71 protein-coding genes and 1 tRNA gene (1 of these 72 cut by a window edge) are annotated in these 53,188 nt (G+C 56.2%); 17 read left to right on the top strand and 55 right to left on the bottom strand.

What is annotated here, in order from left to right:
* The 4 genes from GG681_RS12695 to yihA form a co-directional block, all read left to right on the top strand.
* On the top strand, window positions 1-9 hold the final stretch of the coding sequence (locus tag GG681_RS12695) for a putative bifunctional diguanylate cyclase/phosphodiesterase (RefSeq protein ID WP_153548403.1). Its footprint begins 1,527 nt before the window's first position; only the last 9 of its 1,536 coding nucleotides appear in the window; the start codon falls outside the window, past its left edge; it ends in the stop codon at window positions 7-9.
* Window positions 10-187: 178 nt separating this feature from the next.
* Complete coding sequence (yidC, locus tag GG681_RS12690; protein WP_153548402.1) at window positions 188-2,005, top strand: membrane protein insertase YidC; 1,818 nt, start codon at window positions 188-190, stop codon at window positions 2,003-2,005.
* On the top strand, window positions 2,002-2,748 hold the full coding sequence (locus tag GG681_RS12685; RefSeq protein ID WP_153548401.1) for an MOSC domain-containing protein: 747 nt from the start codon (window positions 2,002-2,004) through the stop codon (window positions 2,746-2,748). The genes yidC and GG681_RS12685 overlap by 4 nt, the downstream gene beginning before the upstream one ends.
* Window positions 2,748-3,398 carry a ribosome biogenesis GTP-binding protein YihA/YsxC gene (yihA, locus tag GG681_RS12680; protein ID WP_153548400.1) on the top strand — a complete coding sequence of 217 codons (651 nt, stop codon included), beginning with the start codon at window positions 2,748-2,750 and terminating at the stop codon, window positions 3,396-3,398. The genes GG681_RS12685 and yihA overlap by 1 nt, the downstream gene beginning before the upstream one ends.
* Window positions 3,399-3,511: 113 nt before the next feature.
* Here the strand turns inward: yihA and GG681_RS12675 are convergent, their stop codons facing one another.
* Window positions 3,512-4,240, bottom strand: a complete 729-nt coding sequence (locus GG681_RS12675) for an SDR family NAD(P)-dependent oxidoreductase (RefSeq protein WP_153548399.1) — start codon at window positions 4,238-4,240, stop codon at window positions 3,512-3,514.
* A 131-nt stretch (window positions 4,241-4,371) separates the two neighbouring features.
* On the opposite strand from GG681_RS12675, the gene argB reads away from it, so the two are divergent.
* The 3 genes from argB to GG681_RS12660 all read left to right on the top strand — a co-directional run bounded on the left by argB (window position 4,372) and on the right by GG681_RS12660 (window position 6,481).
* Window positions 4,372-5,232: an acetylglutamate kinase gene (gene argB / locus GG681_RS12670; protein ID WP_153548398.1), complete on the top strand. Its 861-nt coding sequence runs from the start codon at window positions 4,372-4,374 to the stop codon at window positions 5,230-5,232.
* A gap of 83 nt (window positions 5,233-5,315) precedes the next feature.
* Window positions 5,316-5,987, top strand: coding sequence for a ferredoxin (locus GG681_RS12665; protein WP_153548397.1), 672 nt, complete (start codon window positions 5,316-5,318; stop codon window positions 5,985-5,987).
* Window positions 5,984-6,481 carry a SixA phosphatase family protein gene (locus GG681_RS12660; protein ID WP_153548396.1) on the top strand — a complete coding sequence of 166 codons (498 nt, stop codon included), beginning with the start codon at window positions 5,984-5,986 and terminating at the stop codon, window positions 6,479-6,481. The genes GG681_RS12665 and GG681_RS12660 overlap by 4 nt, the downstream gene beginning before the upstream one ends.
* A gap of 322 nt (window positions 6,482-6,803) precedes the next feature.
* Here GG681_RS12660 and GG681_RS12655 read toward each other — a convergent pair whose 3' ends face one another.
* From GG681_RS12655 to GG681_RS12595, 13 genes are all read right to left on the bottom strand, one after another.
* A complete protein-coding gene (locus GG681_RS12655; protein WP_153548395.1) occupies window positions 6,804-7,595 on the bottom strand; it encodes an amino acid ABC transporter ATP-binding protein in 792 nt (263 codons plus the stop codon).
* Window positions 7,596-7,608: 13 nt separating this feature from the next.
* Window positions 7,609-8,937 (bottom strand): amino acid ABC transporter permease, encoded by a 1,329-nt coding sequence (locus GG681_RS12650; protein ID WP_153548394.1) that lies wholly within the window; start codon window positions 8,935-8,937, stop codon window positions 7,609-7,611.
* Window position 8,938: 1 nt separating this feature from the next.
* Window positions 8,939-10,207 (bottom strand): amino acid ABC transporter permease, encoded by a 1,269-nt coding sequence (locus tag GG681_RS12645; protein WP_153548393.1) that lies wholly within the window; start codon window positions 10,205-10,207, stop codon window positions 8,939-8,941.
* Between the two features lie 119 nt (window positions 10,208-10,326).
* A complete protein-coding gene (locus tag GG681_RS12640) occupies window positions 10,327-11,343 on the bottom strand; it encodes an amino acid ABC transporter substrate-binding protein (protein ID WP_153548392.1) in 1,017 nt (338 codons plus the stop codon).
* Between the two features lie 210 nt (window positions 11,344-11,553).
* Window positions 11,554-12,279: an ATP12 family chaperone protein gene (locus GG681_RS12635; protein WP_153548391.1), complete on the bottom strand. Its 726-nt coding sequence runs from the start codon at window positions 12,277-12,279 to the stop codon at window positions 11,554-11,556.
* A gap of 4 nt (window positions 12,280-12,283) precedes the next feature.
* Window positions 12,284-12,952, bottom strand: a complete 669-nt coding sequence (locus tag GG681_RS12630; protein ID WP_153548390.1) for an HAD-IA family hydrolase — start codon at window positions 12,950-12,952, stop codon at window positions 12,284-12,286.
* Entirely contained in the window at window positions 12,949-13,995 is a 1,047-nt protein-coding gene (locus GG681_RS12625) for an RluA family pseudouridine synthase (RefSeq protein WP_153548389.1), read from the bottom strand. The genes GG681_RS12630 and GG681_RS12625 overlap by 4 nt, the downstream gene beginning before the upstream one ends.
* Window position 13,996: 1 nt before the next feature.
* Window positions 13,997-14,374: a fluoride efflux transporter CrcB gene (gene crcB, locus GG681_RS12620; protein ID WP_153548388.1), complete on the bottom strand. Its 378-nt coding sequence runs from the start codon at window positions 14,372-14,374 to the stop codon at window positions 13,997-13,999.
* Window positions 14,375-14,505: 131 nt separating this feature from the next.
* A complete protein-coding gene (locus GG681_RS12615; protein WP_153548387.1) occupies window positions 14,506-15,834 on the bottom strand; it encodes a replication-associated recombination protein A in 1,329 nt (442 codons plus the stop codon).
* Between the two features lie 16 nt (window positions 15,835-15,850).
* Entirely contained in the window at window positions 15,851-17,245 is a 1,395-nt protein-coding gene (locus GG681_RS12610; protein ID WP_153548386.1) for a trypsin-like peptidase domain-containing protein, read from the bottom strand.
* Between the two features lie 107 nt (window positions 17,246-17,352).
* Window positions 17,353-17,901: a hypothetical protein gene (locus GG681_RS12605; protein WP_153548385.1), complete on the bottom strand. Its 549-nt coding sequence runs from the start codon at window positions 17,899-17,901 to the stop codon at window positions 17,353-17,355.
* A 143-nt stretch (window positions 17,902-18,044) separates the two neighbouring features.
* Window positions 18,045-19,127, bottom strand: coding sequence for a 3-deoxy-7-phosphoheptulonate synthase (locus GG681_RS12600; protein ID WP_153548384.1), 1,083 nt, complete (start codon window positions 19,125-19,127; stop codon window positions 18,045-18,047).
* 267 nt (window positions 19,128-19,394) lie between these two features.
* Window positions 19,395-19,997 (bottom strand): YitT family protein, encoded by a 603-nt coding sequence (locus tag GG681_RS12595; RefSeq protein WP_153548383.1) that lies wholly within the window; start codon window positions 19,995-19,997, stop codon window positions 19,395-19,397.
* Window positions 19,998-20,230: 233 nt separating this feature from the next.
* Here GG681_RS12595 and GG681_RS12590 point away from each other — a divergent pair, with 233 nt between their 5' ends.
* Window positions 20,231-21,313 carry an Acg family FMN-binding oxidoreductase gene (locus tag GG681_RS12590; protein WP_153548382.1) on the top strand — a complete coding sequence of 361 codons (1,083 nt, stop codon included), beginning with the start codon at window positions 20,231-20,233 and terminating at the stop codon, window positions 21,311-21,313.
* A 98-nt stretch (window positions 21,314-21,411) separates the two neighbouring features.
* On the opposite strand, the gene rplQ is transcribed toward GG681_RS12590, so the two are convergent.
* The 4 genes from rplQ to rpsM form a co-directional block, all read right to left on the bottom strand.
* Window positions 21,412-21,834, bottom strand: a complete 423-nt coding sequence (rplQ, locus tag GG681_RS12585) for a 50S ribosomal protein L17 (RefSeq protein WP_153548381.1) — start codon at window positions 21,832-21,834, stop codon at window positions 21,412-21,414.
* Window positions 21,835-22,023: 189 nt separating this feature from the next.
* A complete protein-coding gene (locus GG681_RS12580) occupies window positions 22,024-23,040 on the bottom strand; it encodes a DNA-directed RNA polymerase subunit alpha (RefSeq protein WP_153548380.1) in 1,017 nt (338 codons plus the stop codon).
* Window positions 23,041-23,151: 111 nt separating this feature from the next.
* Window positions 23,152-23,541 (bottom strand): 30S ribosomal protein S11, encoded by a 390-nt coding sequence (gene rpsK, locus GG681_RS12575; RefSeq protein WP_153548379.1) that lies wholly within the window; start codon window positions 23,539-23,541, stop codon window positions 23,152-23,154.
* Between the two features lie 15 nt (window positions 23,542-23,556).
* A complete protein-coding gene (gene rpsM, locus GG681_RS12570) occupies window positions 23,557-23,925 on the bottom strand; it encodes a 30S ribosomal protein S13 (protein ID WP_328593378.1) in 369 nt (122 codons plus the stop codon).
* A gap of 422 nt (window positions 23,926-24,347) precedes the next feature.
* On the opposite strand from rpsM, the gene GG681_RS12565 reads away from it, so the two are divergent.
* Window positions 24,348-24,824, top strand: a complete 477-nt coding sequence (locus GG681_RS12565; protein ID WP_153548378.1) for a BLUF domain-containing protein — start codon at window positions 24,348-24,350, stop codon at window positions 24,822-24,824.
* 33 nt (window positions 24,825-24,857) lie between these two features.
* The gene (locus tag GG681_RS12560; protein ID WP_153548377.1) at window positions 24,858-25,343 is read left to right on the top strand and encodes a BLUF domain-containing protein; all 486 of its coding nucleotides are present in this window, start codon (window positions 24,858-24,860) and stop codon (window positions 25,341-25,343) included.
* Between the two features lie 73 nt (window positions 25,344-25,416).
* Here GG681_RS12560 and GG681_RS12555 read toward each other — a convergent pair whose 3' ends face one another.
* From GG681_RS12555 to rplO, 3 genes are all read right to left on the bottom strand, one after another.
* Window positions 25,417-25,998 carry an adenylate kinase gene (locus GG681_RS12555; RefSeq protein ID WP_153548376.1) on the bottom strand — a complete coding sequence of 194 codons (582 nt, stop codon included), beginning with the start codon at window positions 25,996-25,998 and terminating at the stop codon, window positions 25,417-25,419.
* Window positions 25,995-27,359 (bottom strand): preprotein translocase subunit SecY, encoded by a 1,365-nt coding sequence (gene secY, locus GG681_RS12550; RefSeq protein ID WP_153548375.1) that lies wholly within the window; start codon window positions 27,357-27,359, stop codon window positions 25,995-25,997. Before secY ends, GG681_RS12555 begins: the two co-directional genes overlap by 4 nt.
* Before the next feature lie 121 nt (window positions 27,360-27,480).
* Window positions 27,481-27,948 carry a 50S ribosomal protein L15 gene (rplO, locus tag GG681_RS12545; protein WP_153548374.1) on the bottom strand — a complete coding sequence of 156 codons (468 nt, stop codon included), beginning with the start codon at window positions 27,946-27,948 and terminating at the stop codon, window positions 27,481-27,483.
* A 206-nt stretch (window positions 27,949-28,154) separates the two neighbouring features.
* On the opposite strand from rplO, the gene GG681_RS12540 reads away from it, so the two are divergent.
* Entirely contained in the window at window positions 28,155-28,745 is a 591-nt protein-coding gene (locus GG681_RS12540; RefSeq protein ID WP_235899932.1) for a potassium channel family protein, read from the top strand.
* A 587-nt stretch (window positions 28,746-29,332) separates the two neighbouring features.
* Here GG681_RS12540 and GG681_RS12535 read toward each other — a convergent pair.
* The 17 genes from GG681_RS12535 to GG681_RS12455 form a co-directional block, all read right to left on the bottom strand.
* Window positions 29,333-29,542, bottom strand: coding sequence for a DUF1127 domain-containing protein (locus tag GG681_RS12535; RefSeq protein ID WP_153548373.1), 210 nt, complete (start codon window positions 29,540-29,542; stop codon window positions 29,333-29,335).
* Window positions 29,543-29,703: 161 nt separating this feature from the next.
* Window positions 29,704-30,459 (bottom strand): anti-sigma factor family protein, encoded by a 756-nt coding sequence (locus GG681_RS12530; protein ID WP_153548372.1) that lies wholly within the window; start codon window positions 30,457-30,459, stop codon window positions 29,704-29,706.
* A complete protein-coding gene (locus GG681_RS12525) occupies window positions 30,456-30,959 on the bottom strand; it encodes an RNA polymerase sigma factor (RefSeq protein ID WP_153548371.1) in 504 nt (167 codons plus the stop codon). Before GG681_RS12525 ends, GG681_RS12530 begins: the two co-directional genes overlap by 4 nt.
* Window positions 30,960-31,021: 62 nt before the next feature.
* Entirely contained in the window at window positions 31,022-31,399 is a 378-nt protein-coding gene (locus GG681_RS12520; RefSeq protein ID WP_153548370.1) for a COG4315 family predicted lipoprotein, read from the bottom strand.
* 129 nt (window positions 31,400-31,528) lie between these two features.
* The gene (locus GG681_RS12515; protein WP_153548369.1) at window positions 31,529-32,035 is read right to left on the bottom strand and encodes an Lcl domain-containing protein; all 507 of its coding nucleotides are present in this window, start codon (window positions 32,033-32,035) and stop codon (window positions 31,529-31,531) included.
* A gap of 220 nt (window positions 32,036-32,255) precedes the next feature.
* Window positions 32,256-32,444 (bottom strand): 50S ribosomal protein L30, encoded by a 189-nt coding sequence (gene rpmD, locus GG681_RS12510; RefSeq protein ID WP_008559881.1) that lies wholly within the window; start codon window positions 32,442-32,444, stop codon window positions 32,256-32,258.
* 12 nt (window positions 32,445-32,456) lie between these two features.
* Window positions 32,457-33,038, bottom strand: a complete 582-nt coding sequence (gene rpsE / locus GG681_RS12505) for a 30S ribosomal protein S5 (RefSeq protein ID WP_153548368.1) — start codon at window positions 33,036-33,038, stop codon at window positions 32,457-32,459.
* Window positions 33,039-33,185: 147 nt separating this feature from the next.
* Entirely contained in the window at window positions 33,186-33,545 is a 360-nt protein-coding gene (gene rplR / locus GG681_RS12500) for a 50S ribosomal protein L18 (RefSeq protein ID WP_153548367.1), read from the bottom strand.
* Window positions 33,546-33,556: 11 nt separating this feature from the next.
* The gene (rplF, locus tag GG681_RS12495) at window positions 33,557-34,090 is read right to left on the bottom strand and encodes a 50S ribosomal protein L6 (RefSeq protein ID WP_153548366.1); all 534 of its coding nucleotides are present in this window, start codon (window positions 34,088-34,090) and stop codon (window positions 33,557-33,559) included.
* Window positions 34,091-34,101: 11 nt separating this feature from the next.
* Window positions 34,102-34,494 (bottom strand): 30S ribosomal protein S8, encoded by a 393-nt coding sequence (gene rpsH, locus GG681_RS12490; RefSeq protein WP_153548365.1) that lies wholly within the window; start codon window positions 34,492-34,494, stop codon window positions 34,102-34,104.
* A 12-nt stretch (window positions 34,495-34,506) separates the two neighbouring features.
* Window positions 34,507-34,812, bottom strand: coding sequence for a 30S ribosomal protein S14 (gene rpsN, locus GG681_RS12485; RefSeq protein WP_153548364.1), 306 nt, complete (start codon window positions 34,810-34,812; stop codon window positions 34,507-34,509).
* Window positions 34,813-34,832: 20 nt separating this feature from the next.
* A complete protein-coding gene (rplE, locus tag GG681_RS12480; RefSeq protein ID WP_153548363.1) occupies window positions 34,833-35,396 on the bottom strand; it encodes a 50S ribosomal protein L5 in 564 nt (187 codons plus the stop codon).
* On the bottom strand, window positions 35,396-35,701 hold the full coding sequence (gene rplX / locus GG681_RS12475; RefSeq protein ID WP_153548362.1) for a 50S ribosomal protein L24: 306 nt from the start codon (window positions 35,699-35,701) through the stop codon (window positions 35,396-35,398). Before rplX ends, rplE begins: the two co-directional genes overlap by 1 nt.
* 2 nt (window positions 35,702-35,703) lie before the next feature.
* Entirely contained in the window at window positions 35,704-36,072 is a 369-nt protein-coding gene (rplN, locus tag GG681_RS12470; protein ID WP_005621870.1) for a 50S ribosomal protein L14, read from the bottom strand.
* A gap of 99 nt (window positions 36,073-36,171) precedes the next feature.
* A complete protein-coding gene (gene rpsQ, locus GG681_RS12465; protein WP_153215343.1) occupies window positions 36,172-36,402 on the bottom strand; it encodes a 30S ribosomal protein S17 in 231 nt (76 codons plus the stop codon).
* Between the two features lie 12 nt (window positions 36,403-36,414).
* On the bottom strand, window positions 36,415-36,615 hold the full coding sequence (gene rpmC / locus GG681_RS12460; RefSeq protein ID WP_153548361.1) for a 50S ribosomal protein L29: 201 nt from the start codon (window positions 36,613-36,615) through the stop codon (window positions 36,415-36,417).
* Between the two features lie 209 nt (window positions 36,616-36,824).
* Window positions 36,825-37,229 carry a hypothetical protein gene (locus GG681_RS12455; protein ID WP_153548360.1) on the bottom strand — a complete coding sequence of 135 codons (405 nt, stop codon included), beginning with the start codon at window positions 37,227-37,229 and terminating at the stop codon, window positions 36,825-36,827.
* A 326-nt stretch (window positions 37,230-37,555) separates the two neighbouring features.
* On the opposite strand from GG681_RS12455, the gene GG681_RS12450 reads away from it, so the two are divergent.
* Window positions 37,556-37,885, top strand: a complete 330-nt coding sequence (locus GG681_RS12450) for a DUF2322 family protein (protein ID WP_153548359.1) — start codon at window positions 37,556-37,558, stop codon at window positions 37,883-37,885.
* Between the two features lie 468 nt (window positions 37,886-38,353).
* On the top strand, window positions 38,354-38,836 hold the full coding sequence (locus GG681_RS12445) for a pseudoazurin (protein ID WP_153548358.1): 483 nt from the start codon (window positions 38,354-38,356) through the stop codon (window positions 38,834-38,836).
* Window positions 38,837-38,910: 74 nt separating this feature from the next.
* Here GG681_RS12445 and GG681_RS12440 read toward each other — a convergent pair whose 3' ends face one another.
* Together GG681_RS12440 and GG681_RS12435 are read right to left on the bottom strand one after the other, a co-directional pair.
* Entirely contained in the window at window positions 38,911-39,135 is a 225-nt protein-coding gene (locus GG681_RS12440) for a DUF6552 family protein (protein ID WP_235899930.1), read from the bottom strand.
* 15 nt (window positions 39,136-39,150) lie between these two features.
* Window positions 39,151-39,771, bottom strand: coding sequence for a 2OG-Fe(II) oxygenase family protein (locus tag GG681_RS12435; RefSeq protein ID WP_153548357.1), 621 nt, complete (start codon window positions 39,769-39,771; stop codon window positions 39,151-39,153).
* A gap of 253 nt (window positions 39,772-40,024) precedes the next feature.
* Between GG681_RS12435 and GG681_RS12430 the strand changes: the two genes are divergently transcribed.
* From GG681_RS12430 to GG681_RS12420, 3 genes are all read left to right on the top strand, one after another.
* Window positions 40,025-40,777 (top strand): DUF2189 domain-containing protein, encoded by a 753-nt coding sequence (locus tag GG681_RS12430; RefSeq protein WP_235899946.1) that lies wholly within the window; start codon window positions 40,025-40,027, stop codon window positions 40,775-40,777.
* 60 nt (window positions 40,778-40,837) lie between these two features.
* Window positions 40,838-41,398: a P-loop NTPase family protein gene (locus GG681_RS12425; RefSeq protein ID WP_153548355.1), complete on the top strand. Its 561-nt coding sequence runs from the start codon at window positions 40,838-40,840 to the stop codon at window positions 41,396-41,398.
* Between the two features lie 160 nt (window positions 41,399-41,558).
* The gene (locus GG681_RS12420) at window positions 41,559-42,800 is read left to right on the top strand and encodes a M10 family metallopeptidase C-terminal domain-containing protein (RefSeq protein ID WP_153548354.1); all 1,242 of its coding nucleotides are present in this window, start codon (window positions 41,559-41,561) and stop codon (window positions 42,798-42,800) included.
* 149 nt (window positions 42,801-42,949) lie between these two features.
* Here the strand turns inward: GG681_RS12420 and rplP are convergent, their stop codons facing one another.
* The 13 genes from rplP to GG681_RS12355 all read right to left on the bottom strand — a co-directional run bounded on the left by rplP (window position 42,950) and on the right by GG681_RS12355 (window position 51,113).
* The gene (rplP, locus tag GG681_RS12415) at window positions 42,950-43,363 is read right to left on the bottom strand and encodes a 50S ribosomal protein L16 (protein ID WP_153548353.1); all 414 of its coding nucleotides are present in this window, start codon (window positions 43,361-43,363) and stop codon (window positions 42,950-42,952) included.
* Between the two features lie 11 nt (window positions 43,364-43,374).
* Window positions 43,375-44,094 carry a 30S ribosomal protein S3 gene (gene rpsC, locus GG681_RS12410; protein ID WP_153548352.1) on the bottom strand — a complete coding sequence of 240 codons (720 nt, stop codon included), beginning with the start codon at window positions 44,092-44,094 and terminating at the stop codon, window positions 43,375-43,377.
* A complete protein-coding gene (rplV, locus tag GG681_RS12405; RefSeq protein WP_153548351.1) occupies window positions 44,094-44,474 on the bottom strand; it encodes a 50S ribosomal protein L22 in 381 nt (126 codons plus the stop codon). Before rplV ends, rpsC begins: the two co-directional genes overlap by 1 nt.
* Before the next feature lie 3 nt (window positions 44,475-44,477).
* Complete coding sequence (gene rpsS / locus GG681_RS12400) at window positions 44,478-44,756, bottom strand: 30S ribosomal protein S19 (protein ID WP_106609258.1); 279 nt, start codon at window positions 44,754-44,756, stop codon at window positions 44,478-44,480.
* A gap of 3 nt (window positions 44,757-44,759) precedes the next feature.
* On the bottom strand, window positions 44,760-45,602 hold the full coding sequence (rplB, locus tag GG681_RS12395; RefSeq protein WP_153548350.1) for a 50S ribosomal protein L2: 843 nt from the start codon (window positions 45,600-45,602) through the stop codon (window positions 44,760-44,762).
* Between the two features lie 230 nt (window positions 45,603-45,832).
* A complete protein-coding gene (locus GG681_RS12390; protein ID WP_153548349.1) occupies window positions 45,833-46,774 on the bottom strand; it encodes a hypothetical protein in 942 nt (313 codons plus the stop codon).
* Window positions 46,775-47,171: 397 nt separating this feature from the next.
* Entirely contained in the window at window positions 47,172-47,978 is an 807-nt protein-coding gene (locus GG681_RS12385; protein WP_153548348.1) for an alpha/beta hydrolase, read from the bottom strand.
* A 123-nt stretch (window positions 47,979-48,101) separates the two neighbouring features.
* Complete coding sequence (locus GG681_RS12380) at window positions 48,102-48,308, bottom strand: cold-shock protein (RefSeq protein ID WP_153548347.1); 207 nt, start codon at window positions 48,306-48,308, stop codon at window positions 48,102-48,104.
* A gap of 256 nt (window positions 48,309-48,564) precedes the next feature.
* Window positions 48,565-48,861 carry a 50S ribosomal protein L23 gene (locus GG681_RS12375; RefSeq protein WP_153548346.1) on the bottom strand — a complete coding sequence of 99 codons (297 nt, stop codon included), beginning with the start codon at window positions 48,859-48,861 and terminating at the stop codon, window positions 48,565-48,567.
* Entirely contained in the window at window positions 48,858-49,475 is a 618-nt protein-coding gene (rplD, locus tag GG681_RS12370) for a 50S ribosomal protein L4 (RefSeq protein ID WP_153548345.1), read from the bottom strand. The genes GG681_RS12375 and rplD overlap by 4 nt, the downstream gene beginning before the upstream one ends.
* Window positions 49,472-50,176, bottom strand: coding sequence for a 50S ribosomal protein L3 (gene rplC / locus GG681_RS12365; RefSeq protein WP_153548344.1), 705 nt, complete (start codon window positions 50,174-50,176; stop codon window positions 49,472-49,474). Before rplC ends, rplD begins: the two co-directional genes overlap by 4 nt.
* Window positions 50,177-50,194: 18 nt before the next feature.
* On the bottom strand, window positions 50,195-50,509 hold the full coding sequence (rpsJ, locus tag GG681_RS12360) for a 30S ribosomal protein S10 (RefSeq protein WP_008207555.1): 315 nt from the start codon (window positions 50,507-50,509) through the stop codon (window positions 50,195-50,197).
* A gap of 528 nt (window positions 50,510-51,037) precedes the next feature.
* A tRNA-Trp gene (locus GG681_RS12355) sits at window positions 51,038-51,113 on the bottom strand.
* Between the two features lie 133 nt (window positions 51,114-51,246).
* On the opposite strand from GG681_RS12355, the gene GG681_RS12350 reads away from it, so the two are divergent.
* Window positions 51,247-51,933 (top strand): lysophospholipid acyltransferase family protein, encoded by a 687-nt coding sequence (locus GG681_RS12350; protein ID WP_328593377.1) that lies wholly within the window; start codon window positions 51,247-51,249, stop codon window positions 51,931-51,933.
* Between the two features lie 118 nt (window positions 51,934-52,051).
* On the opposite strand, the gene GG681_RS12345 is transcribed toward GG681_RS12350, so the two are convergent.
* Both GG681_RS12345 and GG681_RS12340 read right to left on the bottom strand, forming a co-directional pair.
* Window positions 52,052-52,423, bottom strand: coding sequence for a hypothetical protein (locus tag GG681_RS12345; protein ID WP_153548342.1), 372 nt, complete (start codon window positions 52,421-52,423; stop codon window positions 52,052-52,054).
* A 28-nt stretch (window positions 52,424-52,451) separates the two neighbouring features.
* Window positions 52,452-52,967, bottom strand: a complete 516-nt coding sequence (locus GG681_RS12340) for an ImmA/IrrE family metallo-endopeptidase (protein WP_194287176.1) — start codon at window positions 52,965-52,967, stop codon at window positions 52,452-52,454.
* Window positions 52,968-53,188: the final 221 nt, after the last annotated feature.

Genomic DNA, 53,188 nt, shown 5'->3' with positions numbered 1-53,188 from the left:
AGACCCTGATCACTGGCGAATCTACGGGCTTGCAGCTGCTGCAGGCCCGCTTGGTTTTGACCGGATCACCCGCATCCAGCCGCGTTCCGGGGAGATAAAGCCCGTTTAGATCGGTTTCTGCTTGACCTTTGCAAGCCATGTCTGTTGAACCACCCTGTCATTCGCATGCATGAGGTGGCAGTCCCAGATGGACGATCAGAATAAGAACCTAATTCTCGCAACTGTGTTGAGCGGCGCTGTGCTGCTTGGATGGTACGCTATTTTTCCACCAGAAGAGCCCGAAGCGGTCTCTGAACTGAACCAGGCAGAGCTGACACCGCCTGCAGGCGCATCCGTCACAGCTCCGGCTGCTGCAGTTGCCCCTGCCGAGGCCAGCACGCTTGCCACCGCGGCAACCAGTTCAGATGAGGACGCGCCGCGTCTCACCATCGACACGCCCCGGCTCGAAGGCTCGATCTCGCTGAAAGGCGGTCGCATCGATGATCTGTCGTTCAAAGACTACAACGTCACCAATGATCCCACCTCGGACATCGTAAGCTTCTTGTCACCTGTTGGTGGCACCAATGCTTATTATGCGCTCTATGGCTGGGCACCGGGTGCCGGTCTTGGGATCGAAGACGTGCCAAGCGCCAATACGCTCTGGTCCGCGCCTCAGGACGCCACGCTGAGCCCCGACAGCCCGGTTACGCTGAGCTGGGACAACGGCAAAGGCCTGATCTTTAATCGCACCATCTCGGTGGATCAGGACTATATGTTCAAGGTCGACCAAAGCGTGACCAACAACAGCGACGCCTCTGTTGCGCTCGCGCCTTACGGCACGCTGGCCCGCCACGGTGAACCCGAAGATCTGAAAAACTTCTTCGTGCTGCACGAGGGCCTGATCCGCGAAGCCGACGGTGAACTGGCCGAAGTCAAATACGACAACATCCAGGATTTCGACGTTGATCCGCGCGATGGCTCCAACTCCGAAACCGTTGCAGTCGAAGACTATGGCTGGATTGGCTTTACCGACCACTACTGGATGGCAACGCTGATCCCCGAAAACGGCCAGCCGTTCCGCTCCATCGCCAAATATGATGCGCGCCGCGACATCTATCAGGCCGATGTGGTGATGCCGACGCTGACCGTTGCTGCGGGTGAAACCGCTGCCACCTCGACCCAGCTGTTTGCCGGTGCCAAAGAATGGGCCACCATCCGTGCCTATGAAAAAGGTGGCATCGAAGGCTTCCTCGACAGCATCGACTGGGGTTGGTTTGCCTTCCTGACCAAGCCGATCTTTGCGGTTCTGCACTGGCTCAACCAGATCATTGGCAACATGGGTGTGTCGATCATCGGCCTCACCATCTTGATCAAGATCCTGGTGCTGCCGCTGGCGTATAAATCCTATTCGTCCATGGCGAAGATGAAAGAGCTGCAGCCCAAAGTCGAAGAGCTGAAAGAGCGCGCCGGAGACGACCGTGCCAAGATGCAGCAGGCGATGATGGAGCTCTACAAGAAGGAAAAGGTGAACCCCGCCGCGGGCTGTCTGCCGATCCTTATCCAGATCCCGATCTTCTTCTCGCTCTACAAGGTGATCTTTGTAACGCTTGAATTGCGTCACGCGCCCTTCTTTGGTCCGTTCCAGGATCTCTCGGCACCTGACCCAACCTCGATCTTCAACCTGTTCGGCACCTTCCCCTGGGCCGCTCCAAACCCCGAAAGCATCCTTGCGCTGATCTTTATTGGTGTACTGCCGATCCTGCTGGGTGTTTCAATGTGGCTGCAGCAGAAACTGAACCCGGCACCCACAGATCCAACCCAGCAGATGATTTTTGCCTGGATGCCTTGGGTCTTCATGTTCATGCTGGGTGGCTTTGCGTCGGGTCTCGTGGTTTACTGGATCGCGAACAACACCATCACCTTCTGCCAGCAGTATGTGATCATGCGCAGCCACGGCTATAAGCCGGATGTGTTTGGCAACATCAAGAAGAGCTTCAAACGCAAGGCGAAATCGGAGAACGAATGAGCCATACCGTTACAGAGATCTGGCGTCACACGATCAAAGCACATGGTCGTGAGATGCTGGAGCAGGTAGAGATGACCGCCGGGCAAGCATTGCCCGGCGATCGTCTTTGGGCGGTTGCCCATGAACGTTCTGATGCCGATGGCACGGAATGGGCACGCTGCAGCAATTTCACCCGCGCTGCCAGCGCGCCACAGCTGATGGCAATTTCATCACGCTATGATGATGCCAGCGGTCTGATCACCTTGAGCCACCCCAGCGCCGGTGACATCACGTTTGATCCCGATGGCAATGATGCTGCCTTTCTCAACTGGGTGATGCCACTGATGCCCGAAGGCCGAGCCGAACCTGCGCGGATGGTACGCGCCGAAAGCCGCGCCATGACCGATACGCCCTACCCGTCGGTGACCCTGGCCAATCTCGCCTCGCACCGCGCAGTCGAAACGGCCATTGGCACGCCGCTGTCACGCCACCGCTGGCGCAGCAATATCTGGTTTGATCTGGATGACGCCTGGGCCGAAGAAGACTGGCTTGGCCGCGAAGTTCAAATCGGCGAGGCCATCTTTGCCGTGCGCGAACGGATGGAACGCTGTCAGGCAACGGCGGCCAACCCGGACACCGGTGTGCGCGACGCTGAAACCCTCAAAACTCTCAAAGATGCCTTTGGCCATCGCGATTTTTCCGTTGGTGCAGAAGTCATCCGCGCAGGCCACATTCGCCTGGGCGATACCGTAAAGGTGCTGTGATGCAAATGCAGTTTAGCCTGGCCGAAGCGCCAGATGATCTCTCTCTCGAAAAAGGTCGCAAACTCTTTGCGGGCGAATCCGAGTTCCTCAAAGGTGTGGTGGCCATGAATGGCCTGCCCGAAGCCGACCGCACTGAGGTCTGCTTTGCCGGGCGTTCTAATGTGGGGAAATCCTCCCTGATCAACGCGCTCACCGGCACCAAAGGGCTTGCACGCGCCTCCAACACGCCAGGCCGCACCCAGGAGATCAACTTCTTCATGCAGGGGCCCGAACATTATCTGGTCGACCTTCCGGGCTATGGCTTTGCCAATGCGCCGCTGGATGTGGTTGAAAAATGGCAGAAGCTTCTGAAAAGATACCTCTCCGGTCGTCAGAACCTGCGCCGTGCCTTTGTGCTGATTGACAGCCGCCACGGTGTGAAAAAGGTCGACGAAGAGATCATGAAGCTGCTCGACACCTCCGCCGTGACCTTCCAATGCGTGATGACCAAGGCCGATAAGGTCAAAGCCAAGGACCGCGAACAGGTGATCGAACAGGTCAAAGGCGCGCTGGCCAAACACCCCGCTGCCTATCCGGAAATCGTGCTGACCTCATCGGAAAAAGGCGACGGTATCTCGACATTGCGGGCCATTATCGCCAATCTCCCCTAAAACTTGCGCCCATCTCGGCCCAAATAAAATGATAAAGCCTGGCGGAGTATCGCTCTCACCGCCAGGCTCTTTTCTCAAATACTCAAATCCCGCAGCCAGCCACATAAGCTGGCTTACACGTGCTGCGCCCCGTTCACTTCGATCTCTGCACCAGAGATATAAGAACTCTCCTGTGAACACAGGAAATAGATTGCATCCGCCACTTCCGAGGGTTGCCCCAGTCGCTGCATTGGCAGTTTTTCGACAATTTTATCGGTTCCGGGGCTCAGGATAGCGGTCTCGACCTCTCCCGGTGCAATTGCATTGACGCGCACGCCCATTGGGCCAAAATCATGGGCCATCTCCCGCGTCAGCGCCGCCAGCGCCGCTTTGGATGTGGCATAGGCCGCCCCTGCAAATGGATGCACCCGGCTGCCCGCAATCGAGGTCACATTCACCACTGATCCTTTGGCCGCCGCCAGCTCATCTTTCAGGCCACGCGCCAGCACCACAGGCGCAAAGAAGTTCACATGGAACACCCGCCCCCAATCCGCCAGATCGGTGTTCAGCGTGCTCAGCCGCGCGCCGCCCTCACCTTTGGGGGAAATACCCGCATTGTTCACCAGCGCATCCAGATGACCACCCAGTTTTTCCTGAATGATCCCCAGCGCATTGATGGTATCAGCCGGGTCTGACAGGTCCAGCTCAACATGATCTGCGCCATCTGCCCCCCAGGGGCATTCCGCAGGCAAAGCATTGCGGGAACAGGTCAGCACCCGCCACCCTTCATTGTGAAATCTGCGCACGGTGGCATGGCCGATTCCACGGCTAGCTCCGGTCAGCAAAAGCGTTTTCTTCCGCATCTGCTCTCTCCTGTATGGATTCTCCAGCGAATCTAGCGAATGCACCGCCCGCCGCAATGGAATAACGTACACAGGCCTTGGCAGCGGGCTGAATTGCCCGTAAACCCATCCGCCAAAGGGATGATAGAGCGATGAAGAAACAGGATATGAACCGGGATTGGATTGCTACCGCGGAAACACTGTCAAGCGCCCTGCCGTATCTGCAGCGCTATGATGATGCCATTGTTGTTGTCAAACTGGGCGGTCACGCCATGGGCAGCGATGAGGCAATGGAAAGCTTTGCCCGCGATATCGTTCTGCTCCGACAAGTTGGCGTGAACCCGGTGATCGTCCACGGTGGGGGTCCGATGATCAACGCCATGCTCGAAAAGCTCGAAATCAAGAGCAACTTTGTCAACGGCAAACGGGTGACAGACGCAGCCACTATGAACGTGGTGGAAATGGTGCTCTCTGGTGTGGTGAACAAACGCATTGTTCATGCGCTCAACCGTCAGGGTGGCCGCGCCGTGGGGCTTTCGGGCAAAGACGCCAATCTCATCACCTGTGATGTGCCAAACCCGGCACTGGGCTTTGTGGGGCATCCGGCCCAGATGGATCCCACCGTGCTGCGCGATCTGTTTGAAAAAGACATGATCCCGGTGATTGCCCCCATTGGTGTGGGCCAGAACGGCGAGACGCTCAATATCAACGGGGACACCGCCGCAGGTGCCATCGCCCAGAGCCTGGAAGCGGATCGCCTGCTGCTGCTCACCGATGTGGCCGGGGTGAAAAACGCCGCTGGGGATGTGATGACCGAGCTCAAAGCCTCTGATGTCGAAGCCATGACCCAGGATGGCATTATCGCAGGCGGCATGATCCCCAAAACCGAAACCGCACTCGAAGCGGTGCGCGGTGGCGTACGTGCCTGCACCATTGTTGATGGCCGGGTCCAGAACGCGGTCTTGCTTGAGCTGTTCACCGACCACGGTGCAGGCTCGATGATCCGCGCGTAACCGCGCCAACACCACAGTCGCGCATTTGATTTTGTTAGCGCGCGCCAAGATGCTATCCTGTCGCCCAAGATGCAGGATAGCATATGCCTTTGACCCAATACGCACAGATCGAAACCGCGGCCCAGTCGCTGGGGCTGATGATCTATGGTGCGTTGCATCCGGGCGCGGGCATCGAACAGCTTGATCACGGTACGCTGATCTTATTGGGCTGCAACACCAACTTCTGGCCGCAATTTTGCCAAAGCCCGGAATACCGTGACGGCCGCGCCGACCCGGTTGATCGCTGGTCGCGCCGTGTCATCACCCAGCTGGCCGCAGATCTTGGCGCCACGCAGAGCTATTACCCCTTTGATGGTCCGCCCTATGCGCCTTTTGTCAATTGGGCGCTTGCCTCGGGGCGTGCTTTCACATCCCCGTCGCAATTTCTGGTGCATGATCAGGTAGGACTGTTGATTTCCTACCGCGGGGCCCTCCATTTTGATGCAGAGTTTCACATACCAGCACCCAGGCTGGCACATTCTCCTTGTTTGGATTGCACCACTCAAGGCTGCATTAATACCTGCCCAGTTCAAGCAATGGTTGACGAAGGCCCCTATGAAGTGGCAGCTTGCCACAACCATCTGGACACAATCTCCGGATCCAGCACCTGCCTGTCGCAAGGTTGCATCGCCCGCCGCGCCTGCCCGCTGTCAGAAGGCGCCGGGCGCTCCCCTGCTCAATCTGCCCACCACATGAGGTATTTTCATTCAAGATGACCTGCACTTTGATCCTGACCCGACATGCCAAATCTGCCTGGGACACCAGCGCCCCAAGCGACCATGCCAGGCCTTTGAACAAACGCGGCACCCGCTCAGCGATCGCAATAGGCGCATGGCTGCGCGATCATGATTACATGCCGCATCAGGTGATTTCCTCTTCCTCGCAGCGCACCCGTGAAACCTATGATCTGATGGAACTCGACGCGCCCGCGATCTTTATTGAACGGCTCTATCACGCCAATTCAGACGTGATGTTTCAGGTGCTGCGCGAAGCAGAACATAAAAACATCATGCTGCTTGGCCATAATCCGGGCATTGCCGCTTTTGCCCATGCCATCCTCAACCACGCCCCGGCCCATTCCCGGTTTGAAGATTATCCAACCGGTGCAACGCTGATTGCTGAGTTTCCTCTGGAAAGCTGGGCAGATCTGACCTGGGGCAGTGGCCGCGCATTGGATTTTGCAGTGCCTCGGGAACTGATCGGAGCCTGACAGGTCTTCGCCCCCTGCTGCCTCCCATCAACACTCTCGCGTTTTGGCCCCCGCAGGCGGCGCCACGAATGATGGCGCATTCTGGCCAACCACACACTGGCGCCGCGCCGCAATCATCAGCGCATCTGGCACCGCCTCCTAACTGCAGCTGCACCATACTGTTTCACCTTTTTAAAAATACTCCGGGGGCTTGGGGGCAGAGCCCCCATCAATACTAAAACTTGGGCAGAGCCCCCAATACCAGCACTCGGGCAAAGCCCCAGCTCATAAAACCAGAAAGGCCGGGCAAATGCCCGGCCTTCCCACTGAATAACAGGTCAAATCAGTGACCCAGGATCTGGCTCAGGAACTGCTGGGTGCGCTCGCTCTTTGGATTGTTAAAGAACTCTTCCGGCTCGTTCTGTTCCACGATCTGGCCATCCGCCATAAAGATCACCCGGTTCGCCACCTGCCGCGCAAACCCCATCTCATGGGTCACACAAAGCATGGTCATCCCCTCCTCAGCGAGCTCGATCATCGTGTCCAGAACCTCTTTGATCATCTCAGGGTCCAGCGCCGATGTGGGCTCGTCAAACAGCATGATGCGGGGTTTCATACACAGCGAACGCGCAATTGCCACACGCTGCTGCTGCCCGCCCGAAAGCTGGCCCGGATATTTATGGGCCTGATCCGGGATCTTCACCTTCTCAAGGAAATGCATCGCCGTCTCAACGGCTTCTTTCTTGGGCGTTTTACGCACCCAGATCGGAGCCAATGTGCAGTTTTCCAGAATGGTCAGATGTGGAAACAGGTTGAAGTGCTGAAAACACATGCCCACCTCAGATCGGATCTTGTCGATGTTTTTCAGATCCGAGGTCAGCTCAGTCCCGTCAACAATGATCTGGCCTTCCTGATGCTCTTCCAAAGCATTCAGACAGCGGATCATGGTTGATTTGCCCGAGCCCGAAGGCCCTGCAATCACGATCCGCTCGCCTTGGTTGACGGTCAGGTTGATGTCGCGCAGCACGTGAAACGCACCGTACCACTTGTTCATATTGGTGATTTGAATGGCAACCTGGTCGCTCACCTGCATTTTGGAGCGGTCGATTGCGCGGTCAGAAATAAGTTCAGACATCTGTGCGAACTCCTTAATGATGGCCAGTCTGGAGCTTTTTCTCCAGATACATGGAATAGCGGGACATGCCGAAACAGCAGACAAAGAACATCAGCGCGATAAAGCCATAAAGCTCCCACACCAGACCGTTCCAGGCGGTATCAGCACGGATAGCAGTCGACAGACCCAATGGATCGAGCAGGCCGATCACCGACACCAGCGTGGTGTCTTTGAACAGGCCGATAAAGGTCGACACGATGCCCGGGATCGAGATCTTCAGCGCCTGCGGCATGATGATCAGCCGCTGCGCCTGCCAATAGTTCAGGCCAAGACTGTCGGCCCCTTCATATTGGCCCTTGGGCAAGGCTGCGAGCCCGCCGCGGATCACTTCGGCCATATAGGCCGCAGAGAACAGCGTTGCCATGATGATCACCCGCATGATGATGTCGAAATCGGTGCCCGGTGGCATAAAGATATTGAGCAGGGTCGAGGCCACAAACAGCAGCGTGATCAGCGGCACGCCGCGGATGAACTCAATAAAGCCGACGCAGATCGATTTCACAATCAACAGATCCGACTGACGCCCCAGCGCCAGCACGATGCCCAGCGGCAGCGAACATGCAATCGCCACCACGCCAATGGTCAGCGACAGCATCATGCCGCCAAAGGCACGCGATTCCACATCCATCAGGCCAATGGGCAGGATCTCTCCCAGTTGCCCAGCCACACCAGCGGCTAGAAACAGCCACCAGATTACCGCCGCCAAGACAGAAGCAACAAGCCCAACAAGCGCGCCGAACTGCGCTTCAAGCGCCTTGTAGACGATAAAGCCGATGATAAACCCAGCTGCGGCCGACAGCGGCGCCCAGATGGTTCCACCCCACAATAGCCAGGGCATGATGAACGGGTACGCCATTGAAAAGTAGATCATTTTCTTGGGCATACGTTCCGAAAACAGCACCGGAGCCAGCGCCACAGCAAAAAGCACAAAGGCCAATACAGGACGCCAGCGCAGATCTGGCACCCCTTCAATGCTGCCATTGGGATAAAAGCCAAACAACAGCTGCTCCCAGCGATCCCGGATCACGCCCCAACAGGCGCCGCCATTGTGCCCATCACGGCCAAGATCATGCAGGATGGTACGGCATTCCGCCAAAGAGGCCGCCCCCCAGGTGGGTGAAATCACCCAGCCCAGCAGGTTGACCAGCACGTAAAGGATAAACGCCCCGGACACGACGGACAGGATTGAATTGGAAATGCTGGAAAACAGGTTTTCGCGCAGCCAGCCCACCAAACCTACGGTGCTGGCTGGTGGCGCTTTCTGTGGCAGCATTTCAGTGCGAACAAAAGATACATCGCTCATATTACCGCTCCACCAGTTTGACACGTTCATTGTACCAGTTCATGACCAATGAGATCGAAAGGCTGATGCTCAGATAGATGATCATCCCCAGCAGAACCGTCTCCAGCTCACGGCCGGTCTGGTTCAAGGTGATGCCCATCAATGTGCCCGTCAGATCCATATACCCCACCGCAATCGCGAGCGAGGAGTTCTTGGTCAGGTTCAGGTAGTTCGAAATCAACGGTGGAATGATCACCCGCAGCGCCTGCGGCAGGATCACCAGCGACATGATACGATTTGGGCGCATCCCCAGCGCACCGGCGGCTTCGGTCTGGCCTTTGGAGATCGCCAGAATACCGGCCCGCACGATTTCGGCGATAAAGGCCGCAGTATAAAGCGACAGCGCCAGCCACAGGGCAATCAAGGAGTTGCGCATGTGAATGCCACCCTTGAAGTTGAACCCCTTCAGCTCAGGATAGCCAAGGTAAAACCCCAGAACTGCCAACAACAGGGCCGATGGCAGGATCACCACAGCGGCACGGATATGCCAGATGGTGGGGCGAATACCGGTGTTTTCCTGCTTCTGGTCTGCCCATTTGCGGATTTTGGTGGAGACAAACAGCGACGCCCCCAGCACAAACAGAAACGCAATCAGATCCAGCGACACATCAAAACGCGCGCTGCTTTCACCAAACAGCGACAGGTTGCCAAGCGAATTGTTGAACAGCGGCTCCGGGATATAAACACCCCGGTTGGTGACCGCGACGGTATCAAACAGCGACATGGTGGCGTCTGGGTTTTCACCCCGGAAGGCCCGTGGCGCCGGTAAGGTCTCGATCAGGATTGCCATGATAAAGACAATCCACAAAAGCACCGGCACATTGCGGAAGATTTCCACATAGATCGTGGTCAGCTTGGCGATAAGCCAGTTCTTCGACAGGCGCGCCACGCCAATGATAACACCCAGCACCGTTGCGGTGACACAGCCCAGGAACGCCACCAGAAGTGTGTTCAACAGGCCAATGATCGCGGCGCGGAAATGGGTATTTTGTGAATCGTAGTCCAGCAGACGCTGGTTGATGTCATATCCCGCAGTCTCGCCCAGGAACTTGAAACTGGGTTCTTTACCCAGAGCCGCCAGGTTTTCTGCGGTATTGCTGAAGATCCAGCCAAACATCAGCAAGAAGCTGATCAGCGCAACGACCTGAATGGTCATGGAGCGATAGCGGGTATCGTAAATCAGCATCGACAGCCGAAAGCTTTGCTTCGGCGGGTCAGAGAGAGTTGCCATAAAATGTGATCCCCAAGACATGCAAAGCCCTGCTGGCACGGTTGATCCGGCTCTAAAACGGCTTTGATGCGTTGTTATTAGTGGTCAGGGCGCGGGATGCGCGCCCTGACTCATGTGTCTTAACGGAATGGCGGAGCGTACAGCAGACCACCTTCGGTCCACTGAGCGTTCAGACCACGCGCCAGACCAATCGGTGTGTCTTCACCGATGTTTTTGGCAAACAGCTCACCGTAGTTGCCGCCAACGGCAATCACGTTTTGCGCCCAGGTTGCGTCCAGACCCAGCATCTCGCCCAGGGTACCTTCGGTGCCCAGCAGACGGTTGATTTCAGGGTTCTTGGTGCCCGCAGCCATCTCGCTCAGGTTCGCTGAGGTCACACCCAGCTCTTCTGCAGCAACCAGCGCGTTCATCGACCAGCGTACGATGTCAGCCCAGGCGTTGTCGCCATGGCGTACCAGCGGACCCAGCGGCTCTTTGGAGATGATTTCTGGCAGCAGCGCATGTGCACCTGGATCATCAAAAGTGGCGCGGGTTGCCGCCAGACCGGATGCGTCGGTGGTGTAAACGTCGCATGCGCCAGCCAGATACTGCTGCTGCGCTTCGGCGTTGGTTTCGATCGGCACCGGCTCATAGCTGATGTTATTGGCGCGGAAGAAATCCGCCAGGTTCAGCTCGGTGGTGGTGCCGGTCTGAATGCAGACGGTGGCGCCGTCCAGTTCAGTCGCAGAGCTGACGCCCAGCTCTTTTGGCACCATAAAGCCCTGACCGTCATAGTAGTTGACGCCCACGAACTCGAGCTTCAGATCCACATCACGCGAGAAGGTCCAGGTGGTGTTACGCGCAAGCATATCAATCTCACCCGAAGCCAGCGCGGTGAAGCGTGTCTTTGGTGTTGTTGGCACAAATTCAACAGCATTGCCGTCGCCCAGAACCGCGGCTGCAACAGCCCGGCACACAGCCACGTCAAAACCTTGCCATTCCCCATTCGCATCCGGTGCCGAGAAGCCGACCAGACCGGTGGACACACCACAGTTCAGCTTACCACGGGATTTTACATCATCCAGTGTCGCTGCCGCGGCCGCACCAGCTGCCAGACCGGCTACGGTCAGGGCACCAAAAAATACGGTTTTTTTCATTTTTACCTCTTCCTGATTTTCCGCACATTTGAGGCGGTTTTTTCCCAGGTGTTTGCCACATGAGATCAGATCGAACCCAGGCTTAGACCCAAGTTCGATTTAAGTGTGTGATCAATCATCAACAAACGTCAAGAGTGCTATCAAGATTTTCGATGTTTGCGCCGGTACTCTGTACAGAAGCGAGGCAATCCAATCAGGGGAATAAGGGTTTTATGATGTTTTTATGACGGTTTGAGAGAGGTCAAAGAAGCGTTTGGCATGCAAGAACTCACCTTGTTTCAGGCTTGCAAGCTCTGCGGCTTCATCATCTTTACCCCATTGTTCTTCTTGCCATTTTTCATCAAGACGCGAGATCTCCCAAATCTCTTGTGCGGGCTTCCAGCCCAGCGCTGCCGCAAAGCCAAGCACAAGCGAGCCGGACATGGACACAAGATCGTGAAACGCCGCCAATTCAAAGTTGTTAAACGCATGGGTTTGGCTGCGCAGCTGCGCCAATGCTGCAGAATCCTGCGGCGCATGCAGCACCCCGGCCCGCGGCGCAAGGCGTGCGTTCAGCTGTTTGGCCGCCCAATCCAGTGCCGGATCCCAGACCTCGGCCTGTCGCTGCACCAGTTCCACCGGGCTGTCTGCGCGGTAACACAGCAAATCCGAATCACCATATTCTGCCAACATGTCAGCCACTTCACCGTGCTGATGCGCAACTTTATCAATCGCCGCATTGGCGGATTTGGTGCAGGGCATGGTGGTGGGGTTCACATGTTCTTCCTGCGCGTCCCACTCAGACGCAATTGCATCAGCCATCGCACGGGTGGGCACAATCAGCGCAGCTTTTGCGGGTGTCTTCACCTTGCGCCCATCCAGCGCCACCGCAAAGCCTTCGCCCTCTTCAACGGCGCAGGCCTCTTTCCAGAATCGTTTCTGCTTCCACTCGCTCATGTCTTCAGCCTTTCCAGATCTCGTTCAACAGCGCAGGCAGTTCTGCAAAATCGCGGATAATATGATCCGCCCCCAGCCGTTCTGCTGGATGGAACCCCCAGTTCACCGCAATGGTTTTCACCCCTGCCGCGCGCCCCATATCAATGTCATATGATGTATCGCCAATCATCACCGTGCGTTCCGGCGCAACACCGGTTTCCGCCATTGCCGTCATCACCATCGACGGGTGCGGCTTGGAGGGATGATGATCCGCCACCTGCCGGGTGACAAAACAGCTCAGCTCATGTGCATCAATCAACGCATCCAAGCCCCGCTGCGATTTGCCGGTGGCCACCCCCAGCAAATATTCCGGCACCGCATGCAGCGCCGCCAAAGCCTCAAGCGCACCCGGATAGAGCGGCGAATGCCCACGCCCGGCCGCCTCGCGCGCCGCCTTATAAGATGTCTTATAGCCCTCAACGATGCGCGCCTGCAGCGCAGCAGACAGATCCGGCACCAGCTGCGCCACCGCCTGCGGCAGTGACAGCCCCACAATGGATAGAATGTCACCACGCGCAGGCACTGCCAGATCCAGCGCCTCAAAGGCTGCGCTCATGGCGCCCACAATTGCACCCTGGCTGTCCACCAGCGTGCCATCCACATCAAACAGAACCAGATGCAGCTCTGCCATCAGCGCAGGCTTTCAAACGGATCCTCGGCCGCCAGATCTTCACTCCAGCCAAAGGTATCCCAGCTCGCCTTCATATGTTCTGGCAGCTCGGCGGTGATCGACACGTGTTTCTTGGTCACCGGATGCTCAAACGCCATGCGACGGCAGTGCAGATGCAGCTTCTTCGAGATCACACCACCAATCTGTGCGCCCCAGCCATCACCCTGGTTCTCCTGACCAGAACCGCCATATTTGCCGTCGCCTGCAATCGGATGGCCAATTTCCGCCATATGCGCGCGCAGCTGGTGGGTGCGGCCGGTGATCGGCTCCATTGCCACCCATGAGGCACGGCTCGCCACCCGATACAGCGTGGCATATTGCGTGTGCGAGCGTTTCGCCCCCGGCGTGCTGTTCACATCATCCAGATGCACCGCAATCATCTTTTCGCCTTCACCGCTGCGCCCATGCCCCGGCGCTTTGACCAGGCCACATTTCACTTCGCCCAGATAGGGCGTCGGCACGCCCGCCACCAGCGCCCAGTAAATCTTGCGCGTTGCGTGATGGCGAAACGCTGCGGTCAGCGCCTGCGCCGCCAAGCGCGTGCGCGCCATGATCAACACGCCGGATGTGTCTTTATCAAGCCGGTGCACAAGGCGCGGCTTTTCATCCAGATCAAATTTCAGCGCCTCCGCCAGCCCATCCACATGGCGACTGGTGCCGCTGCCGCCCTGTACTGCAAGGCCCGCTGGTTTGTTGATCGCAATCACCGCGTCATCTTTATAGATCACACAGCCGCGGATCATCTTGGCATCCGCCTCCGACACCCGTGCTTCGCGCGGCGCCGCTGGTTTCAGATCGCTTGCAGGCAAAGGTGGCACCCGCACCACCTGCCCCGCTTCGACCCGGCTGTTGGCCTTGACCCGGCCCCCATCCAGACGCAGCTCACCCTTGCGGCACATCTTTTCAATACGGCCCTGGTTCACATGCGGAAACAAACGGCGCAGCCAGCGATCAATCCGCTGACCGCTATCATCCTCGCTTACGGTAATCATCTGTACGCCGCTCATCTCACAACACCCCTCGTGCCAACATCAGTCCCAAAAACAACGCAACAATCGAACAGCCCACCGACAGCCCCACATATAACGCAGCCTGGCCAATCGCGCCCCGCTCCACCAAAGTCACCGCCTCCAGCGAAAACGCCGAAAACGTGGTGAAACCACCCAGAATGCCCGTCATCACAAATGGCGACAGATGGGTCAGCCCGCGCTGCGCCGCCAGCACAACAAAGACCCCCATCAAAAAGGAGCCAAAGATATTGACGCTCAGAACCCCCAGGGGAAATCCCGTCACCCCAAAGAGCCGCGCAACCCCGACACCGGTCAGATAACGGCACGCCGCGCCCATTGCGCCGCCAAGCGCTACATATGCTACTGTTGAAACCATAGCGCCCCTTCGCGCAGGCAGGCGCAGATGTCAAGTTTCCACTGTGCATGGCACGAATGACAGGGTCGCAACGCCCGCGCTTTCACCTTTTTACAAATACTCCCGCCGGAGGCAGCGCCCTAAAAGGGCGCTCAATCCCCGTTACGCTGCGCCCGCAGACGCTCGAAATACTCAAGCCGCTTTTTCAGCTCACGCTCAAAGCCGCGCTCCACTGGTTTGTACAATTCCGGCCGTTCCATCCCGTCGGGGAAATAATTTTGCCCGGAAAACCCATCTTCGGCGTTGTGATCATAGGCGTAGCCCGCGCCATAGCCCTGCGCTTCCATCAATTTGGTTGGCGCATTGAGAATATGTTTCGGCGGCGGCGCGCTGCCGCTTTGTTTGGCAAGCCGCCGCGCCGCCTTATAGGCCATGTAATGCGCGTTGGTTTTTGGCGCGAGCGCCAGATAAACCACCGCCTGCGCCAGCGCCAGCTCCCCTTCGGGGCTGCCAAGGCGCTCATAGGTTTCCCAGGATTGCAGACAGACCGCCTGCGCCTGCGGATCCGCCAAGGCGATATCTTCCACCGCCATCCGGGTCAGTCGGCGCGCCAGATAGCGCGGATCTTCACCCCCTTCGAGCATGCGCGCAAACCAATACAGCGCCGCATCCGGATCTGATCCGCGCACCGATTTATGCAGCGCAGATATGAGGTTATAATGTTCATCACCGGATTTGTCGTATTTTGCCGCCCGTTTCATCAACCGGCTGGCGAGCTCTTCGCGCGTCAGATCCGCCGCTGTGCGCCAGGCCGCAACCTGTTCAATCAGATTAAGCAGCGCGCGCCCATCGCCATCGGCCATCTCGCGCAGGGCTGCACGTGCGTCCGCGCTCAACGGTAAGGCCCGCCCCAGATCACCTTCGGCACGCTGCACCAGATGCTCCAGATCTCCGTCCTCCAACCGCTCCAGCACCAAGACCTGCGCCCGCGACAACACCGCCGCATTCAGCTCAAACGAGGGGTTCTCAGTAGTGGCCCCCACCAGCAAAATGGTGCCATCCTCCATATGGGGCAAAAACCCATCCTGCTGCGCCTTGTTAAAGCGGTGGATCTCATCAACAAACAGCAATGTGCCCTGACCGTTCTGGCGTCGGATCTTGGCTGCTTCAAACACTTTGCGCAGCTCGGGCACCCCGGTGAAAATCGCAGAAATCTGCACAAAATGCAGATCGGTTTCCTGCGCCAGCAGCCGCGCGATGGTGGTTTTGCCCACACCGGGCGGACCCCAGAAAATCAGCGACGACAGCGAACCTGATGCCAGCATCACGCCCAAAGGTGCCTCTGCCCCCAAAACCTGGCTCTGGCCGATCACCTCAGCCAGCGACTGCGGCCGCAGCCGATCCGCCAAGGGGCGTGGCGGTTCCGGGCGCTCTGGCGCGGCAATTCCTTTTGGGGGCGGGCTGTCAAAAAGATCTGTCATACACCACCATCATGGATCACAGGCGGAAGCGCAACACAACCCGCTGCCCACGCCGCATCAGCTCCAGCTGCATCCAGCGGCTTTTCTCGCGCAGCGCGCGTTCCACATCTTTGGGGCGCTCAATATCATGGCCGTTCACTTTGACCATAATATCACCCATCTGCACCCCCGCACGCGCGCCATAGCGCCCCGGCGCGGTCACAACCACACCTTTGGCGGAAAACGGCAAACCCATGCCCGCAACCACCGCCGGGTTGATCCGCGCCAGTTCAAGCCCCGGAAAGATCGAGCGCTCCCCAAGGATCAAGGCCTCAGCTGGCGGATCGCTTGGTGCCGGGCGCATCGCCACCTCGATGTTCTCTGCCGCGCCATCACGCAGCCGGGTGAACATCGCGGTATTGCCAAGCCCCGCCACCGTCATGCGAAAGACCATCTCGGGTGGGGAATTTACCGGCTCCCCATCCACTTGGGTCACCACATCACCCACCTGAAATCCCGCGCGCGCAAACGGGCTTTGGGGATGCAGATCGGAAATCATCATGCCTTCAACCAGGCCCAACCCCAGGCTTTCGGCCAAATCCGCATCCATCGGCTGACCGGTCATCCCCGCCCAGGGACGCTGAAACGCCTCAGAGCCTTCGCGCGCCTGACGCATAAATTCGCGCGCCAGATTGGCCGGGATCGCAAAGCCAATACCGTTAGAGCCACCAGAGCGGCTCAGAATGCGGGTATTGATGCCAATAAGATCACCGTTCACATCAATCAGCGCACCACCGGAATTGCCCGGGTTGATCGGCGCATCGGTCTGAATGTAATAGCCGCGCCCTTCACCCGAGGCGGTGCCGGTGCGCGCAAGGCCGGAAATAATGCCCGAACTCACGGTCTGGCCCACCCCAAACGGGTTGCCGATTGCCAGCGCCAGCTCTCCCACTTCTACCCGGTCGCTGTCGCGCAGGTTCAGAAACGGCAGGTTCTCTGCGTCATCAAGCTGCAGGATCGCCAGATCCGAAGATTTATCCGCCAGCACCACACGGGCGTTAAATTCCCGCCGGTCATTGGTCACCACCCGGATTTCGGACGCGGTGCCCACCACATGGTAGTTTGACACCACAAAACCATCGTCCGAGAGGATCACCCCAGACCCCAGCGAGTTCTGCACCCGTGGCCTGCGCTGGCTGAAGCCGCGAAAGAAATCATCAAAGAACGGATCATCCATAAACGGAGAGCGGCGGCTTTCGCCTTCGGTGATGATCTTGGCATAGATATTGACCACCGCAGGCGCGGCCTCTTTGACCAATGGCGCAAAGCCCAATGCGATTTCGGCCTGCGACGCAGGCACCCGCGTTTCTGCCTGAACAGGCAGGGCTCCCAGCACAACAATTGTAAGCGCTGTCAAACAGTTACGAAACATTCAAACTCCCCAAGTCACCTCTTGGAGAATATGCTCATCAAATCCAGGATGTTCAAGCCTTTGGACCGGTCCGGCAGCTCCAGTTCACAGTCGTCCCGATCAATCGGCTATTTCGTGCGCCTTAGCTCGTAATAGGCCAGCACTTCGGGTGCACACAGTTCCAAATCATGGCCCATCCCAATAAGTGTTTCCAACAAGGCATCAGGGATTTCCCGCCCCCAGTCCACCGGATCACCATCATCCTGCGCATCCACAAGAGCATGATATTCCCCTTGGATTGCATCCAAAAGGCTGGGCGGTTCTCCGTCAATCTCAAGGTGGTATTTGTCCCCTGATGAACCATCGTGGGTGACTGACCAAGTACATTCCCCGTCGTAGTAACTCGCCAGCCAGCTTTTGTTGGTGTCATAAAGCACCGTAGAGGCGAGGAAGAGACCATCAAAATCTTCTGCGTTGTCTTTGATGAACCGATCCGCGAATGTCGTGTCGTGCGTCTTGATGACACTCCACCCGGTCATTTCATGTTTGGCCACCCAAGAGCCCCCTTCAGGGGCCTCTTCCTTTGGTGGCAAGACCGTTCCGCCGAAATAAACACCGAACTCTTGCGGCTCCATTTGCGCTGCAACAATTGAACTTCCAGAGGCCATAAAAATCATTCCTAAATCCAAATCCCTAAATGAGTTGAGGATGCGGCACACAGGCACATCTCGTCCAATCAACAAAAAGAGCGCGCCGAAAACGACGCGCCCAAGATGCCCCTGATCAATGGGGACAGGGAGAGAACTTCAGTTCACAGGTCTTACCCCGCCAGCCGCGACAGGGCCGCACGGCGGGTTTCAACCGCCTGTGCCAGCTTGCGCAGTTCAACCTCAGTGGCGTCCCAGCCCAGGCAGCCATCGGTGATCGACTGCCCGTAGGTCAGCTTGGACAGATCGCCGTCTTTGGGCAGATCCTGACGCCCGGCCACCAAATGGCTCTCGATCATGATGCCGGTGATGCGGCTGTCGCCTGCAGCGATCTGGCCACCCACATCTGCCAAGACATCCGGCTGTTTCTCTGGATCTTTGTCCGAATTTGCATGGCTTGCATCAATCATCACATGACCGCGGATACCGTCTTTTTCCGCCATTCTGCAGGCCGCATCTATCGCATCGGCGTCGTAATTTGTGCCGCCACCGCCACGCAGGATCACATGGCAATCGGGATTTCCGGCCGTGCCTGCAATTGCCGCTTTGCCCGATGGGGCCAGCGCCATGAAATGATGCGGCCGCGCGGCTGAGCGCACCGCATCCATCGCGATTTGCAGATTGCCACGGGTGCCGTTTTTGAACCCAACCGGACAGCTGAGGCCCGAGGCCATTTCGCGGTGAATCTGGCTTTCGGTTGTGCGCGCGCCAATGGCGGCCCAGGCCACCAGATCCGACAGGTATTGCGGCACATGTGCATCCAGAAACTCGGTCCCCACCGGCAGGCCAAGGGCGCTGATCTCTTCACACAGGTGACGCGCGCGATGCAGCCCCACATTGATGCGGAAGCTTTCATCCAGACCCGGATCGTTGATCAGACCTTTCCAGCCGCCAATGGTGCGCGGCTTTTCGAAATAGACCCGCATGACAATTTCCAACTGATCCTTCAGCGCCTCACGCAAGGGCGCCAGACGCCGGGCGTAATCCAGCGCCGCATGTGGATCATGGATCGAGCACGGGCCCACCACCACAACCAGCCGGTCGTCGCGCCCATGCAGCACGTTCTGGATCGCCGCACGCCCGGCGCGCACGGTATTGAGCGCTGCGGGCGAGGCGGGCACTTCGTTGATCAATTCACGCGGTGAGGTCAGTTCTTTCATTTCGGTGATCCGCAGATCCTGGGTTTGCTGTGTCATTTTGCTGTCCTTTGGGAGGAGGGCCCACGCGGCGGAAAACAAAAAAAACCGCCTGCGAGCTATCGAGGCGGTTTGGTGTGGAATTTGCGTTTTCTGGTTAGTTCAGAACGCGACAGATCCTCCGACCGCCTGTTGGCGCGGATAATAAAAATACCAGAAGGTGGCGAAGTTCTGTGTCATGGCGAGAACGCTAACGGAGATTCGTTATTCTGTCGACTGCAAAGTTTTGTTTGTTTTCAAGGCCCCGCAACAGGGCCTTGGGCCGGATCAGGCCGGAGCCCCCCGTCGCGCCTGGCTCACATCAAAGTTCCAGGCGATCAAAACATTGGTCACAGCCGCCCCCAGAAAAGACACACTCAACAGCTCCCACGACAGCACAAACGCCGCGCCAAGGAAAATCGCCGCATCCACACACAGCTGAAACCACCCCGCCTTAAAGCCGGTTTTCTGCTCAACCAGCAGTGCCAGAATGGTGCCACCCCCAGCCGAGGCCCCATGACGAAACAGCGCAATCACCCCAATGCTGCCAAGCGCGCCACCAACCCCCGCGGCCACAAATGGGTCAAGCCCGTCAAACTGGATAAACTGCGCCAGCTGCGGTGCCACAATCGAAATCCCGCTCACCGCCGCGATGGTGCGAAGGGTGAAATCCGCGCCGCGCTTGACCCAGGCCAGGGCAAAAAACGGCAGGCTGACCAGGAAAAACAACGCGCCGAAATTCAGCTCCACCACATAAGACAGCAACAGCGCCAACCCGGCCAACTGCCCCGTGACCAGACCCGCAGACTTCAGAAACAGCAGCGCCAGCGCACACATCAGCACGCCAAAAAGAATGCCCTGAATATCATAAAGCGAAATAGGAGAACGCATGGCGAAGCCTCATGTCCAAAATGCCAGAAGGGGATGCTGCACCTGCAGCAACCGCCTCCATGTCGTAGATCATTGTTGACTTGTCAACTTAAAACAGGACGCCACGTCACTTCTGTCAAAGGTCAAAACACAAAACCAAAAGGGCAGAACGCCCTGCCCTTGATCCCGGTCAACAACCGCACAGCTGCACTGACCTATAAAATACCCGCTGCATATTCGAGGACAGTCTAATGATGTCACGTCGAAGATTTATGACCACCGCCATACCCCTCGCGGGCCTTGGTGCTGCAATGGGCTCCTATGGGTTCTGGCCCCGGCTCGATCGCTATCACAGCGAGGTCGAACACCAACGCCAGCTGCTCTCGGAAAACCCCGACCTGCCCGCGTTGATCCGCCTGTCCACCCTCGCCGCCAATAGCCACAACACCCAGCCCTGGCGCTTTCGGGTGGCGGAAAATGCCATCACGCTCAGTCCCGATTTCAGCCGTCGCACCGCAGTGGTGGATCCCGATGATCACCATCTCTATGTCAGCCTGGGCTGCGCCAGCGAGAACCTTAGGATTGCCGCCCGCGCCATAGGGCGACCTGCCGAGATCTCGCTGACCCAGGCCCCGAGCATCACGTGTCACCTTGGCCGCGCCAGCCCACGCGCGGATGCGCTCTATCAGGCGATCCCTTTGCGCCAGTCCACCCGCGCCGCCTTTGATGGGATGTCGCTGTCGCGCGAAGATCTGGAGCTGCTTCGGGTGGCTGCGCAACAAGACGGGGTCCAGCTGATGCTTTTCACCCAAACCAAAGCGCTAGAGCAGATCGGCGAATTTGTGGTCGCGGGCAACAGCGCCCAGATGGATGACCCCGCATTCATTGCAGAGCTGCGCCGCTGGATCCGTTTCAGTCCGCAAACCGCGCTCGACACCGGGGATGGGTTGTTCAGCGCCTGCTCCGGCAATCTGGCGCTGCCAGAGTGGATCGCCAGCCCTCTGTTCAACAGGCTGTTCACCAAAGAGGCCGAAAATAGGAAGTACCGCGATCACATCCGCTCTTCTGCCGGGGTGGCGGTGTTTGTGGCGCAACAGCCCGACCCCGCCCATTGGATCAAGGTTGGCCAGAGCTTTGAACGCTTTGCGCTTCAGGCCACCGCGCTTGGCATTCGCACCGCCCATATCAACCAACCGGTTGAAGTGCCCGGCCTGCGCACAGAGTTTGCCCGCTGGCTTGGCCTGCCCGATCAGCGGCCGGACCTTGTTGTCCGCTTTGGCCGTGCGCCCGCACTGCCGATGTCGCTGCGCCGCCCGGTGCGCGATGTCATGCTTTGATTGGGGCGCAGCCCAAACCATAAGGCCCGCACAAACGAAAAACCCCGCCCTGTTGCCAGAGCGGGGTCAAAGTTCAGGTTCTAAAACCTGAGATCTTCTTATTCGTCAGCAGCCGCTTCTTCTGCAGCAACGCGGGCTTTGTCGCCTGCGCCTTTTGCATCAACGTCACGATCAACAAATTCGATGATCGCCATCGGTGCCATGTCGCCATAGCGGAAGCCAGCTTTCAGGACACGGACATAGCCGCCCTGACGGTCTTTGTAGCGCGGGCCAAGAACCTCGAACAGTTTCTCAACATACTGGTCCTGCTTCAGCTTGGACGCGGCCTGACGGCGTGCGTGCAGATCGCCACGCTTTGCCAGAGTGATCATTTTTTCAATGATCGGGCGCAGTTCTTTTGCTTTGGGCAGGGTAGTTTTGATTTGCTCGTGCTCGATCAGCGAGCCGGCCATGTTGGAAAACAGGGCTTTACGGTGCTCATGAGTACGGTTCAGGCGGCGGTAACCACGTGCGTGACGCATTTGTTTGTTCCTTCAATCTGCGTTTTTGCTTTGTCAGGCAGCTGATGCGTGTCAGCCACTCACCTTGGGGCGGATGCCCATGTATTCCCCGGCAGATCCGGGCATTGCGAAAGGGGCCAAAGGCCCCTCTCAAATCTTTCTGCCGCGCAGGTGGATCCCAAACTGGTGCCCACTTTGGCTTGTGCGCGTTTAGAAGCTGTCTTCGAACTTCTTCGCCAGATCTTCGATGTTGTCCGGTGGCCAGTCCTCAACGTCCATGCCAAGGTGCAGACCCATGCCCGACAGCACTTCTTTGATTTCGTTCAAAGATTTGCGGCCAAAGTTCGGGGTGCGCAGCATTTCTGCTTCGGTTTTCTGGATCAGATCGCCGATGTAAACGATGTTGTCGTTCTTCAGACAGTTTGCCGAACGTACAGACAGTTCCAGCTCGTCCACTTTCTTCAAGAGAAGCGGGTTGAACTCGAGACCATCGTCTTCGTCCTGGCGGCCTGCGGATTCCGGCTCGTCGAAGTTGACAAAGATCGACAGCTGATCCTGAACGATACGGGCCGCAAACGCGAGCGCATCATCGGGAGTGATGGAACCATCGGTTTCCATCTTCAGCGTCAGCTTGTCATAATCCAGAACCTGACCTTCACGGGTCGGCTGAACGTCATAGGAGACCTTCTTGACCGGTGAATAGATCGCATCGATCGGAATAAGACCGATAGGCGCATCTTCGGGCTTGTTCTTGTCAGCAGAGACATAGCCTTTGCCGGTGTTGACGGTCAGCTCCATGAACAGATCGGCACCATCGTCGAGGTGGCAGATCACGTGCTCACGGTTCAGAACCTCGATGCCAGCGGTTTCGGCGATGTCACCTGCGGTCACAACGGCCGGGCCTTTGGCGGAAATCGACAGGCGCTTGGGGCCTTCTACTTCCATGCGCAGGGAAACCTGCTTGAGGTTCAAAATAATGTCGGTCACGTCTTCACGTACGCCAGCAACGCTGGAGAATTCGTGCAGAACATTGTCGATCTGTACGCTGGTGATGGCGGCGCCTTGCAGCGAGCTCATCAGAACGCGGCGCAGCGCGTTGCCCAGAGTCAGACCAAAACCGCGTTCCAGCGGTTCAGCAATAATTGTGGCTTGACGTGCGGGGTCGTTGCCAGGCTTGACTTCAAGCTGCGTTGGCTTGATCAGCTCTGCCCAATTCTTATGGATCATGCAGTCCCTCCATTCCTGTCCGCCCTCCATGTCCCTATAAGGACGGACGCCCGAGGTTTATATGAAGCCTTAAAGGGCCCCGCGTGATGCAAGGCCCTAAAGAGTTGTATCTTAGACGCGGCGACGCTTTGGTGGGCGGCAGCCGTTGTGTGCGATTGGGGTCACATCACGGATCGAGGTGATGTTGAAACCGATCGCCGCCAGAGCGCGCAGTGCGGATTCACGGCCGGAACCGGGGCCCTGCACCAGCACTTCCAAGGTTTTTACACCGTGGTCCTGGGCTTTCTTGCCTGCATCCTCAGCGGCCATCTGTGCCGCATAAGGGGTAGACTTACGAGAGCCTTTGAAACCCATGGAACCTGCGGAGGACCATGAGATCGCATTGCCCTGTACGTCAGAGATCAGGATTTTGGTGTTGTTGAACGAAGAGTTCACATGTGCAACGCCGGTGGCGATGTTCTTGCGCTCTTTACGTTTAATGCGGGTCTTATCACGTGCCATTGACTGATCCCTCCCTTACTTCTTCTTACCAGCAATAGCCTTTGCGGGGCCTTTGCGGGTACGAGCGTTGGTGTGGGTACGTTGACCGCGAACCGGCAGGTTACGGCGGTGACGCAGGCCACGGTAGGAACCAAGATCCATCAGGCGCTTGATGTTCATTTGCACTTCACGGCGCAGGTCACCTTCTACGGTGTAGTTTGCGTCGATGTGCTCGCGGATGGCCAATACTTCAGCGTCCGACAGTTCGTTTACACGACGGGTCGCATCAATGTTGACAGCTTCGCAGATGGCTTTGGCGGAGGTGGTGCCAATACCGGTGATATAGGTGAGGGCGATCGGAACCCGCTTTCCAGTCGGGATGTTTACGCCGGCGATACGTGCCACGTTATATCTTCCTTTTACAGTTGCGGTTCCGTAGCTCCAGAACCTTTTTTCACAACATAAGCCCGAAAGCGCCTGCCTTCGGGCCTAACGAATCTGATTAAGCATCAAAATCTGCTGAATCCAAGCTAAATCAAGATGATTCTTATTGAGGAATTCTGATTAGGTGGTTCCAGTGCTCGCGTCAAGACCCTCTGCGCGGGTCTATCCCCAGCCTCATCGATATGCCCAGATTTCGCCCATTCTGCATCGCAGCACCCTAGAAACTGTGCAGATGCAGCATATCCAAATTTTCACATCATTCAGAAACCTAAATATGACGCTAAACAACGTCACTTTTATGTTGAGAACTCACTCAACTTAAGGTAGTTAGGCGGCATAATTATGTAAACTTACTAAGTATCCCATCGGGCAGGGCAGATAGAGTGATCAGCTGTTGTTTCAAAGCAAAGGCGCGGTTTCCGATATTTTCGGTCCACGACCTGGATATTATGCGCGCAGGCATACGCAATTACCAGCGCAACAATGTCACAGGCTTTCTACTGCGTGAGGACAACAGCTATCTCGGCGTGGTGGAAGGCAGCGATCAGGCAATCGACAGGCTGATTTCGCACATCTCCCTGGATGATCGGGTGTTTGGCATCCATGTGCTCAGCCGTGATGACACCGCCAGCCGCGACTACCCGTCCTGGTCAATGGGATATATCGATGCCCAGAACCTGTGCCGCAGTTCCAAAGCGATCCGGGAATTTCTGCGACGTGAGACCAGCTCACTCCAGCATGACCAGCTGCCTGCGATACTGAAGCACATGTGCTACCTGCGCCAGCGCCAGGACCTAAAAGACCAAAGACTGCGCGAATCTCCCCCGCCCGCCCAGATGGATGCAATGGCGGTGGGCTAATAGCCAAGACCAGTGTCGGGCCGAAGCCTGTCAGTGAAACATGCAAAGACCAAAGTTGAAGACATCACATGTTCTGAAACAGGAAGCGCAATGCTGTTCCGTCTGCTTTACAAGGCCAAGGCCACCTACCCGCCCTATACGTTCCACGATCTTGATATTCTGCGCGCGGCGACAGAATTTAATGGGGCGAACCAGATCACTGGCTTTCTTGTACGCAGCCAGCACGAATATGTTCAGGTGCTTGAAGGAGAACGCAGCGCGGTACTGGATCTGGTGCAGCGTATTGCCCGCGATCAGCGGCTGTTTGACTATCGCGATATCTGGTCCGACAAGATCGAGGCACGCATGTTCAGCCAGTGGCATATGGGTTACCATATCATTGGCCGTCAGGAAAATGGGCTGCCGCACCGGCTTAACCTGCTGACGGTGAACAGTGCCCCCTCGCTGAAACAACGCGCAATCCACGAGCTGGCGCAGCTCGCCCTTGAGCGATATTCAGAGCCGTCGCTGCAACAATAACCCAAAAAGAAAGGGCCGCCTATTGGCAGCCCTTCTCAGATCTTTTTGCATCGCCAACACGGGCGACACTGAATTATTTACCCAGGATCCAATCGATCGATTTCTGCACGTCTTCGATCGACGCCAGACCATCAACACGCTGCAGGTTGCCCTTGGCGTAATAGTAGCCAATCAGCGGCGAGGTCTTTTTGTAGTATTCCATCAGACGGATCTTCAGGCTTTCGGCATTGTCATCAGCGCGCACCGGCTCACCTGCGGCGGCGGCCTCTTTGGCGCGGTTGACGATCCGGTCCACCAGGACCTCATCATCGACCTGCAGCTCAATAACGCTGTCGACCTTCATTTCCATCTCAAGCATCAGCTTTTCCAGCGCATCCGCCTGCGGCAGCGTGCGGGGGAAGCCGTCAAAGATGAAACCACCTTCAGAACCCTGTTGCAGCTTTTCACGGATCAGACCGATCACAATCTGGTCGGTGACCAGCTTGCCTTCGGACATGATCTTCGCAACTTTCTGGCCCATTTCGGAGCCGGAAGCCTGCGCATCGCGCAGCATGTCCCCGGTGGACAGCTGAACCATGTTGCGCGTGGCCACCAGATTTTTTGCCTGTGTGCCCTTGCCCGCGCCTGGCGGGCCCAAAAGAATAATATTAGTCATCGACGTGCCGGTCCCCGTCTCGTGCGTTTCTTGTTACGCCCACGCAGCTGGCTCTTTTCAATCAAGCCTTCATATTGATGCGCGAGCAGATGGCTCTGTACCTGTTGGATCGTGTCCATAGTTACCGAGACCACAATAAGAACAGAAGTGCCACCAAAGTAGACCGGAATTGACAATTGGCCGCGCAGAATCTCGGGAAGGAGGCAAACTGCCGCAAGGTAAGCAGATCCCAGCACCAAAACGCGGTTCACAACATACTCAAGATACTCGGCCGTTTTGGCACCAGGGCGGATGCCCGGAACAAAACCATTCTGATTCTTCAGGTTGTCCGCCACATCTTCGGGCTTAAACGCCACGTTGAACGTGTAGAAATACGCAAAGAACGCGATCATCGACACGAAGAACAACAGATAAAGCGGCTGACCCGGACCAAAGTTTGCCAACAGCCAGGACATCACCGGACCTGTTGCCGCACCGGTCGAGAAGGTCGCGATTGTGGTTGGCAGCAGCAGCAGTGAAGAGGCGAAGATCGCCGGGATCACACCCGCTGGGTTCACTTTGATCGGCAGGTGGCTGGAGCCGCCATCATAGACTTTCATACCCACTTGGCGACGCGGGTATTGAATGTGGATCTTACGCAGCGCGCGCTCCATGAAGACCACAAACATGATGATACCAACGATCATCAACATCACGGCCAGGATCACCGCAGGGCTCAGCGCGCCGGAGCGGCCAGATGCGAAGAACTGCGCAATTGCCGAAGGCACTTCGGCGATAATGCCAACAAAGATGATCAACGAGATACCGTTGCCGATGCCGCGGTTGGTGATCTGTTCACCCAGCCACATCAGGAACATGGTGCCGCCGATCAGGGTGATCATACAGGCCAGGCGGAAATACAGGCCCGGATCGGTTGCCAGTTCGCCGCTTTCTAGCGAAACCGCAAGCCCGTAGGACTGCGCGGTTGCCAGCAGCACGGTGCCGTAGCGGGTGTACTGGTTGATTTTCTTACGGCCCTGCTCGCCCTCTTTTTTGAGCTGTTCAAGCGCAGGCACCATAGAGGTCAGCAGCTGGACGATGATCGATGCCGAAATATAGGGCATAATGCCAAGGGCAAAGATCCCCATCCGCCCAAGCGCGCCGCCGGTGAACATGGAAACCATGCCGCCGATGCCCGCGCCTGCGGATTCCATAAACTCTCGCAGGGCGTTGGTGTCGATACCCGGCACCGGAATAAAGGTGCCCAGACGGTAGACGATCAATAGTCCAATGGTGAACAGGATGCGATTACGCAGGTCTGTGGCCTTGCCCAGGGCGGCCCAGCTGGTGTTCGCGGCCATTTGCTCAGCTGCTGATACCATGTAATTGGTCTCTTCTTGCAAAAACGCCGCCCTGAACCGTTTTCCGGCTCGGACGGCGTGTTGGAAAACTTAAGCCCCTATGTAAGCAGCAATTGCGCTGCTCACAAGGACAATAGCCGGTTTACTCGGCCGCAGCGGCTGCAACGGTCAGTGCACCACCTGCTTTTTCCACCGCCTCAACAGCCGCTTTGGAAGCGCCGGTGACGGAGATAGTCGCTTTTGCGGTGATTTCACCTTTGGCCAGAACGCGTACACCGTCCAGCTTGCGGCGCACAACACCAGCAGCAACCAGGCTGTCTTCGGTGATGGAGGCTGCGTCCAGCTTGCCTGCGTCGATGAACTTCTGGATCAGGCCCAGGTTGATAACCGCGTATTCTTTACGGTTCGGCTTGTTAAAGCCACGCTTTGGCAGGCGTTGGTAGAGCGGCATTTGGCCGCCTTCGTAACCGTTGATCGAAACACCCGAACGGGATTTCTGACCTTTGATACCACGGCCACCCATTTTACCTTTGCCGGAACCCGGACCACGGCCAACGCGGGTGCGTTTGGGGGAGGCGCCAGGATTGTCGCGCAATTCATGCAGTTTCATATCGCTTCTCCAGTGCCGGATGTGACCCGTTGAAGCGTAGCAGGGTCAAACGCGGCTTTTTTTGCTTGTTGATTCTTGCGGTGATGCAACACCACCGGGGGCGTATAGACGGGATAGGCGTTTGGATCAAGTGCCCAGAGCTTGCCCACACGCGTTGCTGTAACTAAGCTTGTTGTATTCAAGCTGATGATATTCACAAATGGGCCATGTCTTTTCTGTTTTTGCGCAAAACCAGCAGCCCCGGCAGCAAAATCCGAAGAATGTGGACATTGGCGTCACTGGCTTTATGCGCCGTTCTGATTGCCGAAAATTTCAGCCCGGTTTTTGTGGATGATTACCCCCTGATAGAAATGATCGGCGCGATCATATTTGTGCTATGGGCGATCGCCTATTTCTGCCTTGTGGTGATCGCCATTCCATTTTTGACTTCACAGAATTTCTGGCCGAACCCGATCAGATTGGCTCAGGACACATTGGTGTCCGCAGCTTTGACGATTTTAACCTTTGCAGTCTGTTATCGCCTGCTTGGCATCATTGGCCCAGAACCGGATGTCTCACCTTGGAGCCATGTCTATTTTTCAACGGTGACTTTTTCGACCTTGGGATATGGAGACTTCCGACCAGACACTGGGGCACGTGGATTTGCAGCGCTACAAGCGATTATCGGCAATCTGCATTTGGGGATGGTTGTTGGTGTGGCGTTTTTTGCGGTCAGCCCGGAGCCAACCAAACGCCGCCGGATCAAAAGACCATTGCAACCACAACTACGGCGCCGGCGGAAAGAGCCACGCACATGATGGAGGTTCCAACGAGTTGGATCGTCTTATAGGTTCTGACGCTCATGTGATGTCCTCCTTTCCTAATCTCAGCTCCAACATATCATGTTTCGCTGCGGGTTTTCACACTTTAACGCAGTAAATCACATTATCTAATGAAAATAATGCCTCGCCGAGCAAATGTCACCGCCTGCATCAACTTTCGCGGCCAAGGCCCCTGCCCTGTCCGGTCGATCTTGTGTTCTGATCCGGTTTTCCGGGGTCTGGCGCATCAATTATAAAAGTGGCGGCGCCGCCGGGTGGATGGTGGATTGGGTGGCCCCAATGCAAAAGACGTCTTCTGACACCCGGGGATGATAAGCCCGGGCCCTGATCCGCGTGCCGGGGGTGTAAGGCCCGACAAGTGTTCATGAACAAAAGCAGGCTAACAAGCGCGTCTTAAGCGATGGAAAATGGGGCGTACGGTGGGGAGGCAACACCCCTTTGTGCGGATACGTGGCACGCCGCCCAGCCGTGCAGAAAATGGCGTTTTATCAAAGCACAAAGGGCCCGCAATATGCAGGCCCCGGCAAGGATTTCAGTGTTGCACTGATCTAGCTGGCGCGCGCTTAGCGGCCATAAACATGTTTGGTCACGAGTGTCGGGATTTCCCAGCGGGCCACACCGATATCAGACAGTTCGCGATCTGACAGCTGGTCCAGTTCCTGGAAGGTGACGCGGTATTCACGCGCGAGCTCACGGCGCTGTTTCAGCGCGTCCCAAACGGCTGACAGAGAAACCAGAGGAGAAGAAGTGGTGTTAAGTACTGCGGTAGCCATGTGCCTAGTCCTTTGCGTCGGTGGCCCGGACCCATTCCGGTGCCTTAGGTCAGGCGCTTCGTCTGACACCCCCAACTTAAGGCCCCTGTCGGTCGCTAACAATTGCCACTTCGGACTGCCCGTTATGCAGGTGCAGCATAGATAGGCTACTTACGATTTTATTAAATCAGCGCCTCATGCACGTCGCTTGCAATGGGGGAAAACGCATCGCGCGCAATGGGGGCAATCAGGATGAACAGCCAAGGCCCTTCCTGCCAGCGCGCAATGGTCAGACCATCCTGATCGAGATAGCGCACCGAGGTATGCGCCTCCTGATCGGCTTTGGTCATATAAAGGGTCATGCGCTCACCAGAGGCGTCTTCATACATGTATTGGCCCGCAACCTGATCGCCAAAGGGCAGCATCCGCCCGCCAACAAAGCTGAGCCCGTGGGTTTCCAGCTGCGGCACGTTCATCTCGCGGCCCATGCGTTTGGAGAGCCAGGTTTCCAGATGCTCTGTCTCGCTTGCGGGCACTTCCACCGCGTGGCGCACCTCGGCTGAGAACATCCGATGCGCGGCTGTTGCCCCGGCCACCGCCTGAATCACAATGGGTTGGCGCAGGGTTTCTCCCTGATAGGCGTTGAAGCCATAGCCAGAGAGCCCGCCAAAGATAAACATCGCCGCCATAGCCGCGATCTGGCGCAATGGCAGGGTTCGGGGTTGCGGAGCGGGTTTGATCAGCCGCTCCAGATGGGCGGGATCTGGCGTTGGCACCGCCTGCGCCAAAAGCTGATCGGTCTCGGCCCATTTTTCCAGCCGCTGCAAAAGCGCGGGCGAGCTGTCCAGCTCCTGTTCAAACGTCAGGCGTTCGCTTTCGCTCATCTCACCATCGAGATAGGCGCTGATCTGTTCTTCGACATTTCTGAAGCGGTTCATTTCACGCTCCTAATCCCATGGGCCACCGGGGTGGCCTCTGTGTTCAAATGGGCCCGCGCGCGGGAAACCCGAGATAAAACAGTGCCAATTGGCACCTCCAGCACATCAGCGGCTTCGCTGTAGGTCAATCCGCCAAACGCCACCAGCTGCAACGCCTGACGCTGAGTTTCTGGCAAATCCCGCATCCGGTTCATCACCACCCGCAGCTCATCGAGATCCTGCCAGGCGGCATCAGACACCGCGCCGCCGTGTTCATTTTCAAACGGCACCTCAGCGCGCCGCCCCTGGCTGCGGTAACGGTCGCGAAACAGGTTCAGCAGGATTTTCATCATCCAGGGTTTCAGCGGCGCATCCGCCTGCCACATCAGTTTCTTGCGCAGGGTGCGTTCAACGCAGTCCTGCACCAGATCATCCGCCTGGGCGTGATCGCGGGTCAGCGAAAACCCGTAGCGCCACAGGTCCGGCAGGGCCTTGCGCAATTGAACATCAAACCCGGACATGGGTCACCTCATCCAAGGCACCCGGCCGCGCACGCGGTGGTGCGGGCCGGGCGCAAGATCATTTAGGGTTTCGCGATATGCCACACACCTTTTACACCATCACCAGTGGTCTGGCCCGGCTTTTTATCTTTGATCCACAGATAGAGCGGCTGGCCCTTATAAGCGATCTGCGCGCCGCCATCTTTGCGCATGATGGTGGCAAAGCCCTGGGGCAACTCTTCGCCCTCTTCCGCCAAGAGCGGCGGCCAGGCGGTAGCGCATTTGTCATAGCAGTTGGACACGCCGTCACCATCCTTGTCGAAGGTATAAAGCGTCATGTTGTGACCATCGGTGAAATAGCCATCTGCGGAGGTTTTCACCCCATGCGCACCATGCCCGGCGGCAACGGCCAGAGTGGCGGAAAGGGCAAGCAGAGGAATAGCAGTGAGAAAACGGTTCATATCAGGCTCCATATCAGATCACCTGCACGCGACAGGTATATATGCTACGCCCCTGCCCTGAGGTTTATTCCCAAGTTTTTTGGGAAAAGCAGCAGCTGGCCCATTTACCTGCATCACTGCCAGCCGCGGTCACAGCTTGGGCGGGTCGCTGTGGTGGTATTCCGTATTGATCTCACCACGTACCAAGACAAACAAACGCGCAACGCCTTTCCCTGTTCCCCAAACCAACCCCGTATCCAATTCAACAACTGCGGCAACATCGTTTACGGGAAACCCCGGTGATGCGGTCCAGATCTGCCCCGACTGACAAAGCGCAAACGGCATTGGGAAATGCCCGCCATCGCCCGCGTTGCTGAGAACGGTGTTCAGATCTTCAAGCGTTGGCAGCCGCCAACCAAGATCTTCGGCGATACGATCTGCCTCAAGCCAGGAAACCTCTGTTGCAGGGCCTTCGCAGCCTGAGCTATTTGCGATTTGCCCGTGCAGACACATCTGCCATTCAAGCCCCGTCGCAGGATCCGAAACGATGCCATTTTGAGCTGTTAATCGCGCGCTTGCCGGGCCCGATAGGCAGCTTGCCGAGGCGCTGATTGCGGTCGCCAATAGGGCTACGGCAGAAATACAAATCTGTTTCATCTGAGGCGTCTCTACGAAATATGCATGTTAAAGAATGTATATTTCCACGCTAGGTTTGCCGGTTCGCCCAGTAAAGCTGCCTAAAAGTCGTATGTGATTTCACGTCCGTTCAGCCCTGAGCCCCGGTGCAGCGCCACTGCGGCAAAAGCTCTGCCAGACACAAAAACACCCCCGCACCAAGGGCACGGGGGTGTTTTTAAGTCATGTCATGAAGATGCGATTAATCGCGCTCTTCGATGATCTCAACCAGATGCGGGATCTTGTTGACCATACCGCGTACCGAAGGGGTATCTTCGAGTTCACGGGTCTTGTGCATCTTGTTCAGGCCCAGACCAACCAGGGTAGCGCGCTGGTCGGCGGGACGACGGATCGGGGAACCGATCTGCTTGACGACGATGGTTTTAGCCATGGTTCAGTCTCCTTACGCTTCAGCGGATTCTGCAGCGGCGTCTGCTGCCGGTGCCTGGTCACGTTTGCCCAGGATGTCAGCAACTTTCTTGCCACGACGCTGTGCAACGGAACGGGGGCTGGATTCTTTTTTCAGCCCGTCGATGGTTGCGCGGATCATGTTGTAAGGGTTCTGAGAGCCGATCGACTTGGAAACAACGTCTTTGATGCCCAGCATTTCGAACACAGCACGCATCGGACCACCGGCGATGATACCAGTACCTTCAGGTGCGGTGCGCATAACAACTTTGCCCGCGCCGTGACGGCCGTGCATGTCGTGGTGCAGAGTGCGGCCCTCTTTCAGAGGTACGCGGATCATCTGACGCTTAGCTTGCTCAGTCGCCTTACGGATCGCCTCAGGTACTTCTTTGGCTTTACCTTTGCCAAAGCCAACGCGGCCCTTTTGGTCACCAACAACAACCAGAGCAGCAAAACCAAAGCGCTTACCGCCTTTTACAGTTTTGGAGACGCGGTTGATCGCGACCAGACGGTCAGCAAATTCCGGTGTTTCTTCTTCGCGGCGGCCACGGCCACGGCGATTTTCACGTTCTGCCATTTGGCATTCCTTTCAGAGCGTGGATGTGACGGATCACATCAATTTTCCAATCCTGGTGCAGAGCAAGCCCTGCCCGGATCATCGGGGCCGCACAGCAACCCACATTCATAAGAGCTCGGGCGCCCCAGTAAGGGACGCCCAAATTACTTAGATCTTCAGACCACCTTCACGCGCAGCGTCGGCCAGAGCCTTCACTTTGCCGTGAAAGAGGAAGCCACCGCGGTCGAAATACGCTTCGGATACGCCAGCCGCTTTTGCGCGCTCTGCGATCACTGCGCCCACTTTGGTCGCCGCTTCTACGTTGTTCTTGCCAACGAAACCCAGGTCTTTTTCCAGGGTAGAAGCTGCGGCCAGGGTCACGCCACGTACGTCGTCGATCAGCTGAACAGAGATGTTCTTGTTCGAACGGTGTACGGACAGACGCGGACGGCCTGCGTTTACTTTGCGAAGCTTGTTCCGAACGCGCAAGCGGCGTTTCAGAAACAGTGTACGTTTGCTGTTTGCCATGTTGAGCGTCCTTACTTCTTCTTGCCTTCTTTGCGGAAGATGAACTCGTCCTTGTACTTGATGCCTTTGCCTTTGTAAGGCTCAGGAGCACGCCATTTGCGGATGTTTGCCGCAACCTGGCCAACAAGCTGTTGGTCGATACCTTCCACAACGATTTCAGTCTGCTTCGGTGCGGTGATGGTAACACCATCAGGCGCATCGAATTCGACATCATGGCTGTAACCAAGGTTCAACTTCAGGGTGTTGCCCTGCATCTGAGCCCGGTAACCAACACCGTTGATTTCCAGTTCTTTTTTGAAGCCGGTGGTAACACCAACAACACAGTTCTGGACCATGGTGCGAGCCATGCCCCACTGCTGACGGGCACGTTTGGACATGCCACGTGGGTCAATTTTGACCACGTTTTCTTCAACAGTGATGGCGACATCATCAGTGGCAGTGAAGGTACGGGCGCCTTTCGGGCCTTTCACTTCGATGGTCTGACCGGACACAGAGGCGGAAACGCCGCTGGGCAGGTCTACTGGTTTTTTACCAATACGGGACATCGAATACCTCCTTAGAAGACGGTGCAGAGCACTTCGCCGCCAACGTTGGCTGCGCGTGCGCTTGCATCCGACATCACACCCTTGGGTGTGGAGACAATCGACACGCCCAGGCCCTGACGGACTGATGGGATGTCATTGACGCCCATGTAAACGCGACGACCGGGTTTAGAAACCCGCTTCAGTTCACGAATTACAGGTTCGCCTTCGTAGTACTTCAGGCTGATTTCAATCGCCGGATGACCATCTGAACCAGTGGTCTTCTCGTAGCCGCGAATGTAGCCCTCGTCCGCCAGCACATCCAGAACCCATGCGCGCAGTTTGGACGCAGGAGTGTCTACAACGGATTTGCCACGCAAAGATGCGTTGCGGATACGGGTCAGCATATCACCGATAGGATCGTTCATAATGCTCTCTCCTTACCAGCTCGATTTGACCATACCAGGGATCTGACCAGCAGAGCCCAGGTCGCGCAGCGCAATACGGCTGATCTTCAGCTTACGGTAGTAAGCGTGAGGACGGCCGGTCAGCTGGCAGCGGTTGTGCAGACGGGTCGCGGAAGAATTCCGCGGCAGTTTCGCCAGTTTCAGACGCGCTTTGAAACGCTCTTCCATCGGCTTGCTTTCGTCATTTGCGATTTCTTTCAGCTCGGCGCGTTTGGCAGCGTATTTGGCCACCAGGCGCTCACGCTTTTTCTCGCGTGCGATCATGCTTTTCTTAGCCATGTCTCTATCCTTCCCGCGCTTTAGCTGTTGAAGGGCATGTTGAAAGCTTTCAACAGTGCCTTTGCTTCAGCGTCGGTTTTCGCTGTGGTGGCGATTACGATGTCCATGCCCCAAGGCTCATCAACTTTATCAAAGTCGATTTCTGGGAACACGATGTGCTCTTTCAGGCCCATGGCGTAGTTGCCACGACCGTCAAAAGAAGTGCCGGATACGCCGCGGAAGTCGCGGATACGCGGCATCGCAATGGTGATCAGACGGTCGAGGAATTCGAACATCCGGTCGCCGCGCAGGGTCACTTTTGCACCCATCGGCATGCCTTCACGAACGCGGAAGCCAGCGATAGAGTTCTTCGCAACGGTGGTCAGTGCCTTCTGGCCCGCGATTGCGGTCAGGTCAGCCTGTGCGGATTTTGCTTTTTTGCTGTCTTTAACAGCAGCGCGGCCGCAACCGATGTTCAGAACGATTTTTTCCAGCTTCGGGATCTGCATGTCGTTCTTGTAGGAAAATTCTTCCTTCAAGGACGCGCGGATGCTGTCCGCATACAGAGCCTTCAGGCGCGGGGTGTAGTTTGCATTATCAAGCATTATACAGTCTCCCCGGTGGTTTTGGCGAAGCGGACTTTCTTGCCGTCTTCCTCACGGAAGCCAACGCGGGTCGCTTTACCGTTGCTGTCCAGCAGAGCCAGGTTCGACAGCTGGATCGGCAGAGCCTTAGGAATCCGGCCACCTTGGCTGTTTTGGGTCTGGCGTGTGTGGCGGATCGCCATGTTCACACCTTCGACCACTGCTTTGCCGGCTTTGGGGTCAACGGAGGCGATGGTGCCTTCTTTGCCTTTGTCCTTGCCAGCCAGAACGATCACTTTATCGCCTTTGCGGAGTTTAGCAGCCATAATTACAGCACCTCCGGAGCAAGCGAGATGATTTTCATGAAGTTTTTCGCGCGCAGTTCACGAACAACCGGGCCAAAGATACGGGTACCTACCGGCTCGTTGTTGTTGTTCAGGATTACGGCAGCGTTGCGATCAAAACGGATCGCGGTGCCGTCTTCGCGACGTACTTCTTTGGCGGTGCGAACGACAACGGCCTTACGGACGTCACCTTTTTTCACGCGGCCGCGCGGGATGGCTTCTTTAACCGAGACAACAATGATGTCGCCTACGGAAGCGTATTTACGCTTGGAGCCACCCAGAACCTTGATGCACTGAACTCGGCGAGCGCCGGAGTTGTCAGCAACATCCAGGTTTGTTTGCATCTGGATCATGTGGTTTCTCCCGACCTATGGGGCAGCGATGCGTGCTGTGGTCCCCAGGGTTTCGACTAACTGTAAAGTTTAGTCGCCAGGAGCCTGAATTTCAGGCTCTTAGGCTTCCAGAACTTCCCAGCGTTTCGTTTTCGACTTTGGTGCGCATTCGATGATGCGGACTTTGTCGCCAACCTTGAATGTGTTCTGCTCATCGTGGGCCCGGTATTTTTTGGACTTACGGATGGTTTTCTTCAGAACGGGGTGCGTAAAGCGACGCTCGACCGAAACAGTCACGGTTTGAGCGTTTGCGTCGGAGGTCACGACGCCTTGCAGGATACGTTTGGGCATCTTTGAAGCTCCTTATTCAGCCGCTGCTGCAGCTTTTTCGTTCAGGATGGTGTTCACACGAGCGGCGTTGCGGCGTGCCGCACGGATACCCGAAGTGTTTTCCAGCTGACCGGTTGCCTGCTGAAAACGCAGGTTGAAGCTTTCTTTTTTGTAAGAAGCGAGCAGATCGCGGAGCTCATCCACGGTCTTTTCGCGAAGATCCTTGGCGTTCATCGCCTTTCGTTCCTTTCCTTGGCACCAGAGAGCCCCTTATGACGGGTAACTCTTCAACCTGGTGGGTTATGTAAATTCGGGTTTTGCCCCAAAGGGTTAGCCCCGAAAAAAGAGACCGCCAAAAGGGATTCGCACGCAAACCCCTCAGAGCGATGGGTTCCTATAAGGGTTTAAGGGGTTGGGGGCAAGAGAAAGATTGGCTTCCGGTCTTATCCTCCAGGTTTGTGAGCTTCTAAAAAATCATCAACCGTTTCAAAAAAACCTACAGTGCTCTGCAATCCCTCTAGATCATTCAAAAACAAACGCCCGGCTTCCGACGGAACAAATGATGCGTTCGAAATCTCTACTTTTGTCACTTCCTCAAGATTGATTTTTTGAAGACCCATACTCAAATCGCTGTTGTCGTCTGCCACCAGAACATCGCCAAACAAAAACTGACGACTGCTGGCAAAATACGCATAAGGAGCAACGACAAGACGGCTTCCACTAGCATCAACAACAATTAGCGTACGCCGCCCTATAGCTTGGCGAACTTTTTCAATTGGTTCCTGGCACAGTGCCACAGGATTGTACAAAGCCGCATTCCATAAACCCAAGCCAATTCCCAACATCATCTACCCACCTATATCTATATATTGTGCATACTGATTCCACTTTTAGCATAAGTTGATTTTGTTCGCAAATGTTTTTGCATTGTTCTCATTTGTTCCGGAGGCATAAAACGTCGTTCGAACACTACAACCACCGCGCTTCCCTGGCGCGAATTCCACAACAGAAAAGACTTTCACCCGCGCAATTCAGGAGAAACTGAGCCCTTCCGAAAGCAGAGCAAAATGAAGACAATTTGTTCTACTTCCCGCCACGGATTCAAGGCTGCCAATAGTTTGGAACATCCGAAATTGCTAAGCAGCCGACAGAAACCACTCCAAAGGACAAGACCATGATTAAACCCAGCCCTGCTTTCAAAGACAACATCGCCCTCCTGCCCGCCATCGACGGGCTTGCCCGCATCGATCTGCTGGACGCAAGCGGGGCGGTTGTGGCAACCATCGAAAATAAACCCGGCAAACAGGGCTCACTGGCGGTTTATCAGTATCTGGCGCAAAGCTTTGATGCATTGGATGCCAGCGCCGCCGCCCACGGCGTGGAGGTTTTTGCGGAACACACGGAAGACGCCAAAAATCGCCCCGGCGCGCATCCTAACATTGATCTGCTGCTGGACATCATCAACGGTGGTGGCACGCTGACGATCCGCATCGTGAAAGACTAGTCACGCTTGCATGACGCGGCTGCGCAAGGTCGCGTTCAAACATCCGGGCAAGAGCTGTCTTGGAGCTTTTGCCCGATTGATCCTCTGGTGCCCAAGTGGGGGCTGAAACAGGGCAGCGACCAGATACTGCCGTTAAAATCATGCATTTTATATATGCATTTCAGACCACTATGCGATTCTTACATGGATTGCCCGCACGAGACCTACTGAGGCAATTCACCACGCCTGTGCCAAGGTTTTCGCGGCCCTATGCCGCATAAAGTCGTATTGCGCCCCCTCACAAAACCCGGCACCAATAGCGGAGAGATCGCGCAGCATCCCTGCCCCAACGCCAGAGATGCCGCCATCGCTTTGCGTCTCACCGTGCGCACCAAGGCCCCTCCTGGGTTACACGGTATCGGGCGCAGTTTCCGTTGGTGTCATTCTTGATGGCACATACCGCCAAGATTACAGAAAGGCTTTGCCGCAATGTCGACCCTTACCCGCCGCACCCTGCTTGCCGCCAGCGCAGCCACTTTGATCCTGCCGATGCCCGCTTTTGCCGAGGGCACTGTCGAGATTGAGATGCTGAACAAACATCCGGAAGACAAAAAGCGCCGCATGGTGTTTTACCCGCTGATCCAGGTCGTCCAGCCCGGCACCACCGTGAAATTTGTTGCGAGCTCCAAGGGCCACAACTCTGCCTCTATGGATGGTATGATCCCCGAAGGGGTTGAGCCGTGGAAAGGCAAGATCAACCAAGAAGTTGAGGTGACTTTTGATAAGCCCGGTTTCTACGGCTACAAATGCACCCCGCATGTGAACCTTGGCATGGTTGGTCTGATCATTGTCGAAGGCGAAGGCAAGATGGACAACTATGAGGCGGCCAAAGCCGTCAAGCACCGCAGCAAGGCCGCCAAGATCTGGGATGAGATCTGGGCACAAGTCGAGGCAGATGGGCTGGCAGCCTAAGTTCTGGCACAGGTGAGATACAGAAAAGCCCCGCATTCGCGGGGCTTTTTTATTGTTGCTGCAAAGGGTCTAAATCAGGCCGCGTTCAGATAGCCGACAGACAGGGAAATCAGCGCGCCCACATGCACCACCATAATGGCGCGATCCTTCCACATCACCCCAACGGCAAACCACAAAAAGATGCCGCCAAAGAAAAAGAAGATATTCCACGGCACCATATTCAGCCCGGTCAGACCATAGCCAATCAGCTGCACAACGGTGGCGAACCACTTCACCACATCCACCGGTTTCATCGTCATATCAGTGTCTCGCGTTTACGCCCAGGCGTAGTTGAAGCTGACCGAGATTCGTTCTTCTTCGGCCATATTGAGCGGCACCTCATGGCGGATGAAGCTTTCCCAGAGCAAAAGCTCCCCCACTTTGGGGGCCTGATAGACAAAGGTGCGCAATTCCTGGCGTGCGTCCTTGTTACGCGGCGGATGCGCCATCATCATCGCAGAGCGCGGATCTTCCAGTTTCAGCGCAGAGGCCCCATCGGGCATCGACACATAGGTGGTGCCGGAAATCACCGAATGGGGGTGAATGTGGCTGGCGTGGGTGCCGCCTTCGGGCAGGATATTGATCCAGAGATCTTCCAGCTTAAGCTCGCGCCCATCGAGGTTGAGCTCAAGATCTTTGGCAAAAGCCGCCACATGCGCATCCAGGCTTTTGACCAGATCGGCAAAGATCGGAAAGCGCCAGGGCAGATCGGTCAGTGACGCGTAGGACGTGTAGCCGGGGTAGCCGTTTTCTTCGCACCAATCCTGGCCGGCCTCATCATCTTCGGCGATGACAAGGCAAGAGTTTTCCATCTCATCCGGGTCGATCTTGGGACCGTGCTCGGAGAGATTTGCGCGATAAAGACGGGTAACAAAGAGGGAATCAATCTGGGCCATAACCCCTCTTAGCCTAAGCCCTCCACCGTGGCGAGAGGCGTAAAATCATATGCGTGCCATGCATAAATTTGCTCTCCACCGTCGACAGATCGCTTTTCCGTGATAAGCTTGAAGCCAGGAAACGCGCGCTGGTTCTTTTGGAGGAGGAGGGCAAGCGATGCAGGAAGCATCTAATACGGCTGCTTTGGACCCAAGATCACACTCTGCAGAACACACTGCAGGGCAAGGCGAGCCGCCGCTTGGCGTGCCCGAAATGGGCGACGTGGGCTTTCATACCCTGCGTGAGGCGCTGCGGCGTGGCTGGCGCGATATGCGGCGCGCGCCGCTGTTTGCGATAGCCATTGCCGGGATCTATGTGGTGCTGGGCTGGGCCATGTTCTGGATTACCGAGGCCACGGGCCAAACCTATTGGCTGGTGCTGGCGGCGGTGGGGTTTCCGCTGTTTTCACCTTTTGCTGCCGTTGCCTTTTATGATGTGAGCCGTCGTTTTGCCCGCGGGGCGCCAATGGATATGGGCAAGACCCTCACCGTGGTGCTGCGCCAGTCCAAACGGCAGCTGCCATCGATCTGCGCCATTATTGTGGTGATGTTCCTGTTCTGGTTTTTTGTTGCGCATATGATCTTTGCGCTGTTTCTCGGCCATTCCGCGATGACCAATGTGTCCTCATCGCTGGAAATCTACACCACGGCACAGGGGCTGAAGATGCTGGGCGTTGGCACCCTGGTCGGCGCGGGGTTTGCGCTGCTGCTCTATATGATCACGGTGTTGGCATTGCCGCTGCTGCTGGATCGGGAGATCGATTTTGTCACTGCCATGATCACCAGCTTTTCCTATGTGCAGCAACATCCGATGGTGATGCTGCCCTGGGCCGCGTTTATTGCGGGCGTCACTTTCTTGTCGATGCTGCCCGGCTTCTTTGGGCTGTTGCTGACATTGCCCCTGCTCGGCCATGCCACTTGGCATCTTTATGACATGCTGGCCTATGGCGACGCGGAGCGCGGCTAGCGTCCCCTTGGCAAGGCGGGTAAAATCACGCACAAGTCTCTTATTTGTGAGGCTTGTGCCATGCCCAATTACATCTCCATTTTAGACGCCAGCCGCCATTTAAAGACCGCCAAACGGGTCACCGTTGTGGGCACCTCAGCGGGTGGGAAATCCACCCTCTCAGCCAAGATCGAGGCGCGGCTTGGCCTGCCCCATGTGCCCTATGATCGCGACCTGTGCTGGCTGCCGGGCTGGCAGTTGCGCGACAAGGCAGAACGCGCAGACCTTTTGGCCAAATTCACCGCGCAAGAGCGCTGGGTGATGGATGGCACCCAGATTTCAAGCTTTCCGACCCGCCTGCCCCGCAGTGACCTGCTGATCTGGATGCGCCCACATCGGCTGCAGGCGATGTGGCAGCTCAGCCGTCGTGTTCTTCGCAACTACGGCCAAGTGCGCCCGGACATGGCCCAAGGCTGCCCCGAACAACTGCCCGACCGCGCGTTTTTATCCTACATCTGGAACTTTGAACGCGATCAATCCCCACGCATTATCGCAGGCATTGACCGGTTTGGTGCGGATCTGCCGGTCTGCGTTCTGCGCGGCAACCGCGACAGCGCCCGCCTGCTTGCGGGGCTTGAATGACCCTTCGTAAAGCCAGCAGAATTCACATTCCCACACTGCCATGTGAAAGCGCGTCAGTGCGAAATTAAGAGATTTTTAACCTTTGGATCCTGTATGATAGCGGCGTTACCTCTTTGATTTTTAACTGTTAATTCCCAAAAATCTAGAACAGGATTCTCCCATGACCACAACGCTTGTTGGTACCGCCTACCGCATCGATGGTATCGCACTTGGTGCAGGTGACGTAATTGCTGCGGGCAGCAACCTCACCGCTGTTGAGCTGCGCACCGTTGACCCAGATAACAATGACTTTCAGGTCACCCCACGTTCCGTGATCTTTGAAGGTACCGTGAACGAAACCGTGCTGCGCCAAGCTGAAGCGATCGATTTCTTTGCCGATGGTGTGCAGATCGCCTCTGAATCGCCTGCCTTTGAATTTGTCTCGCTCAACACCGATGCGGGCACTGTCTTTGGCATCACCTTCTCTGCAGGTGGTGACACCTATTTCCTGCCGCGCAATGATTTTGCTGTTGATGGCATCAGCCAGGTCACCGGCGATTCACAGATCCGCTCCAATAACGTTGCCTTCGACCAGCTCGATTTTGGCCTGCTGCCCGAAGGTGCAACCGCCTTTGAAGGTCGCGTGTTTGGCAATGGTGCCATTGATGCGCCGGGCCTTGGTTCTGTGCGCACTGTGATTGATACCGATTCCATCGCGCTGAACCCGGAAAACAGCACCGAAATCGACGCGTTCAACGCCTCTGTTCTGGTCACCGTTGAATTTGCTGATGGCAGCAGCCTCAGCGGCGTGCGCGCCCTGCAGCTTGGCCAGATCGAGTTTGTGAACAACCAAAACATCGACAGCCGCGCCTTTGCGCTGGATGTGGCCGACCTCAACGCGTCCGGTCAGAGCCTCGACACCGTTGTGAACGCTGAGTTTGAAAGCTTTGCCAACCACACGCTGTCTTATGCTGACATCGGCTTTGCGCCGCGCGGCACCACAGTTGTGGATGACACCCCAACCCCGACACCAGAGCCCACACCAGAACCCACCCCCGAAGTTGAAACCATCGTGATTGAAGGTGGCAACGACCGTGATCGCCTGTATGGCACCGACGCGGATGAAGTGCTGATCGGTGGCGCAGGCAATGACCACCTGAAAGGTGGCAACGGCGCGGATACCTTTGTGTTTGGTGCAGAAAGCTCCAACGGTGCGCGTGAGCGCGATGTCATTACAGACTTTGACGCGAGCGAAGATGTAATCGTACTGGAAGAAGGCACCATCGTGCGCCGCGCCTATGAACGCAACGGCGATCTGCACATCCAGCTGGATGGCGGCGACCGCGATCGCATCATCGTGCGTGACAATGACAAAGATGCGCTCGACAGCATCGTGTTCACAAACGACGATTTCCTGGTCTAACCCCCGCCGGGATTAAGACTGATCCAATCTGAGTAAACGACCTGCCCCACACGTTGGGGCAGGTTTTTTGTTGCACCAGCCCCACCCATAGAAAAACCCCCGCCAGTTGCCTGACGGGGGTTCTTTTGGTCCCGAAGGGAGGCAAAGACTTACCAGTCTTCGCGCACCACAACGCGGGTTTTGATCGGCAGTTTCATCGCTGCAAGGCGCAGGGCCTCACGGGCGATGTCTTCTGCAACACCGTCGATTTCAAACATCACGCGGCCAGGTTTAACCTTGCACGCCCAATAGTCGACGGAACCTTTACCTTTACCCATACGAACTTCGGTTGGCTTTGAGGTAACCGGAGTGTCAGGGAAGATACGGATCCACACACGACCTTGACGTTTCATGTGACGGGTCATTGCACGACGTGCAGCTTCGATCTGACGTGCAGTTACACGCTCAGGCTCAAGAGCCTTCAGACCGAATGTGCCGAAGTTCAGATCGGAGCCGCCTTTTGCCAGACCGGAAATCCGGCCTTTGTGCATTTTGCGGAATTTAGTACGCTTTGGCTGAAGCATTCATCTTCTCCTTAGCGGTCGCCGCGACGGTTACCACCTGCACCGCGAGGTGCCGGGCCGTCTTGGACTTCTTGGGATTTGCGATCACGCGCCTGCGGATCGTGCTCCATGATTTCGCCTTTGAAGATCCATGTCTTGATCCCGATGATACCATAGGGGGTCATGGCTTCAGAGTGTGCGTAATCGATGTCAGCACGCAGAGTGTGCAGGGGCACGCGGCCTTCACGGTACCATTCGGTACGCGCAATTTCAGCACCGCCCAGACGACCCGCAACGTTCACCCGGATACCCAGGGCGCCCATGCGCATAGCGTTCTGAACCGCACGCTTCATGGCGCGACGGAAGGACACACGACGTTCCAGCTGCTGAGCGATGGACTCGCCAACCAGCTGTGCGTCGAGCTCGGGCTTGCGAACTTCAACGATGTTGAGGTGCAGCTCGGAGTCGGTCATTGCGGCAAGTTTCTTGCGCAGAACTTCAATGTCTGCACCTTTCTTGCCGATGATGACGCCAGGACGTGCAGTGTGGATTGTCACGCGGCACTTTTTGTGCGGACGCTCAATGATCACACGTGCAACACCAGCTTGTTTGCACTCAACTTTGATGAAGTCACGGATGCGGATGTCTTCGAGCAGAAGATCACCGTAATCCTTAGTATCGGCGTACCAGCGGCTGTCCCAGGTGCGGTTGACCTGGAGGCGCATGCCGATCGGATTGACTTTATGTCCCATTAGGCTTGCTCCTCAACTTGACGCACCGTGATGGTGAGCTCCGAGAACGGCTTTAGGATTTTACCGTAACGACCACGAGCACGTGGGCGACCACGCTTCATGACCAGGTTTTTACCCACATAGGCCTCGGCAACGATCAGCTCGTCGACGTCCAGGTTGTGGTTGTTCTCAGCATTCGCAATCGCGGACTGAAGGCATTTCTTCACGTCCTGTGCGACCCGTTTGTTGGAGAAAGTCAGGTCGGTCAGAGCCTTCTCAACTTTCTTGCCACGGATCATTGCGGCAACCAGGTTCAGCTTCTGCGGCGAGGTCCGGAGCATGCGCACTTTGGCCATTGCTTCGTTGTCTGCCACGCGGCGGGGATTTTTTTCCTTACCCATGACTTACTTCCGCTTCGCTTTTTTGTCCGCAGCGTGACCGTAATAGGTCCGAGTCGGGGAGTATTCACCGAACTTCTGACCAATCATGTCTTCTGAGACGTTGACTGGGATATGTTTTTTACCGTTGTAAACACCAAAGGTCAGACCCACGAACTGGGGCAGGATGGTGGAACGGCGCGACCAGATTTTGATCACTTCATTGCGGCCCGATTCACGTGCTGCTTCGGCCTTTTTAAGGACGTAAGCATCAACAAAAGGACCCTTCCAAACAGAGCGAGACATAGATTAACGCCCTTTCTTCTTGGCGTGGCGCGAGCGAATGATGAGCTTTTGCGACGCTTTGTTTTTGTTACGGGTACGCTTACCTTTGGTGTCCTTACCCCAGGGTGTAACCGGAGTACGACCACCGGAGGTGCGGCCTTCACCACCACCGTGCGGGTGGTCGATCGGGTTCATCGCAACACCACGAACGCTCGGACGCTTGCCTTTGTGGCGCATACGACCGGCTTTACCGTAGTCCTGGTTGGAGTTGTCGGGGTTGGAAACCGCACCAACGGTTGCCATGCATTCCTGACGCACCATACGCAGTTCACCAGAGCTCAGACGGATCTGAGCATAACCACCGTCACGACCTACAAACTGTGCGTAGGTACCGGCTGCACGGGCGATCTGGCCGCCTTTGCCCGGTTTCATTTCGATGTTGTGAACAATGGTACCGATCGGCATGCCCGAGAACGGCATTGCGTTGCCCGGCTTGATGTCGGCCTTGCTGGAGGCGATGACCTTGTCACCCACGGCCAGACGCTGCGGCGCCAGGATGTAGGCTTGCTCACCGTCGTCGTACTTTACCAGAGCGATAAAGGCGGTACGGTTAGGGTCATATTCGATGCGCTCAACAGTGGCGGCAACATCAAACTTATTCCGTTTGAAGTCAACGATCCGGTAGAGACGCTTTGCGCCACCGCCGCGGCGGCGAGAAGTGATCCGTCCGGTGTTGTTCCGGCCGCCCGATTTGGTCAAACCCTCAGTGAGAGACTTGACCGGACGCCCTTTCCAAAGCTCCGAACGGTCGATCAGAACCAGCCCACGCTGGCCCGGCGTAGTCGGTTTATACGACTTAAGTGCCATGCTTTCTGTCTTCCGTTTAGCGTGCGATACCCGAGGAAGAAATGGGATACCGCTATGTGAAAGCCCCCTGCCTTGCTGCGCCTATTTGCGTGACGCGACCGGTTCAGGTGACCAGAGTTCTAGGGCCCCGAAGGTCCCCACTTGCAAATATCAGAGGCCCCGGAACGAATCCGAGGCCACACGATGGATGGGCTTTAGCAGGGTTGGAGGGAGGTGGCAATGGCACTCGTCTACTTTGCCTTGGCTGTCACTCTATTACGCTTCCTCAATCGCCGTTTATCCAACTTGGTAGCCAACCGACCAACAATATTCACATATAACCAAGAGTGCCGTTTCGCCACTTTCCGCTCACCCGTAGGCAAGAAGTTCGAGGATTCTTTTTTCGCCTGGACGTCAATAACCTCAACCCTATCGAACTGCAGGCCATCTCTCAGAATAGCATCTTCGAAGACCGCTTTAACCTTCTCAGCCGCTTCCAAAGACTCATTGGTCCCCCCAAGGTCCCTGTACCATTTAAACTTTGCTTCCCCAGGGTACAGAGGGAGTACTTGCTTCTTTTCCGTTCCGTCATAGAGGTTCACGAGGTACAGGACATTTCCGCCAAAGCCTCTGCCATCAAAGAGCGCCCGCCGAGCTTCGAACGTCACATTCATGTAGTTACTGAACCACGCATGCACTGGGTTCCACAAAGGAATTGGCCTTTTAACAACAAGTCGGCCGTCTGACGTTGACAACATTAATCGGTTCTTTTGGTAACGATCATCTATTAGACCGTTTAAGTCGAACTTTTTCATGTTGAAACTATAGAAATCGACGGGATCGTAGGTCCGTTTAATGACTTCAAACGGCTTTATTATCGTTGGATCGTCTTCGAAGGATTCGAGTTTTATCGTGAAATTGGGCGACAGCTTGAGATATATCGCGAAAACAACAACCGCTCGATCTTTCAAGTTCTCCAAGATAACCTCGTTAACGTACTTGTCTTCAGTAGCGATACTACCTGAAGTCAGCCTGTAGTTCCCACGAATGAACGCACCTTTCTTCTGCCAATAAGTTCTCGCGCTGAAATATACGGCAACAACAGAAAGTAAGAGTGCAACAAAAGCTGCCAAAGTAGACAACGCTTGTAACCAAGCCAATTCTTGATCAGTAAACTGGTACGAAAAGTTCATCAGTGCTCCATGGTAGTCTCCACCTAAAGTACTGGTGGAGCAGCATGCTTCACAACAATGCAAGCTAAATAAATTAAGTAACCCAAGTTCGATTGTTCAAGCGCCAGCGCCGTCCCGCGGGGTGGCGGTCTCAACGTGGCGTTTGGCAGTTTATCCCGGCCAAATCCGTAGAGCTTCTCCGACACCCCAATCCGCAGCCAAAAAGCGCCGCCCCATGGGGGCGGGACGGCGCTGGCGCGGCGGGCTCCGCCCTTGATTCCGCGCCGGTACTCCCATCTGTTATCTTAGCCCCCTAAACCCGCAGCGATCCCAGCGCGCGGCGGCGCATCAGGGGCTCGGATGTCACCGCTTTGAGCTGCACTGCCCACCGGACCAACTGAACTTTGCGTGATCCACCCTACGGCAGCCCAAGGCGCGCAAGCCATTGATCCACCGCCTGCGTATAGTCATTTTTCGCGCCAAGGCGCGCGTTTACCCCGCGATGGGCGTAGGGCACCGACAGTGCCTCAACCTGCGCATGGGCGCTGGCGAATTCAACCGCATAGGCGCAGGGAAAGCTGTATTTGGTCGAGCAGGCCACCAGCATCGGCGGGTCCTCAGGATCCATGAAATGCGCAGGTGACGCCCTTTGCCACAGCGCGCGGTCCTCGCCAAAGATCGCGGCAAGCCAACGTCGCGGTGGCCCGGCCATGCCCTGGGTCACATCAAGTGCTGCGGTATCCAGTGACACAATCGCCAGCGGTTTGGGCAGGCCTTTGGCGCGCAACAGATCCTGCTGCACCCCCAACAGCGACGCCACATGCGCGCCAGAGGAATGCCCCATCAGGATAATGCGATCAGGGTCGCCGCCCCAGCTTTTGGCGTTTTCCACCACATAGGCAAAGGCCGCGGCGAGATCGTCTACCTGCTCCAGCGGGTCGGCCTCAGGCAGCAGACGGGTTCCGGTAGAGACAAACACATAACCTTTGTTGGTGAAATGGCGTGATTTATTGAACCACACATTGGGCCAGCGCCTGCTGCCGCCGCTCCAGCCGCCGCCATGCAGCATCAAGATCACCGGCGCGTTTTCCGCGCCTTTTGGGGCGTAGACATCCATCCGCTGATTGCGGTGGGGCCCGTAGGCGTAGTCCTCAAACAAGGTGAGATAGGCCAGCCCCACAAGGCCAAGCACTGCAAGAGTGAGAATCAAAATAGGTTTCAGCATCGCCCTGCCCGGTTCTTTGATCACAGGAAACCTAAACCAAAACCGCAGATGCAAAACAAAAAAACCTCTGCAATTGCAGAGGTTTTCCCGAGACTAGCCCAAAGGCCAGCACCTGAACTTAGCTTATACCAGTTCCAGGTTGGTGGCGCTTTCGCGGCCGTCACGGCCTGCTTCCACGTCAAAGGTAACTTTCTGGTTGTCGGCCAGGCCGGTCAGGCCGGAGCGCTCAACAGCAGAGATGTGTACAAAGACGTCTTTGCCGCCCTCTTCAGGTGCGATAAAACCAAAACCTTTGGTGGAGTTGAACCATTTTACGGTGCCAGTAGCCATTCCGCATTTCCTTTTCATGTAGGGCTGCCCACACTATGTGGCAGCACGGCCGCGTCGAGGCAACATCGATACCTATCGCCGCAAGGCCAGAGAAGAGTCGAGAAACGAAAACGTAGCACGTGTCCAATGATGCCTCTTGGCCCTGAGGTCAACAAAAAACCTCATAAAAAGGGGATTTTACGCCCATATTTTCCATAAAAAAAAGCCCCCCACCACGAGGGTGAGGGGCTCTTTGAGAGCTTGAGAAGGCCAGTCTTTACAGACCGGTGGACACGTCGATTGTGTTGCCTTCTTCCAGGGTTACATAGGCTTTTTTCACGTCTTTACGCTTGCCCAGCTGGCCGCGGAAACGCTTAACCTTACCCTTGGTGATGGTGGTGTTAACCGCTTTGACCTTCACACCAAAGAGCGCTTCAACAGCTTCTTTGATCTGGGGTTTGGCCGAATCGATTGCCACTTCAAAAACCACAGCACCGTTTTCGGATGCGAGGGTGGATTTCTCGGTGATGATCGGCTTGCGGATCACGTCGTAGTGTTTTGCCTTGGCACTCATTTCAGGCGAGCCTCCAGTGCTTCGACACCTGCTTTAGTGATCACCAGGGTGTCACGCTTCAGGATGTCATAGACGTTTGCACCCATCGTTGGCAGGATATCCAGACCTTCGATGTTGCGCGATGCCTTCAGGAAGTCTTCGTTGACTGCTGCGCCATCGATGACCAGCGCGCGCTTCCAACCCAGGTTTTTCACCTGTTTGGCCAGTGCGGCTGTTTTGCCTGCAGAGGCTGCGTCTTCGATGATGACCAGTTCACCCGCTTTTGCTTTTGCGGACAGCGCGTGGCGCAGACCCAGCTTGCGGAACTTCTTGGGCAGGTCGTGGCCGTGCGAACGCGGTGTCGGACCTTTGTAGATACCACCCTTGCGGAAGATCGGCGCATTACGGTCACCGTGACGTGCGCCACCGGTGCCTTTTTGGCGATAGATCTTCTTGGTCGAGTAGCTGGTTTCCGAACGGGTCAGAACCTTGTGGGTCCCGGCCTGTGCGTTGTTGCGCTGCCAGCGAACCACACGGTGCAGAATGTCTGCGCGCGGCTCCAGACCAAACAGGTCTTCGGACAGCTCAATGTCGCCAGCTTTGGCACCGTCGAGTTTGATCACGTCAAGTTTCATGCTTCACCACCTTCCGCGGGAGCTTCCGCAGATTTAACAGCAGCTGGGAACGGCAGACCTTCAGGGGCCTTCTTTTTCACAGCGTCTTTGACGGTAACCCAGCCAGATTTTGGACCAGGTACAGCACCTTTGATGAAGACCAGGCCACGATCGGCGTCAGTTTTCACAACTTCAAGGTTCTGGGTGGTTACACGGGCTGCACCCATGTGACCGGCCATTTTCTTGCCTTTGAAAACTTTACCAGGATCCTGACACTGACCGGTTGAACCGTGCGAACGGTGTGAGATCGAAACACCGTGTGTCGCGCGAAGACCGCCAAAGTTGTGGCGCTTCATCGCACCAGCGAAACCTTTACCGATGGAGGTACCGGTTACGTCAACTTTTTGACCTGTCAGGAAGTGCTCTGCAGAGATTTCTGCACCCACTTCGATCAGGCCTTCAGCCGGAACGCGGAATTCAACCAGCTTACGCTTGGGTTCAACTTTGGAGGCGGCAAAATGGCCACGCATCGCTTGGGACACGCGCTTCACTTTTGCGGAACCTGCACCCAGCTGAACTGCAGTGTAGCCGTCTTTGTCTTCGGTACGTTGAGCAACAACCTGCAGACCATCCAGCGAAAGAACGGTTACAGGGATCTGCTTGCCGTCTTCCATGAACAAGCGGGTCATGCCCACTTTCTTTGCGATAATACCAGAGCGCATATAATCTACCCTCCGATCTTATGACTGCAGCTTGATTTCGACATCAACACCAGCGGCGAGGTCGAGCTTCATCAGCGCGTCCACGGTCTGGGGAGTCGGATCAACGATGTCGAGCATACGCTTGTGCGTACGGATCTCAAACTGATCGCGGGATTTCTTGTCAACGTGGGGACCACGCAGAACAGTGAATTTCTCGATCTTGTTCGGCAGCGGGATCGGGCCACGAACGGTGGCGCCGGTGCGCTTGGCAGTGTTGACGATCTCTTGCGTGCTGGCATCCAGTACGCGATAGTCAAATGCCTTCAGCCGGATACGGATGTTTTGGCTTTGCATTATAGTAATGCCTTTATCCAGGCGTTGGAGTTGAGAGGAGGGCATGTGACCATCACGAAACCCTCATCGAACCCAAAAGGCGGGAATCACCCCGCCTTTGCCCCGCAATACGGGATGGCGCTCTTTACGCCTGAAACACCTATATGGCAAGGGGGTTTCGCAGCGAAACGCGTTGCGTAGAGGGCGTGCGGTGGCTGCGGCTCCCGTTTACCATTTCGAGGATTTTCTCAACCACGCCGACAACGACTCCCGCGCGGCGCAGATCTCCTACTCACGACTACGATTGAGCCCCGACATCGGAAGACGGGCCAACATAGGGGCGGCGCTATTTCACCGAGATCCAACCAACACCCACATGCGCATCACAGTCAGCACCATAGGCAACAAGGCCGAGGCAGGTTACCCGACCCGCTTTAAACTTCACGTATTAAGTGCGCGGCGACTTATACGCGCAATATATCTGCCAAACCGCAACCTGATATCACAGCAGATACACGATAGAGCTTTGCGGTTTTAATATGAGGAAAATGGCAGGGGCATCAGGGTTCGAACCCGAGACCTACGGTTTTGGAGACCGTCGCTCTACCAACTGAGCTATACCCCTACGGTGACGGTGTTCCTAAGCCACTGCTGCGAGCGTGGCAAGAGGGAAAACGCCAGAAATATGCAACAAAGGCGCGCAAGGCTGGCGGGCGCGCGGGCTTCGGTCTATGACAGGGGAAAAAGGATGCCCGCACGTGAGCCTGCGCAAGAAAATCGCCGACAGCCCCCGGTTCAATCGCACCGTTGAGGGCTTCTTTGCCGCCTATGTTCGATTCGCCTTTCGCACCTCGCGCTGGGAGCGCACGGGCTTTGAGGCGATGGATGACTGTGTGCGCAACGGCGAGCCAGTGATCTTTGTGCTCTGGCATCAGCGTTTGATCATGGCACCCTATCTGTTTGATACCTCATTGGGGCGGATTTGCGCGCTGACCTCATCGGCGCGGGCTGGGCGGCTGGCCGGGCAGATCCTGGTGCGACTGGGGTTTGAAACCATCCCGATGAGCAGCCACCGCCGCCATGTGGCGCTGTCACGCGAAGTGCTGCGGCGCACCAAGGATGGTTGTTCCATCGGCATTGCTGCAGATGGGCCGCGCGGTCCTGCGCGCCAGTCATCGACCGTGCCGATCGTCTGGGCGCGGATGACGGGTTGTCGGGTATTCACGGTTGCTTTTGCCGAGCGCCGGGTGCTGAAACTGCCGACCTGGGACAAGCAGATGCTGCCCCTGCCCTTTTCGCGCGGCACATTGATCTGTGAGGAATGGACCCAAGAGGTGCCCAAGAAACCTACAGAGGCTGAGATGGCCGCGCTGCAAACCGCCCTGTCTGAAGCGCTGGATGGGATCACCGAAAAAGCCGACCGCGCGGCGGGGCGGCGGGTTTAAGGTACCAGATCAATCCGGAACAAAGGGCGACTCGCAACTATTTGCCTCATGCACTCTACCAGAGGTGGTTTCGCAGCGAAACGCGTTGCGCGGCGAGCGTGCGGTGGATACAGGTTTGTTATTTTTTTGAATCGCTAAACAGGAAACGTACAGCGACGTAGCCCATTCCGACTACTTGTAAGAAAGTCTCTACTGTCACAGCAGTTATAAACCACTCATACTCCAAAAAATTCAGCCACCCCGCACCAACGAATACCGCAAGACACCCGTTGAAGAAGATAAGCGCACTAATCCAAGCGATTATCCATGACGACCAAGTTTTTCTTAGGTCAAAAAACTCCCTAAGCCCCTGAACTCGCACGGCTGCCTCAACTGCCTCCGCACGCCTCTCGAGTTCCTTTGCTTCCACCTGCCCAGCAACGAGAGCCTCGTCTTTCTTGGACAAGGAGGGCTCAACATTGGATATCCCAATGGCTTCGGCAGAAAACAATCGCTAAGATCCTATACTTTTTTGACTTTTAGGACTTTGCCAACCAAGGGTTACGGTGCAGTGTGGACAACCTATTTTCGATAACATCCTCAGATACCGCAAACATACGCGCCAGTTCGCCGATATCAGCGACATCTCGATATTTTTCGAGCAAATCTAAAGGCACTAAGAAATTTGCCGCAAATTGATCAGCCTCGACCTCTTCAATAGGCTTCTCGCCTTCGTGATTATTCGAGCGATACACCGGTTGGTAATTCTGAGATTCAATATAGTCTTGGTGCATCAAAGCATGCCCTAGCTCATGAGCAATTGTGAACACCATGCGTCCAGCGCTAATTTCACGGTTAACAACGATCTTGTCTTCCGCTTTATGGTAGAAGCCAGATATTTCTTTATCATGAGGAGCATCAAAAGAGGCGTAAACTACTTCGATTCCATTGCTTTCAGCTACAGCTTCAGGATCATAAGGAGGGAACCTAGGCAGTTCGGCTCTTGCGCGTTTTGCCTCTCTGGATGCTCTTTTAAAGTTCGGAGTACGGGTCATAAAAAACCTCCCAAACATCATTATAGCAGACGATACATATGATAGGCGCGAGCACTATGTCAAGTGTGAGGTAGAGTCAACATTTTAGAGCCACTAAATCGGCAATCCAAAAAGGGCGTCCCAAAGGGACGCCCTTTCCGTAGCCATATCAACGAGTGATTACTCAGTGATTTTGGACACAACGCCCGCGCCAACGGTGCGGCCGCCTTCGCGGATCGCAA

The organism is Tritonibacter aquimaris (assembly GCF_009617595.1).
Classification (GTDB): Bacteria; Pseudomonadota; Alphaproteobacteria; order Rhodobacterales; family Rhodobacteraceae; genus Epibacterium; species Epibacterium aquimaris.
The sequence above is the reverse complement of the archived record's forward strand: the minus strand, read 5'-3'. Positions and strand labels throughout refer to the sequence as shown.

Coding starts and splice junctions, on each gene's coding strand:
- yidC (WP_153548402.1), top strand. CDS start 188: ATGGACGATCAGAATAAGAACCTAATTCTCGCAACTGTGTTGAGCGGC.
- GG681_RS12685 (WP_153548401.1), top strand. CDS start 2,002: ATGAGCCATACCGTTACAGAGATCTGGCGTCACACGATCAAAGCACAT.
- yihA (WP_153548400.1), top strand. CDS start 2,748: ATGCAAATGCAGTTTAGCCTGGCCGAAGCGCCAGATGATCTCTCTCTC.
- GG681_RS12675 (WP_153548399.1), bottom strand. CDS start 4,240: ATGCGGAAGAAAACGCTTTTGCTGACCGGAGCTAGCCGTGGAATCGGC.
- argB (WP_153548398.1), top strand. CDS start 4,372: ATGAAGAAACAGGATATGAACCGGGATTGGATTGCTACCGCGGAAACA.
- GG681_RS12665 (WP_153548397.1), top strand. CDS start 5,316: ATGCCTTTGACCCAATACGCACAGATCGAAACCGCGGCCCAGTCGCTG.
- GG681_RS12660 (WP_153548396.1), top strand. CDS start 5,984: ATGACCTGCACTTTGATCCTGACCCGACATGCCAAATCTGCCTGGGAC.
- GG681_RS12655 (WP_153548395.1), bottom strand. CDS start 7,595: ATGTCTGAACTTATTTCTGACCGCGCAATCGACCGCTCCAAAATGCAG.
- GG681_RS12650 (WP_153548394.1), bottom strand. CDS start 8,937: ATGAGCGATGTATCTTTTGTTCGCACTGAAATGCTGCCACAGAAAGCG.
- GG681_RS12645 (WP_153548393.1), bottom strand. CDS start 10,207: ATGGCAACTCTCTCTGACCCGCCGAAGCAAAGCTTTCGGCTGTCGATG.
- GG681_RS12640 (WP_153548392.1), bottom strand. CDS start 11,343: ATGAAAAAAACCGTATTTTTTGGTGCCCTGACCGTAGCCGGTCTGGCA.
- GG681_RS12635 (WP_153548391.1), bottom strand. CDS start 12,279: ATGAGCGAGTGGAAGCAGAAACGATTCTGGAAAGAGGCCTGCGCCGTT.
- GG681_RS12625 (WP_153548389.1), bottom strand. CDS start 13,995: ATGAGCGGCGTACAGATGATTACCGTAAGCGAGGATGATAGCGGTCAG.
- crcB (WP_153548388.1), bottom strand. CDS start 14,374: ATGGTTTCAACAGTAGCATATGTAGCGCTTGGCGGCGCAATGGGCGCG.
- GG681_RS12615 (WP_153548387.1), bottom strand. CDS start 15,834: ATGACAGATCTTTTTGACAGCCCGCCCCCAAAAGGAATTGCCGCGCCA.
- GG681_RS12610 (WP_153548386.1), bottom strand. CDS start 17,245: ATGTTTCGTAACTGTTTGACAGCGCTTACAATTGTTGTGCTGGGAGCC.
- GG681_RS12605 (WP_153548385.1), bottom strand. CDS start 17,901: ATGATTTTTATGGCCTCTGGAAGTTCAATTGTTGCAGCGCAAATGGAG.
- GG681_RS12600 (WP_153548384.1), bottom strand. CDS start 19,127: ATGACACAGCAAACCCAGGATCTGCGGATCACCGAAATGAAAGAACTG.
- GG681_RS12595 (WP_153548383.1), bottom strand. CDS start 19,997: ATGCGTTCTCCTATTTCGCTTTATGATATTCAGGGCATTCTTTTTGGC.
- GG681_RS12590 (WP_153548382.1), top strand. CDS start 20,231: ATGTCACGTCGAAGATTTATGACCACCGCCATACCCCTCGCGGGCCTT.
- rplQ (WP_153548381.1), bottom strand. CDS start 21,834: ATGCGTCACGCACGTGGTTACCGCCGCCTGAACCGTACTCATGAGCAC.
- GG681_RS12580 (WP_153548380.1), bottom strand. CDS start 23,040: ATGATCCATAAGAATTGGGCAGAGCTGATCAAGCCAACGCAGCTTGAA.
- rpsK (WP_153548379.1), bottom strand. CDS start 23,541: ATGGCACGTGATAAGACCCGCATTAAACGTAAAGAGCGCAAGAACATC.
- GG681_RS12555 (WP_153548376.1), bottom strand. CDS start 25,998: ATGACTAATATTATTCTTTTGGGCCCGCCAGGCGCGGGCAAGGGCACA.
- secY (WP_153548375.1), bottom strand. CDS start 27,359: ATGGTATCAGCAGCTGAGCAAATGGCCGCGAACACCAGCTGGGCCGCC.
- rplO (WP_153548374.1), bottom strand. CDS start 27,948: ATGAAACTGCATGAATTGCGCGACAATCCTGGCGCCTCCCCCAAACGC.
- GG681_RS12540 (WP_235899932.1), top strand. CDS start 28,155: ATGTCTTTTCTGTTTTTGCGCAAAACCAGCAGCCCCGGCAGCAAAATC.
- GG681_RS12535 (WP_153548373.1), bottom strand. CDS start 29,542: ATGGCTACCGCAGTACTTAACACCACTTCTTCTCCTCTGGTTTCTCTG.
- GG681_RS12530 (WP_153548372.1), bottom strand. CDS start 30,459: ATGAACCGCTTCAGAAATGTCGAAGAACAGATCAGCGCCTATCTCGAT.
- GG681_RS12525 (WP_153548371.1), bottom strand. CDS start 30,959: ATGTCCGGGTTTGATGTTCAATTGCGCAAGGCCCTGCCGGACCTGTGG.
- GG681_RS12520 (WP_153548370.1), bottom strand. CDS start 31,399: ATGAACCGTTTTCTCACTGCTATTCCTCTGCTTGCCCTTTCCGCCACT.
- GG681_RS12515 (WP_153548369.1), bottom strand. CDS start 32,035: ATGAAACAGATTTGTATTTCTGCCGTAGCCCTATTGGCGACCGCAATC.
- rpmD (WP_008559881.1), bottom strand. CDS start 32,444: ATGGCTAAAACCATCGTCGTCAAGCAGATCGGTTCCCCGATCCGTCGT.
- rpsE (WP_153548368.1), bottom strand. CDS start 33,038: ATGGCAGAACGTGAAAATCGCCGTGGCCGTGGCCGCCGCGAAGAAGAA.
- rplR (WP_153548367.1), bottom strand. CDS start 33,545: ATGGCAAACAGCAAACGTACACTGTTTCTGAAACGCCGCTTGCGCGTT.
- rplF (WP_153548366.1), bottom strand. CDS start 34,090: ATGTCCCGTATTGGTAAAAAACCAGTAGACCTGCCCAGCGGCGTTTCC.
- rpsH (WP_153548365.1), bottom strand. CDS start 34,494: ATGAACGATCCTATCGGTGATATGCTGACCCGTATCCGCAACGCATCT.
- rpsN (WP_153548364.1), bottom strand. CDS start 34,812: ATGGCTAAGAAAAGCATGATCGCACGCGAGAAAAAGCGTGAGCGCCTG.
- rplE (WP_153548363.1), bottom strand. CDS start 35,396: ATGCTTGATAATGCAAACTACACCCCGCGCCTGAAGGCTCTGTATGCG.
- rplX (WP_153548362.1), bottom strand. CDS start 35,701: ATGGCTGCTAAACTCCGCAAAGGCGATAAAGTGATCGTTCTGGCTGGC.
- rplN (WP_005621870.1), bottom strand. CDS start 36,072: ATGATCCAGATGCAAACAAACCTGGATGTTGCTGACAACTCCGGCGCT.
- rpsQ (WP_153215343.1), bottom strand. CDS start 36,402: ATGCCCAAACGTATCCTGCAAGGCGTCGTGACCTCCGACGCAAACGCT.
- rpmC (WP_153548361.1), bottom strand. CDS start 36,615: ATGAACGCCAAGGATCTTCGCGAAAAGACCGTGGATGAGCTCCGCGAT.
- GG681_RS12455 (WP_153548360.1), bottom strand. CDS start 37,229: ATGATGTTGGGAATTGGCTTGGGTTTATGGAATGCGGCTTTGTACAAT.
- GG681_RS12450 (WP_153548359.1), top strand. CDS start 37,556: ATGATTAAACCCAGCCCTGCTTTCAAAGACAACATCGCCCTCCTGCCC.
- GG681_RS12445 (WP_153548358.1), top strand. CDS start 38,354: ATGTCGACCCTTACCCGCCGCACCCTGCTTGCCGCCAGCGCAGCCACT.
- GG681_RS12440 (WP_235899930.1), bottom strand. CDS start 39,135: ATGACGATGAAACCGGTGGATGTGGTGAAGTGGTTCGCCACCGTTGTG.
- GG681_RS12435 (WP_153548357.1), bottom strand. CDS start 39,771: ATGGCCCAGATTGATTCCCTCTTTGTTACCCGTCTTTATCGCGCAAAT.
- GG681_RS12430 (WP_235899946.1), top strand. CDS start 40,025: ATGGGCGACGTGGGCTTTCATACCCTGCGTGAGGCGCTGCGGCGTGGC.
- GG681_RS12425 (WP_153548355.1), top strand. CDS start 40,838: ATGCCCAATTACATCTCCATTTTAGACGCCAGCCGCCATTTAAAGACC.
- GG681_RS12420 (WP_153548354.1), top strand. CDS start 41,559: ATGACCACAACGCTTGTTGGTACCGCCTACCGCATCGATGGTATCGCA.
- rplP (WP_153548353.1), bottom strand. CDS start 43,363: ATGCTTCAGCCAAAGCGTACTAAATTCCGCAAAATGCACAAAGGCCGG.
- rpsC (WP_153548352.1), bottom strand. CDS start 44,094: ATGGGACATAAAGTCAATCCGATCGGCATGCGCCTCCAGGTCAACCGC.
- rplV (WP_153548351.1), bottom strand. CDS start 44,474: ATGGGTAAGGAAAAAAATCCCCGCCGCGTGGCAGACAACGAAGCAATG.
- rpsS (WP_106609258.1), bottom strand. CDS start 44,756: ATGTCTCGCTCTGTTTGGAAGGGTCCTTTTGTTGATGCTTACGTCCTT.
- rplB (WP_153548350.1), bottom strand. CDS start 45,602: ATGGCACTTAAGTCGTATAAACCGACTACGCCGGGCCAGCGTGGGCTG.
- GG681_RS12390 (WP_153548349.1), bottom strand. CDS start 46,774: ATGAACTTTTCGTACCAGTTTACTGATCAAGAATTGGCTTGGTTACAA.
- GG681_RS12385 (WP_153548348.1), bottom strand. CDS start 47,978: ATGCTGAAACCTATTTTGATTCTCACTCTTGCAGTGCTTGGCCTTGTG.
- GG681_RS12380 (WP_153548347.1), bottom strand. CDS start 48,308: ATGGCTACTGGCACCGTAAAATGGTTCAACTCCACCAAAGGTTTTGGT.
- GG681_RS12375 (WP_153548346.1), bottom strand. CDS start 48,861: ATGAGTGCCAAGGCAAAACACTACGACGTGATCCGCAAGCCGATCATC.
- rplD (WP_153548345.1), bottom strand. CDS start 49,475: ATGAAACTTGACGTGATCAAACTCGACGGTGCCAAAGCTGGCGACATT.
- rplC (WP_153548344.1), bottom strand. CDS start 50,176: ATGCGCTCTGGTATTATCGCAAAGAAAGTGGGCATGACCCGCTTGTTC.
- rpsJ (WP_008207555.1), bottom strand. CDS start 50,509: ATGCAAAGCCAAAACATCCGTATCCGGCTGAAGGCATTTGACTATCGC.
- GG681_RS12340 (WP_194287176.1), bottom strand. CDS start 52,967: ATGACCCGTACTCCGAACTTTAAAAGAGCATCCAGAGAGGCAAAACGC.